Annotated in this window: 36 protein-coding genes, 1 pseudogene and 5 riboswitches; of the genes and pseudogenes, 17 read left to right on the top strand and 20 right to left on the bottom strand. The window is 67.3% G+C overall.

Features of this window, described 5'->3' with window-relative positions:
• Positions 1–16 precede the first annotated feature (16 nt).
• Positions 17–1153 carry a HoxN/HupN/NixA family nickel/cobalt transporter gene (locus tag TFC3_RS33095; RefSeq protein ID WP_067510055.1) on the bottom strand — a complete coding sequence of 379 codons (1137 nt, stop codon included), beginning with the start codon at positions 1151–1153 and terminating at the stop codon, positions 17–19.
• 118 nt (positions 1154–1271) lie between these two features.
• Here TFC3_RS33095 and TFC3_RS33090 point away from each other — a divergent pair, with 118 nt between their 5' ends.
• Entirely contained in the window at positions 1272–1703 is a 432-nt protein-coding gene (locus TFC3_RS33090) for a Fur family transcriptional regulator (protein WP_161952721.1), read from the top strand.
• Positions 1704–1750: 47 nt separating this feature from the next.
• Here TFC3_RS33090 and TFC3_RS33085 read toward each other — a convergent pair whose 3' ends face one another.
• Positions 1751–2371 carry a LysE family translocator gene (locus TFC3_RS33085; RefSeq protein WP_067510052.1) on the bottom strand — a complete coding sequence of 207 codons (621 nt, stop codon included), beginning with the start codon at positions 2369–2371 and terminating at the stop codon, positions 1751–1753.
• Complete coding sequence (locus TFC3_RS33080; RefSeq protein WP_082772719.1) at positions 2368–2817, bottom strand: acyl-CoA thioesterase; 450 nt, start codon at positions 2815–2817, stop codon at positions 2368–2370. The genes TFC3_RS33085 and TFC3_RS33080 overlap by 4 nt, the downstream gene beginning before the upstream one ends.
• Positions 2818–3005: 188 nt before the next feature.
• Positions 3006–3216: riboswitch (cobalamin riboswitch) on the bottom strand.
• A gap of 73 nt (positions 3217–3289) precedes the next feature.
• Here TFC3_RS33080 and TFC3_RS33075 point away from each other — a divergent pair.
• From TFC3_RS33075 to TFC3_RS33065, 3 genes are all read left to right on the top strand, one after another.
• Positions 3290–3640: a hypothetical protein gene (locus tag TFC3_RS33075; protein ID WP_067510066.1), complete on the top strand. Its 351-nt coding sequence runs from the start codon at positions 3290–3292 to the stop codon at positions 3638–3640.
• Positions 3639–3845, top strand: a riboswitch (cobalamin riboswitch). It overlaps the preceding gene by 2 nt.
• Positions 3846–3894: 49 nt before the next feature.
• Positions 3895–4767, top strand: a complete 873-nt coding sequence (locus TFC3_RS33070) for a MerR family transcriptional regulator (RefSeq protein WP_067510048.1) — start codon at positions 3895–3897, stop codon at positions 4765–4767.
• Positions 4764–5531 carry a (2Fe-2S)-binding protein gene (locus tag TFC3_RS33065; RefSeq protein ID WP_067510040.1) on the top strand — a complete coding sequence of 256 codons (768 nt, stop codon included), beginning with the start codon at positions 4764–4766 and terminating at the stop codon, positions 5529–5531. Before TFC3_RS33070 ends, TFC3_RS33065 begins: the two co-directional genes overlap by 4 nt.
• Here TFC3_RS33065 and TFC3_RS33060 read toward each other — a convergent pair.
• The 3 genes from TFC3_RS33060 to metE all read right to left on the bottom strand — a co-directional run bounded on the left by TFC3_RS33060 (position 5521) and on the right by metE (position 9062).
• Positions 5521–6378, bottom strand: coding sequence for a CbtA family protein (locus tag TFC3_RS33060; protein WP_067510038.1), 858 nt, complete (start codon positions 6376–6378; stop codon positions 5521–5523). The two genes, TFC3_RS33065 and TFC3_RS33060, sit on opposite strands and share 11 nt — an antisense overlap.
• A 1-nt stretch (position 6379) precedes the next feature.
• Positions 6380–6595: a CbtB-domain containing protein gene (locus TFC3_RS33055; RefSeq protein ID WP_067510064.1), complete on the bottom strand. Its 216-nt coding sequence runs from the start codon at positions 6593–6595 to the stop codon at positions 6380–6382.
• Between the two features lie 34 nt (positions 6596–6629).
• Positions 6630–6779, bottom strand: a riboswitch (cobalamin riboswitch).
• A gap of 33 nt (positions 6780–6812) precedes the next feature.
• The gene (metE, locus tag TFC3_RS33050; protein WP_067510036.1) at positions 6813–9062 is read right to left on the bottom strand and encodes a 5-methyltetrahydropteroyltriglutamate--homocysteine S-methyltransferase; all 2250 of its coding nucleotides are present in this window, start codon (positions 9060–9062) and stop codon (positions 6813–6815) included.
• Positions 9063–9184: 122 nt separating this feature from the next.
• Positions 9185–9398: riboswitch (cobalamin riboswitch) on the bottom strand.
• Positions 9399–9531: 133 nt separating this feature from the next.
• Here metE and TFC3_RS37610 point away from each other — a divergent pair.
• Positions 9532–9813 (top strand): hypothetical protein, encoded by a 282-nt coding sequence (locus TFC3_RS37610; protein ID WP_067510034.1) that lies wholly within the window; start codon positions 9532–9534, stop codon positions 9811–9813.
• Here the strand turns inward: TFC3_RS37610 and TFC3_RS40600 are convergent.
• From TFC3_RS40600 to TFC3_RS33035, 3 genes are read right to left on the bottom strand one after another with little or no spacing between them, the layout of a single operon-like run.
• On the bottom strand, positions 9761–10066 hold the full coding sequence (locus TFC3_RS40600; RefSeq protein WP_082772717.1) for a hypothetical protein: 306 nt from the start codon (positions 10064–10066) through the stop codon (positions 9761–9763). The two genes, TFC3_RS37610 and TFC3_RS40600, sit on opposite strands and share 53 nt — an antisense overlap.
• Before the next feature lie 46 nt (positions 10067–10112).
• Positions 10113–11159 carry a ribonucleotide-diphosphate reductase subunit beta gene (locus TFC3_RS33040; protein WP_173745432.1) on the bottom strand — a complete coding sequence of 349 codons (1047 nt, stop codon included), beginning with the start codon at positions 11157–11159 and terminating at the stop codon, positions 10113–10115.
• The gene (locus TFC3_RS33035; RefSeq protein ID WP_067510032.1) at positions 11156–13558 is read right to left on the bottom strand and encodes a ribonucleoside-diphosphate reductase subunit alpha; all 2403 of its coding nucleotides are present in this window, start codon (positions 13556–13558) and stop codon (positions 11156–11158) included. Before TFC3_RS33035 ends, TFC3_RS33040 begins: the two co-directional genes overlap by 4 nt.
• A gap of 112 nt (positions 13559–13670) precedes the next feature.
• A riboswitch (cobalamin riboswitch) is annotated at positions 13671–13885 on the bottom strand.
• 462 nt (positions 13886–14347) lie between these two features.
• Between TFC3_RS33035 and TFC3_RS33030 the strand changes: the two genes are divergently transcribed.
• On the top strand, positions 14348–15064 hold the full coding sequence (locus tag TFC3_RS33030; protein ID WP_236718621.1) for a TIGR02391 family protein: 717 nt from the start codon (positions 14348–14350) through the stop codon (positions 15062–15064).
• A 245-nt stretch (positions 15065–15309) separates the two neighbouring features.
• Here the strand turns inward: TFC3_RS33030 and TFC3_RS33025 are convergent, their stop codons facing one another.
• The gene (locus TFC3_RS33025) at positions 15310–16440 is read right to left on the bottom strand and encodes a tyrosine-type recombinase/integrase (RefSeq protein WP_161952719.1); all 1131 of its coding nucleotides are present in this window, start codon (positions 16438–16440) and stop codon (positions 15310–15312) included.
• Positions 16441–16947: 507 nt separating this feature from the next.
• Between TFC3_RS33025 and TFC3_RS33020 the strand changes: the two genes are divergently transcribed.
• Positions 16948–18069, top strand: a complete 1122-nt coding sequence (locus tag TFC3_RS33020; protein ID WP_067510026.1) for a hypothetical protein — start codon at positions 16948–16950, stop codon at positions 18067–18069.
• A 313-nt stretch (positions 18070–18382) separates the two neighbouring features.
• On the opposite strand, the gene TFC3_RS33015 is transcribed toward TFC3_RS33020, so the two are convergent.
• Genes TFC3_RS33015 through TFC3_RS33000 form a run of 4 tightly spaced genes read right to left on the bottom strand, consistent with a single transcriptional unit; the run spans position 18383 to position 25282 of the window.
• On the bottom strand, positions 18383–19573 hold the full coding sequence (locus tag TFC3_RS33015) for a Wadjet anti-phage system protein JetD domain-containing protein (RefSeq protein WP_067510024.1): 1191 nt from the start codon (positions 19571–19573) through the stop codon (positions 18383–18385).
• Positions 19560–22937: an ATP-binding protein gene (locus TFC3_RS33010; RefSeq protein WP_067510022.1), complete on the bottom strand. Its 3378-nt coding sequence runs from the start codon at positions 22935–22937 to the stop codon at positions 19560–19562. The genes TFC3_RS33015 and TFC3_RS33010 overlap by 14 nt, the downstream gene beginning before the upstream one ends.
• The gene (locus tag TFC3_RS33005) at positions 22930–23694 is read right to left on the bottom strand and encodes a DUF4194 domain-containing protein (protein ID WP_067510020.1); all 765 of its coding nucleotides are present in this window, start codon (positions 23692–23694) and stop codon (positions 22930–22932) included. The genes TFC3_RS33010 and TFC3_RS33005 overlap by 8 nt, the downstream gene beginning before the upstream one ends.
• Positions 23687–25282, bottom strand: coding sequence for a DUF3375 family protein (locus tag TFC3_RS33000; protein ID WP_067510017.1), 1596 nt, complete (start codon positions 25280–25282; stop codon positions 23687–23689). The genes TFC3_RS33005 and TFC3_RS33000 overlap by 8 nt, the downstream gene beginning before the upstream one ends.
• A gap of 390 nt (positions 25283–25672) precedes the next feature.
• Between TFC3_RS33000 and TFC3_RS32995 the strand changes: the two genes are divergently transcribed.
• Positions 25673–26635 (top strand): hypothetical protein, encoded by a 963-nt coding sequence (locus TFC3_RS32995; protein ID WP_153040614.1) that lies wholly within the window; start codon positions 25673–25675, stop codon positions 26633–26635.
• Positions 26636–26651: 16 nt separating this feature from the next.
• Here TFC3_RS32995 and TFC3_RS32990 read toward each other — a convergent pair whose 3' ends face one another.
• Positions 26652–27191: a response regulator transcription factor gene (locus tag TFC3_RS32990; RefSeq protein WP_201787303.1), complete on the bottom strand. Its 540-nt coding sequence runs from the start codon at positions 27189–27191 to the stop codon at positions 26652–26654.
• Positions 27192–27296: 105 nt separating this feature from the next.
• Here TFC3_RS32990 and TFC3_RS32985 point away from each other — a divergent pair, with 105 nt between their 5' ends.
• Both TFC3_RS32985 and TFC3_RS32980 read left to right on the top strand, forming a co-directional pair.
• Positions 27297–27593 (top strand): hypothetical protein, encoded by a 297-nt coding sequence (locus tag TFC3_RS32985; RefSeq protein WP_067510013.1) that lies wholly within the window; start codon positions 27297–27299, stop codon positions 27591–27593.
• A gap of 45 nt (positions 27594–27638) precedes the next feature.
• Positions 27639–30257, top strand: coding sequence for an AAA family ATPase (locus TFC3_RS32980; protein ID WP_082772711.1), 2619 nt, complete (start codon positions 27639–27641; stop codon positions 30255–30257).
• 1176 nt (positions 30258–31433) lie between these two features.
• On the opposite strand, the gene TFC3_RS32975 is transcribed toward TFC3_RS32980, so the two are convergent.
• The 3 genes from TFC3_RS32975 to TFC3_RS40120 all read right to left on the bottom strand — a co-directional run bounded on the left by TFC3_RS32975 (position 31434) and on the right by TFC3_RS40120 (position 33740).
• Positions 31434–32516: an IS110 family transposase gene (locus TFC3_RS32975; protein WP_067510009.1), complete on the bottom strand. Its 1083-nt coding sequence runs from the start codon at positions 32514–32516 to the stop codon at positions 31434–31436.
• Positions 32517–32779: 263 nt separating this feature from the next.
• Entirely contained in the window at positions 32780–33448 is a 669-nt protein-coding gene (locus TFC3_RS32970) for a DDE-type integrase/transposase/recombinase (RefSeq protein ID WP_067510007.1), read from the bottom strand.
• A 163-nt stretch (positions 33449–33611) separates the two neighbouring features.
• Positions 33612–33740 carry a hypothetical protein gene (locus TFC3_RS40120; protein WP_255363819.1) on the bottom strand — a complete coding sequence of 43 codons (129 nt, stop codon included), beginning with the start codon at positions 33738–33740 and terminating at the stop codon, positions 33612–33614.
• Positions 33741–34311: 571 nt separating this feature from the next.
• Between TFC3_RS40120 and TFC3_RS32965 the strand changes: the two genes are divergently transcribed.
• The 6 genes and pseudogenes from TFC3_RS32965 to TFC3_RS32945 all read left to right on the top strand — a co-directional run bounded on the left by TFC3_RS32965 (position 34312) and on the right by TFC3_RS32945 (position 38475).
• Positions 34312–34518 carry a YbaB/EbfC family nucleoid-associated protein gene (locus TFC3_RS32965; protein WP_067510005.1) on the top strand — a complete coding sequence of 69 codons (207 nt, stop codon included), beginning with the start codon at positions 34312–34314 and terminating at the stop codon, positions 34516–34518.
• 181 nt (positions 34519–34699) lie between these two features.
• A pseudogene (locus TFC3_RS36560) lies at positions 34700–34975 on the top strand (type VII secretion target); the annotation flags it as partial.
• Positions 34972–35961, top strand: coding sequence for a WXG100 family type VII secretion target (locus tag TFC3_RS32960; RefSeq protein WP_067510003.1), 990 nt, complete (start codon positions 34972–34974; stop codon positions 35959–35961). The pseudogene TFC3_RS36560 and the gene TFC3_RS32960, both read left to right, overlap by 4 nt.
• A gap of 2 nt (positions 35962–35963) precedes the next feature.
• Entirely contained in the window at positions 35964–36350 is a 387-nt protein-coding gene (locus tag TFC3_RS32955) for a hypothetical protein (protein WP_067510001.1), read from the top strand.
• A 162-nt stretch (positions 36351–36512) separates the two neighbouring features.
• Positions 36513–37247, top strand: coding sequence for a tyrosine-type recombinase/integrase (locus TFC3_RS32950; protein WP_201787302.1), 735 nt, complete (start codon positions 36513–36515; stop codon positions 37245–37247).
• Between the two features lie 355 nt (positions 37248–37602).
• Positions 37603–38475, top strand: coding sequence for a hypothetical protein (locus tag TFC3_RS32945; protein ID WP_067509999.1), 873 nt, complete (start codon positions 37603–37605; stop codon positions 38473–38475).
• Positions 38476–39193: 718 nt separating this feature from the next.
• On the opposite strand, the gene TFC3_RS32940 is transcribed toward TFC3_RS32945, so the two are convergent.
• The gene (locus TFC3_RS32940; protein ID WP_067509995.1) at positions 39194–40339 is read right to left on the bottom strand and encodes an NAD(P)/FAD-dependent oxidoreductase; all 1146 of its coding nucleotides are present in this window, start codon (positions 40337–40339) and stop codon (positions 39194–39196) included.
• Positions 40340–40367: 28 nt separating this feature from the next.
• Positions 40368–40556, bottom strand: coding sequence for a hypothetical protein (locus tag TFC3_RS32935; protein WP_067509994.1), 189 nt, complete (start codon positions 40554–40556; stop codon positions 40368–40370).
• A 175-nt stretch (positions 40557–40731) separates the two neighbouring features.
• On the opposite strand from TFC3_RS32935, the gene TFC3_RS32930 reads away from it, so the two are divergent.
• A complete protein-coding gene (locus tag TFC3_RS32930) occupies positions 40732–41328 on the top strand; it encodes a TetR/AcrR family transcriptional regulator (protein WP_067509992.1) in 597 nt (198 codons plus the stop codon).
• The last annotated feature ends 709 nt before the right edge of the window (positions 41329–42037 follow it).

Genomic DNA, 42037 nt, shown 5'->3' with positions numbered 1-42037 from the left:
CCCCGAACGACGCGAGTTAGTCGTTTGCGGCGGGGGCCGGGTTCGCCGACCAGCGCTGCTCGATGCGACCGAACCGCCACACCGCGAGCGCGACCACCCAGGCCAGCACGAACAAGGCCACAATCCCGTACCCGGCGTAGTCGAGCGGAATCTCACCGATCGCCGCCAGGGGGCCGGTGGTGATGTTGGCCTGGTCGTCGAGGACACCGATCAGCTCGATCGTGCCGATGATCAGGGCGACGGCGACCGAGATGGAGGTGATGGTGATGTTGTAGAAGACCTTGCGGACCGGCTTGGCGAACGCCCACCCGTAGGCGTAGTTCATGAACACCCCGTCGATGGTGTCCATCAGGCACATCCCGGCGGCGAACAGGATCGGCAGCACCAGGATCGAGTAGAACGGCAGCGCGAACGCGGCCGCGCCGCCGGCCAGCACCAGCAGCCCGACCTCGGTGGCGGTGTCGAACCCGAGCCCGAACAGCACCCCGATCGGGTAGATGTGCCAGGGCTTACGCACCGACTTGGTCAGGCCGCCGAGGAACCGGTTCATGAAGCCGCGCTTGTTGAGCTGGTCCTCGAGTTTCTGCTCGTCGTACTCACCGCGCCGCAGCGCCCGGAACACCTTGATCACGCCGATCAGCACGACCAGGTTGAGGATGCCGAGAATCCACAGGAACACCCCGGACACCGACGCGCCGATCACCCCGGTGACCGAGTGCAGGGCACTGCCGTCGTTCTCGACCTGCCCGGCCAGCGTTTTGACGCCGACCGAGAGCAGGAACGCCAGGCAGAACACGATCGTCGAGTGGCCCAGGGAGAACCAGAACCCGACCGACAACGGCTTCCGGTCAGACCCGGCCTCGGTGTTGTCCTGGATCAGTTTGCGGGTGGTGTTGTCGACCGCGGCGATGTGGTCGGCGTCGAACGCGTGCCGCAACCCGAACGTGTACGCCAGGATCCCCACGCCGACGGTGAAGACCGGGTGGTCCCCGCCGAGGTGGAAGTGCTGGGGGACGACGAAGGCGAACAACACCCCGAACCCGATCACGTGCAGCAGCAGGATGAACGCCGCCATGCCGGTCAGCGACCGCCAGTCACGCCGGGACAGGCTGCGCCGGAAGCCGGAAATGCGGGACAGGGCGGTATCGCTCATGGGCCGGTCTTCTTCCTCGCCGCGATGGTCCTTCTATGCGGAAGCTAAGCCTGGTGGTCGTCAATTGCAAGACTGTGGCGATAGCGTGAGATTGGCGACAAGGAAGGCGGTGCGGGTCGTGACGGAAGTAGATCAGCGACGACTGGACGCGATCCGTGACCAGCTGCGCTGCGACGGGCGTCGCTGGACGGTCGCCAAGAGCGAGCTCGTACAGGCCATGCTCGCCGCCGAGGCGCATCTATCAGCGCGTGGGCTGCACGAACAGCTCGTCAGCCGGTATCCGCAAATGGACCTGTCGACCGTCTATCGAACGTTACGTGCGTTGGCGGAGAGCGGCGTCGTGCACAGCCTCAACGACGGATCGCAGACCCGGTACGGTCTCGCCGACCGGGCCCACCACCACGTCCTCTGCGCTGACTGCGGCAGCCTGGCCGAGATCCCCGCCGCTGCACTCGACAGGCTGCTCGCCACCGCCGAATCACAGACCGGATACCGTTTCGCCGGGCAGAGCATGACCCTGGCCGGCTGCTGCGGCGCCTGCCGCAGCTGAACGTCGAGCTCGGCGAGCACCGTTACACCCACGTGGCCGCTGGCGGCTCAGCCGATGGCCAGACGCAGGCCCAACGCGATGAATACGCCCGCGCAGAGACGGTTGATCCACCGTGCGGTCCGGCCCCGCGACAGGCGCCGCCGGATCCGGCCGGCCGCCGCCGCGATGCTGATGTCCACGACAAGTTGCACCGCAACGAACAAGGCGCCCAAGACCAGCAGTTGCAGCGACACGTCGCCCGCAGCGGGACGCACAAATTGCGGCAGGAACGCGACGCTGAACAAAACCATCTTCGGGTTGAGCAGGTTCGTCAACAGGCCCCGCTGCAACGACGCCGGCCAGCCGGTGTCGGACACGCCCGGCTCGGTGCCGGCAATGGCGGAGCGTTGCCGCAGCGCCTGGACACCGAGCAGCACGAGGTAGGCGGCACCCGCATAGCGAACCAACGCGAATAAACCAGGCGACGCGGTGAGCGCCGCGGCGAGACCACCGATGACCGCAGCAACATGTACGGCCTCACCGATGGCCACGCCGAGCGCAGCGGCGATCCCGGCGCGGGCGCCGTAGCGGGTGGCGTTGGTGAGTACGAACATCATGTCCGGACCTGGTGTGATCATGAGCAGGGTGATCGCGGCGAGGTAGCCGGCCAGCACGGTCCACGAGATCATGCGGCGGCCTCGTCCGGGTCGGCCAGCGCGTTACGCAGGGCCAGACGGTGCTCGCGGCGGATCTGCGCACGGCGGAACGCTTTGTGGTCCTCGTCGGTCTCGGGTAGCAGCGCGGCGATGGGCCGAGGTTTGCCCTGTTCGTCGATGGCCACCATGACCAGGTGCGAGGTGGCGACCAGGGTGGGCGGGACGGCGCGGTCCCACCGGTCGGCGGTGACCCGGACGGCGACCTCCATCGAGCTGCGCCCGGCCCAGGTGATGCGGGCGTGCACGTGGACGACATCGCCGACGCGGACGGCCTGGAGAAACGCGGTCTCGTCCATGGCCGCGGTGACCGCCGGCCCGTCGGAGTGGCGGGCGGCGACGACCCCGGCGACGGAGTCGATGAGGTTGAGGATGCGGCCGCCGTGCACGGTGCCCATCAGGTTGGTGTGGTGCTGGTCCATGATCTGCGACAGGGTCAGCTCGGAGGCCGACGGCGGCCGCCCCGGGTCGTTGGATGTCAACGCGTTGGTATCCGTTCGAAGGTCGGACGGCACCACGGAGGGACGGCGAACAACACCACCCGCCGCCTCGGCGCGGTGGTGCGGCGCACGTCCGGCCCACCCGCGAGGCCGACGGCAGCGCACACGCCTGCCGTGTACGCGGCGCTGGCAGGTCTTCGGACTCGCGGGCAAGACCCTGAAGGTCGCCTACTGGCCGTCGCTTCCCAAACCTCGCGGTTCAGTGCGTGTGACGGCGGTTGTTCCCGCTCACCGCTGCGGGGCAGTCCCGGATTCCCACCGGGTTCCCTCTTACGACACCCCACCTGGTGAGCAGGATGAACCAGCGCTACCGGCCAGCATATGCTGCATCGGCGTCGCCTACGGTGGCTGGGTGCCGATCGATGAGCAGACCCGCGGTGATGCCGGGTGCATGGTGACGGTGTGCCGGGACTGCTGCTGCGGCAGCCCAGACAAGCACCCCGGCGTCGACCACGACGGGCAGCTGCAGCAGCTACGTGCGGCGTTGCCGGCGCCGCACCGGGTCCGTACCAGCCTGTGCCTGGACGTGTGTGAGCAGGCCAATGTCGTCGTCGTGCAACCAAGCCCGGTGGCCCGCCGGGCGGGTGCCCGGCCGGCGTGGTTCGGGCTGATCGGTGACCCGGCCGTCGTGGACAACATCACCGCCTGGGTCCGCGACGGCGGGCCGGGCGTGGCGGCGATGCCAGCCATCCTGCAGCTGTCACTGATCCCCGCACCCATTCACCCCGGTCGGCCCGCGGACTAGGATGACAGGCGCAGCTGGTTCGCCCGCCCCGCCAGGGCAGGCGTCGTAAGAGGGAACCCGGTGGGAATCCGGGACTGCCCCGCAGCGGTGAGCGGGAACAACCGCCGTCACACGCACTGAACCGCGAGGTTTGGGAAGCGACGGCCAGTAGGTACGAGTATCACGCCCGCAAGTCCGAAGACCTGCCACTGCCCACGCCTGTCCGGCGTGGTCCTTGCGGTGACCTCGAGGGCGGGTCGGCGGTGGACACATCCATGATCGAAGCGAGTGCGCGCGGGGATACGCTCAGCGCGGGCACTGTGGCGCGGCATCTCGGCATCGCGCCGACCACGCTGCGTACCTGGCATCAGCGTTACGGGCTCGGCCCGAGTAGTCATGAAGCCGGCCGGCACCGCCGCTACACGCCCCACGATGTGGCCGCTCTGACCGTCATGACCCGGCTGACCACTCACGGTGTGCCCGCCGCGGAAGCGGCCCGGATGGCCCGCCGTCAAACCACCCCGTGCGCGGCCGAACACCCGATCACCGACCAGGCAACCGCCTCGGCCGCACGGGGACTGGCCCGCGCCGCCCAGCGACTCGATGTGCTGGCCCTGCGCGACACCCTGACCGCCGCGGTTGCCGCCCACGGTGTCGTGCATACCTATCACACCCTCGCCGGGCCGGCATTCACCCTGATCAGCCAGTCCAGATCCCCGCTGGCACGCAAGGACGCCGCCCGGCGGGTGCTGGGCCGATGCCTGAACGAGGTCTTCGCGGCGGTGCCCCGCCCGCCCGCCGGCCAGCCGGTACGCACGCTGCTGGTGGCCGCCGACGCACGCCGTGACGTCGCCGCCCTCGACGCTCTCGCCGCGGCGCTCGCCGAAGCCGGCATCGGATCAGTGCATCTGGGCGCCGGACTGGACCGCGACACGCTCACCGACGTCGTGGACCGTGGGCATCCCGCCGCCGTCGTGCTGTGGAGTCACGCGCAGCACTCCGCGATGCCTGTCCTGCTGTCGGCGCTGACCGACGGCGCGCGATGGCGTCCCGCGATCGTCACCGGCGGGCACGGCTGGGGCGATCAGAGCACCGCGGCCACGCTGGCCGACGCCGTCGCCGCCGTGACTGGGCTGGTTGCCGCGTGAACGGCGCGGTGCGGTCGGCGCTCGAGGCCGCAGCCCGGCTCGGGCCCTACTTCACCTGGCAGCCACACGAGAACCGAACCGGCTGGCGACCGATGGCGGACCTGCTGGATCCGCAGGTCATGGCCGAACGTGTGACCGCCGGCCAGCAGGTCCTCATCCGCATGTCCGGGCTGAGCGGCGACGACATCAGTGACCGTGTCGTCGCCTCCACGATGTTCCTTGGGCTCGCCGCAAGGTTGGTGTCGCCGCTGCTGGCCGCGGCCGCCCTGACCGGTGTTGTCCCGGTGGCCGACCCGGCCCGGTTGTGGTGGCAGCCCGTCGACGGCGGTCCCATGCCTATCGCCTACGACCCGCTCGACGCCGCAGCGGGCGACGCGGCGCCGGAACTGACCCGCACGGCGATCAATGGGCTGGTCGCGCCGGTGCTGGAGGTTTTCCGCAGCCGGTTCGTCGTGTCACGGCAGGTGCTGTGGGGCAACGTGGCCTCGGCGTTGGGCGGCGCCGCCGGCATGATCGCCGACCACGCCGGTGACCCGGCCGCAGCCGGACGGGCCGCCACGATCGTCGACGGCATGCTCACCGCTGCGCCGTTGATGGGCACGGCCGCGTTGCACCGGCCCGATCCCGGGCGGGCCCGCTGGTTCCTGGTGCGCCGTAACTGCTGCCTGTACTACCGGATCCCCGGTGGCGGCACCTGTGGTGACTGCGTGCTGACGCCGGATCATGTCCGGCGTCAGCAGTGGCAAGCGGTGCTCAACCGATGACCGACGCCCGTGGAGTGCTGGTCGTGCGGCGTGCCGGTGCCCCGCCGAGCAGCCGTTCGGCCAGTGGGGCGAAGACCAGCCCGATCGTCGCCCACAGGATCAGCTGCGCCCCTACGGAGTAGAGGCGGAAGGTGAACAGCAGGTCGGCGGGAAAGTCCGGGAAGACGATCTTCCCGCTGGCGTCGGTGAGCGGTGCTGGTGTCTCCGTGGCCTGGTGGAGTTGCCTGTTGGTGGCCAGCTCGCCGAACTGCGGCAGGGCCAGCATGACGATCGCGGTTGCCACGATGAACACGCCACCGGCGATCAGGGTCGCGTTCCACGTGCCGAACCGCGGCTGCAGGCGTTTGCCGAGCCAAACCGCAAGGATCAGGAACAGCACCGACGCGGCGACCATCAGCAGGTAGAAACTGCTGCGCTGCTGGATGGTGTCCTCGTGGCCGATGGCGGGCGGGTTGGCCGGGTACTTGACGAACGGCACCAAATACATGCCCATGAAACCGCCGCCGGCCACCAGCAAGGCCAGGGTCCGCGGCCGGATCTGGCCGGCCCGGCCGAGGTAGAGGGCGTACGCGACGGCGAACAGCGCACCCATCGCGGCGCCGAAGAAGATGATGCCCGCACCGATGCCGATGTTGGCCTGCACCGCACGGGAGAACACTTCCATGCCTTCGGGTTCGACCGGCAGCCCGGCTGCTTTGTCGAGCGCCTGCTGGGCGGCGTCGCGGCCACTCTCGTAGTCGATGGCCTGCTGGATCTGCGGTTCCGCGAAGATCCGCGCGAATCCGAAAGCGAGCACACCGCCGAGGGCGCCGGCCAGGATGCCGCGCCCGATGATCTGCTTCTCCATGTCAGTGGCAGGGGAAGCCGAGGAAGTGACGGCCGTCGTGGACGAACTCGTGGATGTGGGTGTCGTTGCCGAACACCGAGACCGCGCCCTGGTCGACGCCGATGAAGTAGTAGACGGCCAGAGCCAGCAGCACGGTGCCGACCAGCCACAGCACGGCCCGGGAGCCGGGGATGACCAGCGGGGTCGCCGCGGTCGTGGGTTGCGACGCAGTACTCACGAAAGCCTCCTTGGGGATCGAGCGTCCCTCGTACGGGTGGGGCACGGGAGCGGGTGAGTATCTGACTTGCCGGCGGGTGCCGGGCTCACAGTGGCGCGACCGTGCTGGATCTTCCCCAGCTTCCTCACACCGTCCCAACCTTCGACCTTAGGTGGCCGGGCGCGCCCGCCAGCATGACATCTGTCATGGATGGACGCGCCCGGACCGGTGCGAAAGGTCAGCTGCCGCGGACGACGGAGGCCGCCGCGACCAGCCGCTTCAGGGAGGCCTCGACCTCGGGATAGCCGCGGGTCTTCAGACCGCAGTCGGGGTTGACCCACAGCCGCTGAGCCGGGACAGCGGCGACGGCCCGGCGCAACGCGCCGACGACCTCGTCGTGCGACGGCACCCGCGGCGAGTGGATATCCCACACCCCGGGCCCAACACCTCGGCTATAGCCGATCGCGGCCAGGTCGTCGAGAACCTCCATCTTGGAGCGCGACGCCTCGATGCTGGTGACGTCAGCATCGAGGGCGTCGATCGCGGTGATGACCTCACCGAACTCCGAGTAGCACAGGTGGGTGTGGATCTGAGTGTCGTCCGCGACGCCGCTGGTGGCCAGCCGGAACGCACCCACGGCCCAGTCCAGGTACGCCTTCTGGTCGGCCTTGCGCAGCGGCAGGGTCTCGCGTAGGGCGGGTTCGTCGACCTGGATCACCCTGATGCCGGCGGTCTCGAGGTCGACGGTCTCGTCGCGCAGGGCCAGGGCGACCTGGTCGGCGGTGTCGGCGCGGGGCTGGTCGTTGCGGACAAAGCTCCACGCCAGGATGGTGACCGGGCCAGTGAGCATGCCCTTAACCGGCCTCGGCGTCAGCGACTGGGCGTAGGCCGACCACTCGACGGTCATCGCCGCCTTGCGCGCGACGTCGCCGTAGATGATCGGCGGGCGTACACACCGGGAGCCGTACGACTGCACCCAGCCCAGCTCGGTGGTGGCGAACCCGTCGAACTGGTCGCCGAAGTACTGCACCATGTCGTTGCGCTCCGGCTCCCCGTGCACCAACACGTCAAGGCCGAGGGCCTCCTGCAGCCGGATCACGTGTTCGACCTCGGCGCGCATCCGAGCGGCGTAGCCGGCCTGGTCGAGCGTGCCGGCCCGCAGCTCGGCGCGGGCCTTACGCAGCTCGGCGGTCTGCGGGAACGACCCGATCGTGGTGGTCGGCAGGTCGGGCAGAGCGAGGCGAGCCTGCTGCGCGGCCGCCCGCTCGGCGTAGGCGCCCCGCTGCCGGTCGGCCGGGCTCAACGCGGCCAACCGGTCGCGGACCGACGCGTTGCGCCACGCCGCCGGTGCCGGCGGCAGCGGCTCCGGCAGATGCGCGGTGCCGTCGCGCAGCGCCTTACCGAGCAGCACTACCTCGTCGACCTTCTGCCGGGCGAACGCCAGCCGCGCGTACAGCTCGGGGTCGAGGCACTTTTCCACCGACAGGTCGACCGGTACGTGCAGCAGGGAGCACGACGTGGAGACGGCCACGTGGTCTGCCAGCCCGGTGACCGTCGCGCCGGTCGCGGCGGCGGCGCGCAGGTCGGTGCGCCAGATGTTGTGCCCGTCGACCAGCCCGGCCACGATCGTCTTGCCTCGCAGCGGCCCGGCCGCGGCCAGGCGGGCCAGGTTGCCCTCGCCGGCCACCAGGTCGACGCCGAGGGCTTCGATCGGGCTGTCGAGCAGGGCGGGCAGGGCGTCGCCGAGCTCACCGAAGTAGGTCGCGACGAAGATCTGCGGCCGGCGTTCCAGGCCGGCGAGGCGGTGGTAGACCGCCCGCAGCGCGTCGATCTCCTCGGCGCTGCGGTCGTTGACGTAGGCGGGCTCGTCCAGCTGCACCCACTCCACACCGGCGTCGGCGAGCCGGCCGAGGATGTCGGCGTAGATGTCGGTCAGATCGCCGAGCCGGTCGAACGGCCGGCCGCTCGACTCGGACGGCTTGGCCAGCAGCAGGAAGGTAGCCGGCCCGACCAACACCGGGCGAGTGGTGATGCCCAGAGCGGTGGCCTCGGCGAACTCGCGCAGGGCCTTGTCCGGCTGGGCGCGGAAGGTGAGGTCGTCGGCGATCTCGGGGACCAGGTAGTGGTAGTTGGTGTCGAACCACTTCGTCAGCTCGAGCGCGGGCTCGGCATCCACCCCGCGGGCCATCGCGAAGTAGGTGTCCAGCTCCGACAAGCCGTGCCGCTCGAACCGGTCCGGGATTGCGCCGACGGCGACGGCGGTATCCAGAACGTGGTCGTAGTAGGAGAACGTGTTGGACGGGATGGCGTCCAGGCGGGCGTTGCGCAGCGCCTGCCACACCTCGGCCCGCAGCCCGGCAGCAGTGGTCTCGAGCTCGGGGGTGTCGATGGTGCCGGCCCAGTAGGCCTCGACGGCCTTCTTCAGCTCACGGTTCGCGCCGATGCGCGGGTAGCCGAGCACGGTGCTCTGCCCGAAAGGCGTTGTCACGACAGGGATTCCTTCCCTCGAAGTGCCCGACGACAGCACACGAGAGGAAGGTGGAAGGCAGGGTACGGCGAGGTACCGGCTTCCGCCCTGACCCTCCCGAGGGGTCGCCGGCGGCGCACACCGGCGGTGTGCGCAGCGCTGGCAGGTCTTCGGACTCGTGGGCGTCCTGCTCGTTCCTACCGGCGGTCGCTTCCCAGACGCTTTAGTGGCGTCCAGTGCTTCGTTGACGGCGTTCGTTCCCACTCACCGCTGCGGGGCAGTCCCGGTCTCACACCGGGTTCCCTCTTACGACACCCCGCCTGGCGGACAGGGCGAACCAGCACCGCCCGCCATCGTACGGGCCGCACGGGGAATCGGGTGAGGGCGTCCGCCGTACGGGACAAGGGCTGGCCGGTCTGTGGTTCACTGGTCGTCCGATGTCCGTTACGCGGGAAGGTGCCGCATGGGCCGAAGGATCGACAGACACACCGTGGTGGTCGACGGCCGCGAGATGATCGCCGTGCGCCCTGCCGATTTCGATCGCCTGGACGCCTCCCGCCGCCAGGTAGGCGCACGATCGGCGCGGGCCACACGCATGCATCAGCAACTGCAGGACGCGCGGGCCCGGCTGGCCAGGGTGGAATCGATCCTGGCCGAGGCCGGGCCGGCGGAGTGCGTCTGCGAGCAGATCGCCGCGGTGGTGCAGCACTCCGAGCGGGTCACGCCTGCAGGTTCTCCCACCAAGACAGGCTTGCGGCGTCAACGACGGTGACCCCGGCCCGAGACGCCGCCTGCACCAGAGATGCAGGAGCGGCTCCTCCGACAACGATCATGGTGAGGTCACCGCGTCGCATCTCACGAACGCCGTCGGCGAACCGGTGGACGTCGAGCGCGGCGACGCTCGACGGGTCGGGATGGCAGCGCAACACCCAGCGTCGCCCGTCTGCGGCGACCCCCGTGACGTCGGTGCCGAGATGCCCCATCGAGGCGGTCACCGTCACCTGACGCCAGCCACCTTCCCGCATCAGCGACGCAACGCGGTCGGTGAGCAGGGAAGGCGGCCGGCGGCGATCAGAAATCGTCGTCGAACGAGACCGAGCCGGTCACGCCGACCTGGTAGGCCGAGACGCGGCGCTCGAAGAAGTTCGACAGTTCCTGGACGTCCTGCAGTTCCATGAACGCGAACGGGTTCTTGCTGCCGTAGACGGGCTCGATGCCGAGCACCTCGAGCCGCCGGTCGGCGACGTGCTGCAGGTACTCGCGCATGTCGGCCAGGGACATGCCGGAGACACCCTGCTCGAGAATGTCGGCGGCGAACTGGACCTCGCACTCGACGGCCTCGGCCAGCATGTCCTTGACCTGCTGCTCCATCTCGGTGTCAAACAGGTCCGGTTCCTCCTGGCGTACGGTGTCGACGACGTCGAACGCGAACGCCATGTGCATGCTCTCGTCGCGGAATACCCAGTTGGTGCCGGACGCGAGCCCGTTCAGCAGCCCTCGCGAGCGAAGGAAGTAGACGTAGGCGAAGGCGCCGTAGAAGAACAGGCCCTCGATGCACGCGGCGAAGCAGATAACGTTGAGCAGGAACGCCCGCCGGTCCTCGCGTGTCCTGAGTTCGCGGACCGAGTAGATCGAGTCGATCCACTTGAAGCAGAACTCAGCCTTGCGCGCGATCGACGGAATGTTTTCGACCGCAGCGAACGCCTCGAACCGCTCCTGCTCGTTCGGCACGTACGTGTCGAGCAGGTTCAAATAGAACTGGACGTGCACGGCCTCCTCGAACAGCTGCCGCGACAGATACAGCCGGCCCTCGGGCGAGTTGACGTGCTGATACAGGTTGAGCACCAAGTTGTTGGCCACGATCGTGTCACCGGTGGCGAAGAACGCCACCAGCCGCGACACCAGGTGCTGCTCAGCCGGCGACAACCGGGACAGGTCCGCCAGGTCGGAGTGCAGGTCGACCTCTTCGACGGTCCAGGTGTTCTTGATGGCGTCCTTGAACCGGTCGAAGAAGTGCGGGTAACGCATCGGCCGCAGCGTGAGATCCATGCCCGGGTCGAGCAGCATCTGGTGCCTGGTCTCGGCGGGCGCGGTGCGGGGTTCGGGAATGGTGGTCACTGGCAGGCCTCACAGCTTTCGGGGTTTTCCAAGGAGCAGGCGAGCGCCTCGTCGTCGGAGATGACGGCGATGGGCGAGGTGACGACGGGCGTCGTCACGGCCGCGGCCGGAGCCACGGACACGGTCGCCTGCTGAATGCGCGTCGCGGGCCGCGAGCGCAGGTAGTACGACGTCTTCAGGCCGGCCTTCCAGCCGTACAGGTACATCGAGGAGAGCTTGCCGATCGTTGGGGCACTCAGGAACAGGTTGAGCGACTGCGACTGGTCGATGTAGGGCGCGCGGGCGGCGGCCAGGTCGATCAGCGCCTTCTGCGGCAGTTCCCACGCTGTGCGGAACAGCTCCCGCACGTCCTCGGGCAGCTCAGCGATGCCCTGCACCGACCCCTCGGCCCGCTTGATCTGCTCCCGGATGGCAGCCGTCCACAGCCCGCGAGCCTTCAGTTCCCGGACAAGATAGGAGTTGATCTGCAAGAACTCGCCCGACATGGTCTCGCGCTTGAACAGGTTCGACACCTGCGGCTCGATGCACTCGTAGCAGCCCGCGATCGACGCGATGGTGGCCGTCGGCGCAATCGCGATCATGAGCGAGTTACGCAGGCCGTGCTCGGCGATCCGGCCCTTCAAAGAAGCCCAGCGGTCGGTCTGCTCAGGCGTCGCACCCCACAGCTCATGGTGAAGGTCACCCTTGGCCGCCCGGGTTTCCGCATACGCCGGGTGCGGGCCGAACTGCTCGGCCAGCGCCACGCTCGACTCCAGCGCAGTCAGGAAAATCTCCTCCTGCACGCGGGTCGACAGCTCCTTGGCCGCAGCCGAGTCGAACGGCAACCGTAGCTGGAAAAACGCGTCCTGTAGGCCCATCAGCCCCAGCCCGATCGGCCGCCACCGCGGGTTCGACTTCTCCGCCTGGGCCGACGGGTAGAAGTTGATGTCGATGACCCGGTCGAGGAAGACCACTGCCGTCCGGACGGTAGCGCGCAGCTTCTCCCAATCGACGCCGCCGTCGGTAATGTGCGCCCCGAGGTTGATCGAGCCGAGGTTGCACACCGCCGTCTCGTCGTCCGAGTTGACCTCGAGGATCTCGGTGCACAAGTTCGACAGGTGAATCGTGTTGCCGGGGACGCCGGTCTGGTTGGACAGCCGGTTGGACGGATCCTTGAACGTCATCCACCCGTTACCGGTCTGCGCCAGGGTGCGCATCATCCGCCCGTACAAATCGCGGGCCTTGACGGTCTTGACCGCCTTCTTCTCCGCGGCCCGGTAGGCCTCATCGAACTCGTCACCAAACAGGTCCGGCAGCTCAGGGGCATCGGACGGGTCGATCAGCGACCAGTCGCCGTCAGCCTCGACCCGGCGCATGAACTCATCCGGGATCCAGTTGGCCAGATTCAAATTATGCGTACGCCGGGACTCCTCGCCGGTGTTGTCGCGCAGCTCCAGGAACTCCTCGACGTCGGGGTGCCACGGCTCCAGATAGACGCAGGCGGCACCCTTGCGCCGGCCACCCTGGTTGACCGCGGCCACGCCCGCGTCGAGGGTCTTGAGGAACGGCACGATGCCGTTCGACTTGCCGTTGGTCCCGCGGATCAGCGCGCCCCGGCCGCGGACCCGGCTCCACGAGATGCCGATGCCGCCGGAGAACTTCGACAGCTTGGCGACCTGGTGGTAGCGCTCGTAGATCGAGTCGAGCTCGTCCTTGGGGGAATCGACGAGGAAGCAGGACGACATCTGCGTGTGCCGGGTGCCCGAGTTGAACAGCGTCGGCGAGCTCGGCAGATAAGCCAAGCTCGACATGAGCTTGTAGAAGCCGATCGCCTCGGCCGGCGTGGTGCTCAGCCCACAGGCGACGCGCAGCAGGAAGTACTGCGGGGTCTCGACCACCGTGCGCTCCTGTGGGTGGCGCAGCAGGTAGCGGTCGGCCACCGTCCGCAGCCCGAAGTACTCGAACCGCAGATTCTGGTTCTCGTCCACGGCGTCGTCGAGCTTGCGGGCGTTCTTGGCCACGAACGCGGCCGTCTCGTCGCCGATCAGGCCCTGCTGGTGCGCGTAGCGGATCGACTGGCTGAAAGTCGCGACGCCCTGATTGCGAACTTCCTTCTCCACGTACGCGGCGAGCAGGCGCGCGGCCAGCCGGGAGTACTGCGGCTCCTCGCCGATCAGTTCGGCCGACGTCTGAATGGACAGTTTGTCCAGCTCGGCGGTGGTCGCGCCGTCGTACAGGCCGCTGATCGTCTTGGTCGCGACGCGCAGCGGGTCGACCTCGTCGAGGTCGGTCACCCACCGCTCGACCGCCTTGACGATCTTGTTGACGTCGACCGTCTCGAGGTCGCCGTTGCGCTTGCGGACCTGCATCTGATGCCGGCGCTGCTCCGGCGCGGCCGTCTTCTCGTCTGTGACCGTCATCTCCGCGTCCCCCAAAGCCCTTGTGAAGGCACACGGGGACGCCGACGGCCCACGGTCCGGCCGTCATCTCGGCGTCGGCCGTCCCGCGCGGCCTTCGACCACCGCACGCCACGGCGGCGCACGGTGCGCTGGCAGGTCTTCGGACTCGCGGGCATGACCTCACGGTCGCCTACTGGCCATCGCTTCCCAGGCCCTGCGGAGCCCAGTGCTTGTGTGACGGCGTTCGTTCCCACTCACCGCTGCGGGGCAGTCCCGGACTCACACCGGGTTCCCTCTTGCCTCGATCACCGCCGAAGCGATGATCGAACCAGCTGCGAGCAACACCATATATGGGCGAGTGTCATCGAAGGCAACACCAGATGGTGTGTTCGGCGTGTCGCGCCCCACGGTCACTCAACCCTCGCCTTCCGTGACCTCATCGCGGAGGGCTCAAGCACTTGCTCACCCAAGTGGACGCATCCTGGTCCGGGAGGCGCCGATTGTCAGATGCACGCTGGTCCTGCGCCGCCACCGAGAACGAGATTCCGCGAGGGAACCGGAGCGACGAGGGCAAGCACGACAAGACGCACGAGGAATGCCACCGGCCGCTCGGGCCTCATCGAGGGGATCGTTGGCGGCGCGGGCACTCGATTGGCTGACCCGTGGCATTCTATTCAGCGAACCCCCGGACTCGATCCCATAGCGGAACCCCTGGTGACATGGCTGTTGGCCGGTCCCGCGTTGGCGGATCATGCTTCCGATCTGCGTTGCCGTCATGACCACCCCTCACCTAGCGTCGCCCCGGTGAAGATGACCTACACGCCGATCGTTGCGGCCGGCGACGCCATCGGCCTGCCCGTTGACCGCGTCGGCCTGCACCTGCTGCACGCTTTCGCCAACGGCAGCGGGCCGACCGCGCGCAGCAACGTCATCCAGGGACTCAAACAGACCTACTCGCAGAACGAGATCGATCGACAGACCTCGGCCGCCGCCGTCCGCGCTGTCGTCGAGGCGCTCGACTGGCTACGCCATGCCGGCCTGATCGCCCCGGATCCCGACCAGTCAGCCGAGTTCTTCATCATCAGCCGTCTCGGCCAGCAGGTCGTCGCCGCATCAGACGGACTGGCGCTGATCCAGGCGGCCCGGCGGATCGACGTCGACCTGCACCCGCGCATCGCCGACCGCGTCCGGTCGCAGTTCCTGCTGGGGGAGTACGAGTTCGCCGCCATGCGCGAGGTGGAGATCCGCGTGCGGGAACTCGCCGGGGCCAGCGATTCCGAGATCGGCGTGAAACTGATGCGCTCCGCGTTCGGCCCTACCGGGCCCTTGACCGACGCGAGCCTTGACGGCGGAGAGCGCGACGCGGTGAGCTCTCTGTTCGCCGGGGCCATCGGCGTGTTCAAGAACCCCAGCTCTCACCGGCAGGTCACCTACAGCGACCCCACCGTGGCCTCGGAAGTGATCCTGCTGGGCGACCTCCTGCTGCGCATGCTGGACACCACTGCGGCCCGCCTGAGCAAGAAGTAGCTCGGCCGGCGGCGCCCTCCAGCATGTGCTCATCTGGTGTGCCGCCGAGTGGGTAATGGATCGGCCAGTACGGCCTGCTTGGCTGACACGTCAGAGGACGCCCTCGATCGGTAGCGTGGAGGTCGGCCCGAACCCCACGGGCGGGGTGCCGAAGGGATGTGGCGGAAGCTGCATCGCGGCGCAGGTGCCGTTCTCTCGCGCGGCGAGGCCTGAAGCAGCTTGATCGGCACGGGCGATCGTGGCCGCTACTTTCTGGTGTGCCGGGTCTGCGCCGGACGACGACTCGTTCTGCGGACGACGGCTCCCGGACGCCCAGCCGGCCCACGCCGCCCGGCGAATGGGTTGCCCGAACGGCGTGCCGTAGCTGAGAGCACATAGGTGGTCTGCAGGAAGGGCATGCGGACATCGAGTACGGCGAGCCGCGACCGCTCGCCGTGGGGCAGGAGATGCCCGTACACGTCGAAGGTGGTCCTGATCGAGGCGTGGCCCAGACGCAGCTGGATCGCGAGGAAATCCCATCCGGCGGGGATCAGGTAGGCGACGTGGGTGTGCCGTAGATCCTGCAACCGTGGCCGCACCCGCAGCCGGCCCCGACAGTGACAGGCCGACACCGCTCGCGGGTTGACCCAGCCGGAAGCAGCGGCAGCCGGTGGGTGATGCGGGCAGCGTTGGGCGGCGATGACAGCGCGCTGCCAGTACCGCTGCCGGAGCGTGCCGGCTTTCCACGGTTCGCCGTCGGGCGCGGTGAACACCAGGTCGTCGGGTGACTTGCCGACGATCAGGCGGCTGAACAGGACGGTCGTGCCAGGCGTCAGCGTCACCGCCCGTCGCGATCGCGTCGTCTTCGGCTCGGCGTTGGTGCCGTCGCGGCGTAAGGTCCGCTCGACGCGCAGCATCGGTTCTCGACCGAGGCGGATGTCTTCGGCACGCAGGCCGAGCAGTTCCCCCAGCCGCAATCCGGTCGCCAGCAACGCGACCACGACGGCATGGATGGCGTCGGGGCAGTGCGTCAGCAGAATACTGGCCTGATCAGCGTCGAGCACGCACGCGTGGTGAGGGCTGATACTGGGCAGGCCGTTGCCGCGGCGTCCGGCCGGCCGGCGCATCGGATTGTCACAGCGCAGATGTGGCACCGCGTCTTGCATCACCTGGTTCAGCACGATCCAGTGCTTGCGCACCCCGGCCGGCATCAACTCCCGCGCCAGCGCCGCCTTCCACGGATCTAGATGCTCGTGCCGGGTGATCTCGGCGACCGGCAGGTGGCCGAGACTTGCGGCGACGCGGCCGCGCAGGGTCCGCGCGTACTCGGCGTGCGTGGTGACGGCGACATCGACCTTCAGGGCCAGCCACCGCTCGATCCACTCGCGCAGCAGCACTGTGGGCGGTCGTGCCAGCGCCCGGGAGGCCGTCGGGTCGATCGCCGCGTACACCTGAGCGCTGCTGACCTGGGCGCCCTGCGCCTCGACGTACTGCTTAGCGGCGACAGCCTTGACGTCGGATGGGCCGGCAAACGTGCAGCACTGCTGGCGTCCGGCCGCTGCCCGCCATCGGACACAGAACGAATTTCCTCGTGCATGAAGAGAAGCCATAAGTCGACCTTGACGCGCACCAGGGTGGGGCGGTGTAAACCGGACGGGGAGGGCTCCTCCGTCCGAGTGGTGTGACAACGACACCAAATGTCCTAGGACGCTCAAGGCGGTGTGCGCGCCTCGCCATACCGCTGCACTCGCCAACAACATGCCGGTCATCGAGCGATCGCCTCCCGCCGTACGCCTTGCCCCGAACTCCCGGCCCATGCAACAGTTCAATGCATTTCTATCGCTCGCCTCCAAAGGTCGACGGAAGCCTCCGCCACTGCCGGTGACGTTGACATCGTGAGCCTCATGAGCGCTGACTTCGACGTCCCCACAGATCGCGGATCAGGCCGGGCCTGGTCTCATGAGCCGGCCGAATACCTGGGCACGACGCGAGTCAACGGCCTGGCCGTGCAGCGCTGGGAAAACCGCGCCGGGATCATCGCGCTGGTGTGGAACACCTACGACGGCCCGCCGATCTCCGACATCGAGCTGGGGGAGGAGCTGCGTGCGTTCAAGGTCGGCGCTGCCCTGCGGGCCATGCCGCACTTCGGCGTCGGCGGGCCCGCCCTGCACCAGGTACCCATCCCCGGCGTCGCCGACGCGCCGGAGATCGCCTGGGACCAACTAGCCGACGCGTTGGGACAGCCATTGCCGTACTGGCCGATCCCGCTGCAGCAACGCCAGCTGATCGACGCATGGCAGCCCGGCCGGCCAGCCATGCGGGCGCTGGCCGTCGACCCCGGAATGGACCTCGACGTGCTGCTGCGCCTGGCCGCGCTCTATGACAGCGATCACCCGGCCGCGCAGGTGCTCTCCAGGCTGTTCCGTACGGTGACATGGCGCGAATCCCAGGCCGCCACCCAGATGATCGACATGGCCGAGAGCATGACTTTCGCCGACACGATAGTGATCGCAGCCCGCCCGATGCCAGTGCCCCGAGCCCACCCCGATGAGCTGCCAGAGACGGTAAGTCGAGCGGGCTGGCTGGAAATCCTCGGACGCGCCGACGTGCTCGCCGACGCCTGCGTGGAGCAGCTGGTCCGCTGGGACGGCGGCCGAGACTGCCCCTTCGGCGCCCCGGCCGACCTCGTACCCGGCGACCCGATCAGCGACGAAGTCATCGCCCGGCTCACCCCTGCACCCCGCACGGCCGCGTTCCGGTTCCTCGACGCACCACCGAACGCCGAAACCCTGGTAGACCCGGCCACCGACGCCCCGCCATCCGCATCACCACCAAGGACGGCATCCGCGTCCGGATCGCCGTCAGCCAGTGGCTCCCCACAACGTCGCCACTGGCCGACCTCGTGCTCGACGACCCGATCTGGATCCGGACCGCTGACGGCACCGTCTACCCGGCACCGCAGGACCCGAGATGGGGGCTCGGATGGGGGTACTCCGGCAACGGCCCCGGCGCACTCGCGCTTCTGATCCACCGGCTGCTGGACGACATCACGGCACGAGCCGCCGACGACACGCGCGGGGCGCCGGAAGGTCTCGAGCGGTTCCTGTCCACCGACCTGCCTCGGGGAACCCGCCTCGCTCGCGCTCAACTCGAAGCGGCCCGCGCCGACGGATGATTCCGAGCGGCAAACGGGTGCGAAGTCCGCGGCGCGACGGCGGCACGGGACCTTTGCACCACATACCCGGACGGACGCCTTCGGCTGGGGGTCCACGGGCCTGACGATTGGTGTGGCCTGGACATCTTCGGCATCGTCGCTGATCGCGTCAGCAACGACGGTGGTCAGCAGGCGAGCCGACCAATCTCGCCCAGCAGGAGTGGGTACGCGTGCGTCCACGGGATGCGCTCCTGTTCCAGCAGTATTCCGGAAGAATGTGTGTCCGCATACTCGACCAGCAGCGAGTACAGGTCCTGCTCCTCGTCCTCGAGATTCGGCAGAGTTCGGCGTTGCGGGCCGGCGCCGTCACCGCTGAGGTCGGCGAACATATCGAGGGTTTCGCGGTTCATCATGACCGTCCTAACGGAGATGCCGTAACCGCGGAGGTCGCTGACAAACTGCAGGCCGGCCGCATCGATGTCACCCCAGTACAGGACCCGGGTGGCTGCCCGTACCCAGTCGATACGGGCGTAATGCAGGACGCTGAAGCCCTCGCCGTGCAGTACCACGGTATCGGGCAGGTCGTCGATCAGTGCGTAGCCGGTCTCCTTGTTCTCGAGCAGAACGACGATGCGGGGCCGGTTCGGCCAGAGATTGAGGTCGTCGATGCCGGCGGCGAAGTGCCGCATGCCGGCGAACTGGGCACGCAGCTCCGGGTCGAGTACGGCCACCTGGACGAGGTCGGGCGGGATGCGTAAGCCGAGTCGGCGGTGCAGCCGCAGCCTGCGCTGACCGTCGCCGTCGTCCTGGACCGGCTCGGTGTCGTCGTCGCCGAGCATGGACAGGACGAGGTGGGCATGACGCATGAGCCACTTGGTGTTGATGCCCTTGATCGGTAATTGGCGTAGCAGTAGGCCGGAGGTCGGGTTGGCGCCCAGCCACGCAACGGCATCGACCAAACGGTCGAAGTCTTGCGGGTCGAGCTCGGTGATGCGCCGGATCAACCCGTCGAAACGCGCGGATGGAAACCGGCTCTGCAAGGTGATCAACCGCTGCCCGCAGCGGCGCCATGTGTCGGCTGACTCGGCGCAGGCCGCCGCAGCGTCGACCGGACCATCGAGGACCAGGGCATGCGGCATGGAATGCAGGCCGGTAGGAAACTTCATGTTCTGGTGGTGGATGGTGCCCGGCCCGCGGTACTGGTGCCACAACTGCGCCCACTCGTGGCAGGCGACCGGATCGTCGGATCGTTGCGTGATCGTGGGCGGCTGCAGTGACACGCGCATCGGCCAGGTGCCGTCGCCGCGGGCCCAGCGGGGATAGTCCTTGTCGAATCGGTGTCGCAGCAGGGCGATGATCTCGTCAGGCTGCCGCACGGACCGCCCCTTCGAGTTCGGTGTCGCGGCGGGCGGCGAGGTCACCGAAGGTGGCGTACGCGGCGTTGGAGTGGGCGCCGTCGGGCATGATGCGCTTTTCGACCAGGACGGCCTGGCCGATGAAGGGTTCGACGATGCCGGACATGCGGATCGGCGCCGCGATGATCATTTGGAAGCCGAACTCCTCGAACACGGCGAGGGCCTGCGCGGCGTAGGTTTCGTCGGATTTGCTGAACGCCTCGTCTAGCATGAGCGGCGCGAACCGTGGCCGGCCGTCGGAGTTGTCGTCGGCGAGGTTATAGCTCAGCCCGGCGGCGAGGCAGAACGCGACCAGTTTTTCCTGTTCACCGCCGGAGTTGGAGGCGGTGTTGTGGTAGGTGAAGATAGTGACGCCGTCGGTGTTCTCTTCGCGTCCGTAGAACGTGTAGCTGGTGCGTACGTCCAGGACGTTGGTGCGCCAGCGGCGTGCTTCGCTGCTGGTGGCGGTGAACCGGGTCATCAGCTCGCGCACGCGCCGGAACTGTGCGATTGAGGCAGCCGGGTCGCGGCGTGCGGCGGGGGCGTGACAGAGCAGGTCGTCGACGGCTTTGCGGAAGTCCTTGACCTCAGCCGGCGGGTTGGCTTTGTAGGCGATCTGCAGGTGGGTGCCGGGGTTAAACTCGGCGCGGCGCAGTCCGGCGTTGACCATGTCGATGCGGCGCCGGATTTCGTCGGTGGCTTTCTCGATAGCGCGTTGCAGCAGACCGATCGAGGGCACCATGTCCTCGCTGATCATCTGCTGGAACTTGGTCATGGCGTCCGGGAGGCGGCGTTCGGCGATCTCCTCGTAGAGGGCGGCGAATGATCCGCCGGACTGTTCGGCGTCGCCGCTGGTGTCCGGCGCGCTGTCCGACCATCGTTCAAGGAACCGGTCGATCGCGTTCTTAACCTTGGACAGGGCCAGCTTGCGCTCCTGGAGCGCGGTTTGTTGGCGGTGACTCAATTCCGAGCGCAGAGCGCTGCGCAGGTTGCTGATCGTGTCGACGGTTGCCGTGACGTCCAAGTTCGCTCTGACCTCGTCGAGGTAGGCCTGATCGTCGGGGTCGTCGATGAGGTGGGGTTTGCGGCCCTCGGCCTCGTAGATGTCGACCAGCTTGGTCTGGGTCTTGCCGTGATCTTCGATGGCAGTCCGGGTACGGGAGCAGATGTCGGTGGCGGCCTTGTATTCGCGTTCCGCGTCGTCACGCTGACGGTCGAGTCGTTGCAGGTCAACGTTGTCGGCTTTCAGCGTGGCGATGCGTTCCTCCAGCTCGCGGACTGTCCGCGCCGCTGAGGCGTGATCCACTTGGCTCCACATCGTGTAGGCGGCGAGCTGGGTCGCCGCCTCGATCATCGCGTCGAGTTGCCGGTACTGCTGCTCAAGCTGCCGCGCATGACTGTTGGCCTGCTTGGCGTCCTGCTGGAGCTGGCCGATCTCCACCTCAAGGGCGGCGCGTTTGGCGGCGGTGTTCGCCCCGAGGATGTACGCCGACGGGCTGGTGACCTCGAGACGATCGTCCTTGCGGTAGTGGTTGCCGGGCAGCTTGACCGTGCCGCGGACCGTCACGGCACGCCGGTGGGCTTCCAGGTCGCTCGCCGTCTCGACGCACACGTGATCGAACTGCCGCACGAGTTGCGCGGACAACCATGCGCTGCTGGGGTGTTCACGGTCGACGGTGAGCTTGCCGGCGAGGGTCTGGGGTCCTGGCGGTGGCTGGTGTGACGATACGGCGGTCACGGTGCTGTGTTCGACGATGGCGCGCATGTTGTGCTCGTCGATGTACCGGCCGACGATGTCCTTGTGGGCTTCCGGAATCAGTAGTCGCAGTCCGAAGTTGCGCAGCACCTTTTCGGCGGCGGGCCGCCACCGTTCCTGCCCGTCGGCGATGTCGATCAGCTCGGCTGCATAGGCCAGGTCCGCGACCGGTACGCCGGTGCCGGCGGCGGCCTCCTCCCGTACGCGAAGGGGGTTCGGAGGGATGAGGGTACGGGCCGACTGCAGGGCGAGCAGTTCTTTCTGTTTCGCCTCGAGCGACTCCGTGGTCTTCACCGCGAGACCGAGGGCACGCGTGCGGACAGGCTCGTCACGTTGCAACTCGTCGTCGGCGGCGTGCTTGATGCCGTCGAGCTGGCCGCGGAGCGTGGTGAACGAGTCGTCGTCGTGGGGGCAGGGGCGTTGCAGGCGGGTTACGTATTCGCTGTAGATGCGGTACGCGTCGCGCCGGTGTGCCGCTTTGACGCCGGCCAGCTGCAGCTGCGATTGCAAACTCTGCAAGGCGGTGCTGCTCTGCCGGTATTGATCATCAAGGGACCGAAACGCCTCGTACCTGCGGCCCTGTTCGCCTTCCTGCTCCGAGAGCTGCTGGTCGAGGCCAGCAATGACCTGGTCGAGACGCTCGAGCTCCGCGTCGAGCAAATGCAGATGCACGCCCCGCAGATAGTGATCGGCGGGGGTGCCCAGCAGGTGGCCGGCGCGTTCGCTGATGGTCCCGGACTCGTGAAACAGCGTCCAGTTCGCGGGTACCTCGCGCAGGATCTGCGCCTGCGCGTGAGCCCGGCTCGCGGTCTCGTATGCCTCGTTCAGCGGGGTGAAGGCGTCCACCACCCGTTGCGCGGCGGCGAACGTGTCCGGCTCATCCAGCATGTTCTCGCGGATGAACAGATTCAAATCGCCCACGTTCTTCATTGCTTTGGCCTTGCCGAGCAGGGCCAGACCGGTCTGCGACCCACCGAGGCCGACGCGCTGCGCCAGCGCGTTCATGTACGAGGTCTGGCTGGGCGGGTAATGCGCCGGGTATGCGTCCTTGAGCCACTTCGTGTTGAACTCCCGGTCCGCCCACTCGCATAGCACGCCGATGTCGAAGTGCCCGTCGTGCAGTTGGTACATCGGCTTGAGAGCGGAGCCGTCGTTCTCCACCCCTGAGAACCAGCGCACCACCACGGCGGTCGTCACGGCGCCGAGCCCGTTGTCATAGGTGGCGGCGACCGCCGACCAGGTCGGTTTCCCGCCGCGCAGGTACTGCACCTGCGACATGTCGTTCTCGTCGCTGGTCTGCGACCACGCGCCGCGAACGTAGTCGGCCACGCTGCGGGTGCTCTGCTTGGCGCCGCGGGCGGTCAGGTCGGCTGAGGCGTTGAACCGCTGATCGTGGGTCGGCAGCAGTGCGATCGAGTGGGCGTCCATCAGCGACGACTTGCCCGAGCCCGACGGACCGGTGAGCAGCACACCACGCTCGTCGATCGGTAGGTCCTTGTAGCCGCAGAACGTGCCCCAGTTGACGACTTGCAGCCGGATGAGCCGGAACTGCCCCAGGAACACCGTCCGGGAACTCGCGGTGTTACGCATCAGCGGCCTCGCTGTCCTCCGCACCGGCCGGCGCCTCCCCGCGGGCGATCGCGGTGTAGCGCTCATGCAGGGCATGCACCTGCTGCGCGTTAAGGATCGAGGTGATCACACCGTAGATGAGGTAGCGGCTGGTTCCCTTGATCGGTTTGATGATGGCCGCCTCGTCGAGAGCGTTGATCGCGGTCCGGACCTTCTTGACGAAGCCGGCCTCGTCGGTGTCGTCGGTGCGTTTGTAGGCCAGCATGTGATCGATCATGTCCGCGGTCTCAACCACAGGCTCATCCGGCGCGAGCACATACTGCTGATAGAGATAGAGGGCCAGCGCGCTCGCCGCGAGACTCAGCGTGCGCGAGCGCAAAATCGTCCGGCTTCGAGGGCTTGGATCCTCCGCCTGCCGGGTGAAGGCGTACCGGTATTCCCGGTTGACCTCCAAGATCAGGCCCAGCTCGGACAGCCTGCTGCGCAGTTGGCCTTCGTACTGCAGCACCACGGGCCAGTGGTGCTTGTTGCGGTCGCTCAGGTGCGGGGCGGCGACCAGTTCCTGCAGCGCCCAGCACGCCTCTGCAGGCAGCTCGCTGGTGTCGCCGTCGAATCGGGTCGGCCGTTCACCGCTGTCCACGTGCACGCCCACCGCCTCGCCAGGCGCGTCATCGAATACCGCTGCGGCGTCCAACGGAGGTGGACTGGCAGGTTCCGGTTCGGGGAACAGCCCGGCGCCGAAGACCTCGTCGAAGCGGGGCTGTGAACGATCAGGCATCGCCGATCCCTTCCCCCAGCGCTGGCTGGGCAGACAACACACGCCGGCGTGACAGGTGCGGCGACAGATCAGGAATCGGCTCGCCGAACACCAGGTACGGGACGTTGAGCTCGCGCAGACCGAGGCCGGTGTGCGCCAGCACCAACTCACGGGCGTCAGGGTCCACATCGCCGAACCGCGTGGCCAGCGACCACAGGCCGATGATGTCGCCGGTCCGCGGCTGAGGCAGGAATTGTAGAACCTCATGCAGGGTGGCGACCCCGCTGTGCGCGTCCATCGCCGCGTGCGCCGCCGCGCGTAACGCCGCCCAATCGATCGCCTCACGGCCGGCCAGCGCCGTGGGGTCGATGTCGAACTCGTCGCTGGAATCGACAACCGGGTCCGCCAGCAGCGGTGTACCAGGATGGAGCCGTAGCCGGCCCACCGACCGGGCGTTGACGCCACTCATCGGGACCACGAAGCCGATGTCACGGCCGCCATGGGTCCGCTGAAATGCCTCCGCCGCAGCGGCCTGGGCCTCGCTGACCTTGGTGCGCATGCTGCGGTAATGGGCGGCGTCTCCGCCTCGGACGAAGTTGCTGATCCGGCGAAACGCCACCGCCCGGACGCCTTCGACCTCCTGCACCCGCCGCCACATCGCCTCGATGAAACCGGTGAGCGCGTCGCGCAGATGAGCGGGCAGGCCCGTGACCCGTTCGGTGATCTCGGTGATGTCGGACTCGAGCTGCGAGCGTTGCGACGGTGTGGCGATGACGGTGGCGAAGGCCCGAAACGCCAGACCGTCCGGCGACTCGGCGATCACGTCATGGCCGTCGAACATCTGCTGCAACGTCCCGGCGAACTCGGCGGGATCATCGGTGAGACTCTGCCGCAACAGCGTCGCGGTGTTGGCGTGCATGCGCTCGCCGTACCGGCCGATGTCCGCCGGGATGCGGTCGATCAGCTGCGCGACCGCGGCGACCTTGTCCACCAGCTCGCGTTGATTGACCACCAGGACCTCGCCGCGGTCCAGCGCGTCGAGCTGCTCCCGCAGCGCCGCAATCTGCTCTTTCAACGCACGTCGGCGAACCACCGGATCCGGGTTGGCCTCGGTCGCGATCTGGCGTATGTCACCCATGACCATGGCCAGCGCGGACTCTGTGGCCACGGAGCTGTGCCGGTGAAGGGCCCGCATCTGCCGCACGGCCTGGCTGGCGCCCGACGTCAGCTGGTACCGCTCGATGCGGGAGGCCGGGTCGATGCTGCGATGCACCCAGCCACGCTTGGTCCACTTTGTCAGCAGGTATTCCGCTTCCAGGGTCGGTACCTCGGCGTCATCAGGGTCCCGAGAGGGTGTGACGCTGCGCAGCAGCGCCGGAAGATCCGCATTCATGTCCGCCGCGAGCGACTGCCCGTCGACGATCTGGCCCTCGCCGAGATGCGCAGCCATCAGCGCGAGATGAAGCAGCGCGTCCGATGACCGCAGCAACGACATGGTCACATCAGCGGTCGCGTTGCTGCGGAACTCATGAAGCAGCTGCTCGGCGCTCTGGCTCGCCAGTGCTTCCACCCCCTCGAACAGGCGCCGCGAGCAGGACACGACGGCCATCGACAGCTGTAGCGGTCACTTCACGCACTGTAGGGCAGGGGTACGACATTACGATGCCCACCGATAGGACGATCCGGTCCGGCGAATCCACGGTCGAGTCCCACGTGCGTGCACGCGCTGAACACGCGGGGCGACGGAACCGACGGCTCTTCCTTTCGCTCGGCGACTGCCCATCCGCTGTTCACCGCCAGGTGGCGCCCCGCCGGTGTGCGCCTCGACTGCTGCCTTATTTCGTGGACCGACCAGGCGCCTGACGGGCACCCTTGACCGAGGACTTCCGTCAACGACGACCAAGAACTGGAGCGTCTGGGTGCGCTCCACCTAGCGGCAGCGCATGCTTGCCTCAACCACTGGCGTACGGCACCCGCGTTCGTGGTCGACTCAGACTCCGTGAGGAAATTCAACGCCACCTATCCAGTTGTTGCGCATACGATGGCGCAGGTCGTGGCAGCCCTGAGCCTGTACGAGCAGAATCTGGCTTACGCCGCTCGCGCGAACATCCGTGTGGCGCTCGAGCACGCCCTGGCCGCCCAATGGGTGGTTCATACCTACGAGGGCGAAGATGCCCTGATCGGGTCAATGAGCCGGCTGCACCGCAACGTCGTCCGGAGCATGCGCGATGGCGGCGTCGTCATTCCGCAGAAGCTGCAGGCGGATCTCAATCATCCCGTCGGTGAGCCGCAACTCAAGATAGAAGCGGTCGCCGACCGGTTCGACGGCGGAACCAAGAGCATTTACGGCTTGTACCGCCAGCTCACCGGAGCGGTGCACGTGAGTCTGGCGACGCTGGCAACATACATCGAGTGGCGGGGCGAAGATCAACCACCGGCCCTACGGCTTGCCCCGGAGCTCGACCCTGACCCCGACCAGCTACTCGCGCTGGGGTGGAGTTCAATGCTGGCGCTGAATGCCATCGAAGGGCTCCGAAGCGGACAGCCGTACGTGGCAAAATCCGCGATCTCGCGTCCGCTCACGAGCTGGTGCCCGACCTGGGACCGTTCGACGCTCAGCCGGATCTGCAACACCCGCCGTCGTCACCGGTCAGCGGTTCGTAATCCAAGCCGGCGACACGCCTCCGATGTCGCGTCACCATGGGCTGCCGAAGTCCGCAATCGTTTTGCGCTTCGGCGTAACGCAGTCATCAGCTCGCTGAAGTGCTGGAAATCCGTGCTGATCGACCACCTGCGCAGTGGAAGTTTCGACGCTGGCATAGTGACTGAACTCCGCCTCGCTCTCGTCATTCAGGTGACGTTCTCGCCGCAGCGCGTGGGCAGCAGCATGCCGGCGTTTGCTGGCATGCGGCTGCCCACGCTCACGCGGGATGCAACCAGCCTTGTTCTTGGGCGCGGATGATCGCCTCTATTCGGCTTCAGGCACCAAGCTGTCGATACAGGCTCTGCAAGAGGCGGAACATTGCCCGCTCGGAGTAGCCGGCCCGCCGGGCCAGTTCGGCGACCGTCATGCCGGCGGCGAGGTGGTGCAGCCACGCCATCTGGTCGGTCGTGATCACGGGATCGGCGTCCCGTCCCGCGAGAACGAGCGCCACTGCGGTGGGTAGGACTGACTGCCCGTCGATCGTCGCCTCAACGGTTCGCAGGAGGGCTTTTGCCGTTACCTGCCGCGGCAGTACCGACTGTGCCCCTGCCCGCACTGCGCGTGCACCAGGTCCGGCCGACTCATCGCCGCTAAGCACTACGATGACGCGCCGCCTCGGTGCGTCCTCCCGTAGTTGGTTGAGCAAGTCCCAGTCCGCCGCTGTCGCCAGCGTAAGCAGCACCAAGCCTGGCCGTCCCTGCCGCGCCCAGCCGAGCGGATCCGCGGGCGTCTCCACCTGGTATCCGGCCGTAGACAGCACGGCGACGACACCATGCCGATACATCGGCAGGGGATCGATCACCGCGAGATCCATGGCGACGAGAGTAGGGAGCATGGCGCGGTACTGGCGGAGGCGCGGCATGATGTCGCCGGATTCATGTCGTGGTCCTGCTCGGCTCTGCAGCTCTAGCGTCGGAGCATGGTCCTCGACAATGACCTCGGACTCGGTTCGTTCGTCCCGATCACCGAAGAAGACCGCGAGGTAGTCCGGCAGGCATTAATGCTCCGCATTCGGGTAGCGCCAGCGGAGCGAGACGCCATCGTGGCCGTCGCTCGGCGCCGTACGGAGTGGGACCGTCTAGTCGCCGAGGAACGCGATCGGCGGGTTTTCGACGAGGTCGCGATCCTGCGGTATCCCTTGTCTGCGCCCTCGTTGCTGGACGTCCGCGTGGTCATGGCCGCGCTTAGGGCCGGTGCACTGGGAAACTCTGCTTGAAGTAGAGGCGTTCCGCTCCACAGCCCGGGCCCGCATGATGAGACCATGGCACGGCAGGTTAGATCTCGATCACTTTGGGTGGCCATCGGCTCGCTCGCCTTCGGCGCGGTCCTGCTATTCGGTGACGTGCCGCGGTTGTGGGTCCTGCTCAGCGACGATCAAGACAACTGGCTGCTGCGAACAATCGACCGCAGTGACAAGTTCGCCAGCGTCTTTTCTTTGCTGGTCGGAATCGCCGCCCTGCGGGTGGCACTGGCCCAGCTCCACCAAGACGGCCGGATGACCGGCACCTCCTCCAGGGTCGCAGAGCAGACCCGGCAGGTCATCGGGCATTTCGTGGACCGTCGACGCCACCGCCTTCGCCTCCGCTGGGCGCTGGCCAACCCGCGGTCGCGCCTGATTGTGGTGCACGGTCCCGCCGGCGTCGGCAAGACCGAACTTGTCCAACGGGTGCTGGCCGACACGAAAATCGACCGTCGGTGGTATCTCGCAACCCCTGCCTTCTCTCCAACCGTGGATACCTTGGTACACGCCCTGAGCGGGGACGGGGCGGCCGATGTCCTGGACCCACCGCTGGACAACTCGCCGCTCGGGCAACTGGAGGCCGCTCTGCGAGGCAGGCCGAAGAAGCGGCTGGTCATCGTGTTGGACTCGGCCGAGCACCTGCTCGATGACGAGCATACTGTGATCGACCTTGCCCTCGACGAGGCCCTGAATTTAATCGCCACCGGCCCCCGGCATGGCGTCAAGATCCTGCTGATCTCCGAGGTAGAACTGAAGGAGGCGTACGGCCGGACGTGGTCCGGCTCAGTTTGCCGGATCGCGGTAGATGGCCTCCCGCTCGACTATTTCCGAAAGGTCGTAGAACGGAGCGCGGGCGGCAGCGAAAAACTGCTGTCCTCACTCGACGACAGCAGGCTCGACGAGGTTCGCAACGATCTCGGCGGCCGACCACGGCTCGCCCAGCTATTCGATGCGGTCCTCGAGTCAGATAAAAACACCACACCGCACGCCCTGGCTGGCGAGGTACATAGCTGGGCGGCCCGGACTGGTGTGGATGGAGTCGGCGACCGCTTGCGGGATCGGATGACCGCAGCGTTTCGATCAGACCGGCGGCAGGTGTTCCGGGCCGTCGCCGCGTTCGCCACCCCGGTCGATGCAATGGCGGTCGCAGCCCTAGTCAATGAACTCCGCCCGCAGGACGACCACCTGGATTCGGAGACAGTCCGCGACATGCTGATCGATCTGAGCCGCCACGCGATCCACACCGATCGCGAGCAGCGGCTCTTCTTCCTGGCACCAGCTGAGGCGCACCGGATGCTGCGCTGGCAAAAGAAGACCGACAAACAGAGCATCGAGGCCGACCGGCGGCTGCTGATCAGCGCCGGCTGGCTTCTTCGGACACGACGACAGTCCGACCGCCACGGAGACTGGGCCGACCCGCAGTCGTACCTAGCAGAGGTCGATACGTGGCTGCGCGCAGAACGCGCGGACTCCGCCCTTCGTTCGATCGAGGAGATAGACGCCGAAGTCGCACAAAGCGGTCCCAGCATGCTGTTCCGACAACAACGGCGGCTGATCGCGGAGCGGATTGAGGCAACCGACCGGCCAGCCAACTACAATGCGCTCGGGTACTTACACCACGCCAGCGGTCACTTCGAGCCGGCTGCGGACTTCTACCGCAAGGCGCTCGAATTGACCGGCAACGACAAACCAGCCTGGCGAGCCAAAATTCTCGTCAATCTCGCTGGTCTAGAGTGGGCCCAAGGGTACGTGGAGCACGCGTCCACTGACTTCAAGAAGGCCAGCAAGCTGGCACCGGACGACCCAACAGTATCCGCCGGAACCCTCGCCGGAATGGCCCGGTGCCGACGACGCGACGGCCAATTTACACTCGCGCGGGAATACCTGACCCAGGCGTTAGACGCAGCCGGGCCGCATCCTGACCGCCGGGTGCCGATCGAGCTCCGCCTGACGCGGCTGCACGTCGAGACCGAGCGTTTCCGGGAGGCTGAAACGCTACTCGAAGGCGTCCGCGACCAGATCGATCAAGCTGGACCGCTCGCGGCGGCCTACCTGGACGTGCAGGCGGACCTGTCGCTAGCTCGCGGCGACCACGGCGAGGCGATGCGGCACGCACGCAATGCGGTGGCGCTGGCCCTTCCCGTGCACGACCCCGTGACGGCCCTCCAGGCCCGCTCGACGCTCAGTGTTATCTGGATGCACGAAGGCCGCTTCGACCGCGCCGCTCGAGAGGCCACTATGGCGCGGCGGTACAGCGGCACGGACGCACTGATCGTCCTGGCCCTCCAAGGTGTCGCCCTCCGTCGTGGTCAAGGGCCGGCTGCGGCCCGGAAGGTGTTCGGCGAACTCGTCGACCAGGCGAGCCTCCGCACCATACTCAACGACCGGGACTTCGCTGCTTGGACCCTGGCAGGAATCGCACGATGCGCCCAGGCGCTGGACACACCAAACAGATCGCTAAAGCCAGCGCTAGACGACTTCGACCGCGCCCGCCATCGGCACGCCGAACCGGCGCCAACCCTTACCCGGCTGATGATCTTTTTGCTCAACACAATGGCTGAAGACCTGGAACGCGCGCACCTGATGCCAGCGATTGCCGACCTTCAGGAATCGCTTGCCGGCCAGCCGTCCGCCGGGTGACCAGGAACTCACGAACCCGGCCGGTGGTTGTAACGCCCAGTGATATGGCCGCCTCCGACCTCAGCGCCGCGGCTCCCGCGAATCAGCGGGAGTTCAAGGCGCTGGCGGCGGCGAGCGCGGCGGCCTCGTGGGCGACGTGCTCACTGCCCGGAGTCCCGCCCACACCCTTACGGCAGGCACGACGCCACCGATTTGCGGCGGCATCTTCACCACACTCAGTCAGACGCGACCAAAGTCGGATGAAATTCGACGCCATTACGCCATTACGCCATTACGCCATGCGACAGCACGCCCGAGCAGTAATCCCGTCTTCTCCCGATAGCTATCCTGAAGACTTCGTCGTAGCGGCAAAGCCGGATGGCAGCCGTTGGTGACGCAATTCAAAACGGCGGTGAAGTGAAATTGTTCGAGCTTACCTGCTCGACTCGGCCTGTCGGCTAACGAAATGTCGCCTGCCTGCCTCCGAGAAGCGCCCGCCCCTTCGAACGTGTCGCATCATGTGCGTGGCTTGTCCGCGGTCCGACCGTGCGAGTGAAGAGAATGGTTGAGGATTGCTAACAGGAGGCTGCTGGTGGCACGATGACGGCAAAGCTGCAGTTCAGGAGCTTGCGTGTGGTGAGTGGAAGGCTGTCGCGCTAGACACCTTTACTCGGCCGAGTATACCTTCCGGTGACCTGGTAAAACGTTCGTTAGCACGTCGCTGGGCCCTCTGAATGCTGGGGGTCAAGGGGTCGCAGGTTCAAATCTTGTCAGCCCGACAGTGTGATGTCTCAAGACATCGGAAACGCCCGGACCTACGAAGTTGTAGGTCTGGGCGTTTTGTTTGTGCGGGTGGGGCCGGGTGGCCGGCCGGTGGGCTGGTAGTCGCGGTCGGGGTCGATGGTGAGCTCGCGCAGGAATTCGCCGGTGGCGGCGTCGAGGACGCGGACGTCGAGGTCCTGGACGAGTAGCAGGACGTAGGTTCCGGCGTAGGTTTTACCGATGCCGATGTGGCGCAGCCGGCCGGCGACGCGCAGCGTGACGGTGCCGGCTTTGCTGATCTTGTCTTTGCGGACCCGGTCGTGGCTGGTGCTGGTGTGGGGGCCGGGGGTGGCTTTCGGTCGGGCGTGATAGGCGGCGGCCGGGGTGGCGCGGTGCGTGAGAGATCGGTGCGGTCGGTGGACTCTTCTATGTCTGTCAAGTGGCTTGTGGGGAAGTGTCGGGCTCGGTGTGGAGTCTTTCGAGGGTTCGATAGAGCTGGCGGGCGAGGTAGCGCTTGAGGCAGCGTCGGATTTCTTTGGTGGTTCGTCCTTGCGCTTGGCGTCGTTCGACGTAGGCCCGGGTGTCGGGGTCATGAGTCATGCGGGTGATGACGGCCATGTGCAGGGCCCGGTTGAGTCGTCGATCGCCGCCGCGGTTGAGCCGGTGGCGGGTGGTGTTTCCTGACGAGGCGGGGATGGGATTGACTCCGGCCAGGGCGGCGAATGCGGCCTCGGAACGCAGGCGACCGGCATGTGACCAAGCGGCGTAGACAACCGCAACGGTGATCGGGCCGATGCCGGTCTTGTCGAGCAGTTCAGCGGCCTTGCTGTCGCGAACGAGTGTGAGCATCTGCGTCTGGTTGGCCGAGAGTTCCTCGTTGAGGTCGACCACCCGTTTGGCCAGCCGGACCGCTTCGGCGCGAGCCGTGTGCGTGGCAAGGTCCTTGGCCCTTGCGCGCCACTGGGCGGCCTCGCTGATGTGTTTGGCGGTTAGCGGCTTGCGGGCGTCGATGCCCAGGGCGGCTGCGCGCAGCAGTGCGGTGAGCGCGTTGACGGTGGCGGTGCGTTCGCTTGTCATGTGCTCGCGGGCGGTGACGAGGGTCCGCAGCGCTGCGCGGGTGCCGTCGTCGCGTCGGGGACGGCGCAGCTGTTCGAGTTGCAGGGGCAGCACGGCGGTGGCGATCCTGCGGGCGTCCAGCGGATCTGACTTGCCGGTGCCGCGGTGGGCTCGGGCGTCCATCCGGGCTGCCTCGACGACTTCGTAGCCTGCGCGTTTCGCCGCTGCGGCCAGGTGAGCGCCGTAGGTGCCGATGCCTTCGATCACCCATAAGGTGTCGGGGTCTCCGCCGGTGCGGCGCGCTGCGCAGGTGACGGCCCGTTTCATGCCGGCCTGCGTGGCAGGGAACTGCTCGGTGGCGATCAGTTCGCCGGTGGCCGCGACCACAACGGCGAGGGTGTGAGAACGGGCGTGAGTGTCCACACCGATGACGAACGGGTAGGCATGCGCGACGATAGTCATGGTGGGGTGCTTCCTTCCAGAGGCGGGGGAAGATCTGGCCGCCGATGCGGCCGGCGCCGGCCTGGATGGAAGTCACTTCGGGACAGCACTGTGACGAGCCACGATCCGCTGTGCGGCGGGGACGGGCAGTCTTCTGATCAAGTCACCGAGGTGGAGCCGGGTCAGCGTCGGCCGCCCGCTCCGAAGTTGGACAAGACCACCGGAACGCACCCGTTAGGGGCGAATGATTGTAAGAGTCACAACCCGAAGCGACGCGGCCGACATCAACCCTGCCAGCCAGTCCCAGACCGGCCACCCCAAGACTCACAATGGTTGTACTCGTCGGTGAACGTGTCGATCAGGGCTTGCCGTTGGCTGATCGTGGCCGGCTGGTGGGGTTGGGCGCGCAGCCATTTTGTCATCGTTTGCTGGATGCGTTCGACTTTGCCGTAGGTGGTCGGGTGATTCGGGCGGGAGTTCTTCTGTTTGATGCCCTGTTGGCGTAGTTCGGCTTCCCGTGCTGTTCTGCCGCCGGGGCCGCCGGAGAACCGCACGGTGTAGACCATGCCGTTGTCCGTCAGGGTTGAGGCGGGATATCCGTGCAGGTGGGCGGCATGTTGGAAGGTGGCGTGCACGATGGCTGCGGTGATCCGGGCGTGGGCGCTGAGGTGCAGGGCGTAGCGGGAGTGGTCGTCGAGCCAGGTGATGATGTCGGTGTCGGGGCCGGGGCGGCCGTCGGGGCGGGGGAGCCGGTGGTGGGTGACGTCGTCGGTGTCGGGGCCGGGGCGGCCGTCGGGGCGGGGGAGCCGGTGGTGGGTGACGTCGGACTGCCAGGTCTCGTTGGGCTGTTCGGCTTGGAAGCGGATGTAGGAGCTTTTCGGCCGCTTCGATGGCTCGGGGGTGACCTGCCCGGCGCGGACGAGGATCCGGTTGATGGTGGCCCGTGACAGCACGGTGTCGTGGTGGTGCTGCAGGTGCCAGCCGATGGTGTCCGCGCCGGTGTTCAGGCCCGCCTCGCTGAGCTGTTTACGCAGGGCGAGGACCCGTTCGACCGTGGCGGCTGCGGTGGCGCCGGGCCGGGTGTTCGGGGCGCGGGAGCGAGGCTCGAACGCGGCCTCACCCTCGGCGGCGTAGCGAGACTATGAGCCGGCTGATCCAGCCCTGGGAGACGCCGTAGGTGCGGGCGGTTTCGGCCTGCGATGCGCCGGCCAGGACAGCGGTGATGACGAGTCGACGGGTGGACACGCCGCCCTCTGCAACCAGCCGGCCGGGCAGCTACGGCGCCATGCCGATGACCCGAGACATACCCATTCCGATGACGCGACACCCTATTCCGATGTGCTGAGCCAGGACACAGTCAGCCCGATAAAATGTGGTCGGTGACCTGCAGAAATACGGGTTACCGCGTGGTTGGGTAGGCGACTACCTCTCGAAAACCCCACGACGAGGAGACCGACGACAGGTTCGTCGAGCGGTGCGAGCACATCATCTGCATCCAGCATGAGGGATGGATGGCCAAGCTGGTCAGCGACGACAAGCCCGGTTGGCGGACCAGCCCGCCCGGAGGCCGTCTGCCCGCGGCGCGTCCGGTGCTCGCGCCAGTCCTTCCCGGACGGGATGATGCTCTGTTGAAGGCTTGAAGCCGGTCGAGCGACCTGGCGAGCCGCGCCTCCGCCGTCACCGCCCGGCGGGCGAAAAGGTTCCCCTCGCGGGCTTGCATCGATGGTCTGGAGTTGCCAGGTCCACCGGTCTTCCGGGATGGAGCGGGCTCACTATGCTCGGTCATCGACTTCGATGGGCGATGACGGGAGGCCGCATGTTCGACCGGATCAGCTGGGACGACGCTGATCAGACCATCGACGATTGGCAAGCGGGCTTCGAACGTCGTGCGGCGCAGGCCCGGGAGCTTGCCACCCGGATGGAAGGCATGACTGCCTCGGCGCGCAGCCGGGACGGACTCGTCGAGGTGACGGTCGGCCAGTCGGGCGAGGTTACCGGTCTATGGCTTGACGATGGCATTTGACAGCAGTCGGCGGCGCGGACGGCGCGGGAGATTCTTGCCACCGTTGCGGCGGCCAGGGCGGCGCTGGGTGGGAAGGTGCAGGAGGCCGTCGCCGGCACGATCGGGGCGGAGTCGGAGGCGGGCAAGGCCGTCCTGAAGGGCTACGAGGCGGACGGCCCAGCATGAACGATCAGTTCTCCGTGTTCACGCAGGACCTGACCGCGCAATCGCGGACGGCGTCAAAGAGGCCGGCGACGCTGGTCATTCCGTACGGGCCGGTGCTGATGCGTACGGCAAGATCTGCAGCTTCCTTTCGCCCTTGCTGGGTGTTTTGCAGGACACGCTCATTCAGGGGATCGCGGACAGCGCTGACGACTTGCGTGACACCGCGCAGAAGCTGCGCACGACTGCCGAGCAATACGATTCCCTCGACCTGAACGCGGCCGATGCCGTCGCCCGCGGTGGGCGGTTGCGATGACCAACCCGCTGGTGGCGGCTCCGTCCAGCGCGGGACCCGGAGCAGCTGCCGGTATCGCTCCGGTAGAGGACATTCAGCAGATCTACCAGGCCGTGCAGAGCGGGTCGTGGGTCGATGGCGCGCTCGGCGTCGCCGGTGGTGCGTTGGACGCGCTGGCGTTCGTCTCCGACCCGGTCGGCGCGCTGCTGCAGTATGGCGTCGCGTGGATCATCGAGCACGTCAAACCACTCTCCGAGGCGCTGGACTGGCTGGCCGGCGATCCGAGCCAGATCACGGCTCAGGCGCAGACCTGGCGGAACATCGCTAACCGCCTGGCCGGTGAGGCCGACACGTTGTCGCAGTCGGCCCGCTGGGACACGGCCGGATGGGAGGGCGTTGCCGGCGAGGCGTACCGGGCGCACGCCACGCGACGGGCCACGGATCTCCAAGCGCTCAGCCAGGCGTCCGAGACGATGGCGCTGATCACCGAAGGCGCCGGCATGCTCGTCGGCACGGTACGAATCATGGTGCGCGACGCGATCACCACGGTGGTGTCGCGACTGATTTCGTACGCCATCGAGGAACTCGCCACCCTCGGCCACGTCCAGCCGGAGCCGGGTGTCCACGACGTAGTAGTGCATGGCGAGCCTAACGGCACCTTCCGGCCCGGTGTGGTTGGCGAGGACGGCGGCAAGTACCCGCACAACTACACGAACCCGGAGCAGATCACGCAGGCCGTACGTGACAACCCCACCTACGTTCCTGGGCAGCCGGTGCGCCTCATCTCCTGCCACACCGGCCGGGTCGATGCCGATCCGGACGTCCCGGGCCTGGTACCGGCCGGCCAGCAGGTAGCCGACTCTCTTGGCGCACCTGAAGTAGCCCCGACGCAGGCGGTTGGGGTACCCACACGCGGTGATGGTAAGTACGTTCCAAGAATCGCTAACCGACCCGATCTCCCCGAAGGTAAATGGGTTACCTTCTGGCCCCGGAATACAGGGAGCTGACCGTGCGCACCGCTGGAATGTTCGTCGAACTCGGCCAGACCCGTCACCCGGAACCGCCGCAGAGCATCGCCGACCACATCGGGCCGGAGCCGCTCGAGGATGCCGACCTGGTGACGCAGTACCTCGACAACGGCTACGTGCTCATCGACATGATGGATATCCAGCGTGACGTGCTCGATCCCGAGCAGGAGATCCTCAGCGGATCGTCGATCCTGACGGACGGCGGTTGGCTCTGGCGTCAAGATTTGTCGTATTACGTACGTCGGCACCACGTCGCTCTGCCGCCGGATCTCCTTGCCACTATCAGAAGGCGGCACTACGCGATGCCGTCCGTCGAGGAGGACCGGCTGATCGCCCTTACCGACTACGCCGAGGATCTGGCGTTCTGATGTCGCCCGTTCGAACGGAGTGACGATATGACATGTGACGTACTTGATCAGCCGTTCGGTACAACTATGTGCTCGCTGCTTCGCGGTTGGCCGAGTATCTGGGCGAGCGGATGCCGGAGGTAGGCGGCGCTTGCGATCCGAGCCTGGTGGGACAGCAGGCAGGTGACGGCGTTTCAAGCGGCGGTGATCGAGGAGTGCTCGGCGGGGGGCCGGGTTGAACAAGTACGAGGCGTTGCAGCAGGTTTTCGCTGGCTTGTCATCGAGGGTGAAGTTGAGCGGTCGCCGATGGATCAGGTGCCCCGGCCGGCAGCGGTGCACAAGCTTGTTGAGGTCCTCAGCGATGAGGAGACGCGACGCATTCTCGAGGTCTGTGAGGGGCGCGGCTTCGTGCGGCTGCGCGATCAGGCGCTGGTCCGGATGTTCTATAACACCGGGGGTCGTCTGGCTGAGATCGGCGATCTCCTGGTGCCTGACGTCGATCTGGATACCGACTCGGTCGTCCTGACGGGTAAGGGCGGCAAACAACGCCAGGTGCGGTTCGGGGCCAAGACTGCAGGTGCTCTGCGCCGGTATGTGCGTGCCCGCGGCCGACGCCCGGGCTTGATTGGCATCGACCAGTTGTGGATCGCCGTGGAGGGCGCCCGGCCGCTGAGGCCGAACGGCATCAAGATCTGGCTCCGGGAACTGGGGGACAGAGCGGGGGTCGAGCATGTCCACGCACAGCGCTGGCGGCACAGCTTCGCCCATGACTGGAAGCTGGCCGGCGGTGACACTGGCGACCCGATGCTGCTGATGGGGTGGTCCTCGGAAGAGATGCCGCGCCGTTATGGTGCAAGCGCGGCCGCGGAACGAGCCCAGCAAGTCCACGCGCGACTCGGCATCGGGGAACGCGTCTAACAGGTCCGGCCGCCGGCTGGGGGTCTACGCGTCCAGCGCTGAACGTTTCGTACTGCCTCTCGATGCTGGGCGTCCTGGCGGGTCTGCATGCCCATCCGCGCCAGCAGCGCGTTCAGGAAGCCCCGGGACGGGCACACGTTCACGCTCGACCTCGAACCGAGTGACAAGCGCACCGATCTGTCCGTACGGGCGGCCGGCAAGCGCCCCCACCTCCTCTTAGAGTGTTCCGCCAAGCCGGCGCTGGGCGCACACGGCCGATGAGCCTGGCCAGGATGGGCTGGCTCCGGCCGGCGCCCCGGCCGCGACGATAACCATTACAGTCGCATTCGTGAGCGCAGATCAGGGTCTTGTCCGCATGTCCGATTCATTCGGCGTACGCCGTACCCGAGCCGGTTCGATCCTCGCGGATGATGGGACAAACTATCAGGTCAAGTGGGATGACACCGGTGAGGAAGAGCTTGTTCCACGGGGCGCCGGCGTTCACGTCGCGACGAGGGGTTCGCTGCGTTTCCTGGCTCTGTCCGACTCCCGGCTGTTCCACGCCGTCTTCGCCCAAGAGCCCCTCGCAGTGGTTCTCCACCTGTTGGCCGAGTCGTCGGTTCCGCTGAAGGTGCGAGAGATCCGGGAGCGTCTGGTCGAGCTCGGCCTCCGGAACGAGACCTGGGCCCGGCACGGGCCCCGCGCGCTGGCGGTTCTGCCCAAGTGGCCAAATGTCGTCCGACGGCAGAAGGGCGACACTCTGGCCTACGCCTGGGTGGGGGACGACCTTCCCGAACTCCCGTCAGAGGCCGAGCCTGACCCGGAGCCGGCACCTACGCCCGCGCCTGTGTCGAAGCCCGCTTCTTCTCCCGGCAAGCCGATCGCGGCTGCGACAACGACCGAACCGGCGGTGCCGTCCGCCGAGCGCCTTCGGCGCCAGATGAGCGCCGCGCGGAGCCTCGGCGAGGTCGCTCGCCTGCTCACGCTCCCGAGAGAGTTCGTGGCTGAGTTGTCACCGGAGGTGGTCGCCTCCGCGCTCCGCCGGGTCGCCGCTGAGGATCGGCTGGTTGCGGGCTGGCTCGACGCCCTGACCGCCTCCGGGCCGATCGGTGCGCTGACCGAGGAACTGGCGACGGCCCGGGCGGCGAACGCCGCACTCCAAAGCCGGGTCGATGAGCTGGAGGAGTGGTGGACAGCCCTTGAGCAGAGCACCGATCCGGGCGCCGCAGCCCGTCAGCCGGGTAGCTGAGGAGCTTCTGATGCGCCGGCTCGGAAGCGCGCAGGTAGGGCGATCCGCACAGCCTTGTATCTTCCCTCGTTAGAACACACCGATTTCTGTGCCCCCGCTGGCGCGATACGGAAGTTGCCGGAGACCTGTGCGATGCCAGCGCCGCTAGGGCGCCCATGGCGCTGGCTGCCAGAAGGATGCCGTACCACGCCGGTCCAGCATGCCGGCACTGTGTGTTGGCCTGGTTCCGCTTACCGCGCCAGGGCCGCGAAAGTGTCGGCCACCCAGCCGGCCTGGTCGCTCGCCTCAGCCACCTCCTGGTCGTCGGCGATGCGCCGGCTGGCCCCGAGCCCGGCCGCTTTTGCGCCCCGGCTGCCGTTCCGGAAGGTGATCGAACCGCGTTCCGGAACGGCCTGGCTCTTCTCGTGGCCAAGTGCTCGGCTATTTCTTCCTTCAGCGCGGTCTCGAGGACATGCTTGTTGAAGAAGTTCAACAGCCCGTTCGGGCCGGTCAGCTTCAGCCCGCGGGTCTTGGTCTGGCCGGCCATCGCCGCGGCGGCCTGCCCAGGCGACCGCCGCGGCCGTCACCCTCGATCTTCTTCCGTGGACTCGCAGCGTTCGATGTTCTTACTCACGGTGCCCGTCCCGCCGGATCTCAGCCCGGTGTGCCGGGACGAGAACAGCGTTCGTGCGCAGACCCTGGCGTTGCGGGTGCGTTGCCTGACGCCGTTGTTGAAGGGTTACGGCTGGGTGTCGTCGCCGCCGAAGTCGGGCGGCAATTCGTCGGAGAGCAGGTCTTCTGCGCGACCTTCGAGCATTTTCGCTGTTTCGGTGGAACGAGGCAGCATGGTGGCTTCGTAGGCGTGCACGGCCTCTTCGACGGTGGCGCAGCCAGCGAGGGCAAGGGCGAGCTCACTGGCATCGAGTATCGCGAGGTTGACGCCGACGCCAAGCGGCGGCATCAGGTGGGCTGCGTCGCCGAGCAGCGTCACGGTGGGATCATGGTCCCAGGTGTGCGGGACGGGCAGCGCGAAGATCGGGCGGTCGACGTAAAGGCCGTCGTTGTCGGCAATCATTTGTCGCATGCCAGGTGACCAGGCTCCGTACTCCCTGAGCAGGTGTTCCCGGATGCCTGCCGTGTCGTCCGGACGCAGTCCCGCAGCGGTGATCCAGTCGACGGGGACCTTGCGGATGATGTAGACGCGGATGTGGCCGCCGCTGTTGCGCTGAGCCCAAAGTCCGCGCTGGCCGTCGGCGCTGGCGGCGCTACCCTGCCCTACCAGAGCGGACAGGTCGGTGTGCTGGTTTTCCACGTCGTGGAACCAGGCCTCGGTAAAACTGACGCCGGTGTATTGCGGAACGGCCGGTGAGATTGTCTGGCGCACGCGGGAGAACGCGCCGTCGGCGCCGACGACCAGATCGGTTTCAGTGGTGGTGCCATCCGCGAAGTGCAAGGTGCGCGGCCCGTCTGCGGGTCCGCTGACGGTCGTCAAGGCGCGGCCCCACTGGACGGTGCCCGGAAGCAGGGAGTCGAGCAGGAGGTCGCGTAGCTGGCCGCGGTCGATCTCCGGTTTGAACAAGTCGCCCTCGTCCGGAATCAGGTGTGCGCGCATCTCGCCAGCGGTGTCCAGGAAGCGTGTTTCTTGGCCCTCTGGGCGTGACAGCCGGAAGAAGTCTTCGAGCAGGCCGGCCTCGCGCAGCGCGATCTGCCCGTTGTCGGCGTGCAGGTCGAGGGCGCCGCCCTGATCGCGGGCGGCGCGGTCGGGATCGCGGTCGAAAACTGTGACGGCGATGCCGTGCCGCTGCAAGATCCGCGCGCAGGTGAGCCCGCCGGGCCCGGCGCCAATGATGCTGATTCTGGCTGCGGTGGGTGCGGGTGAGGTCATGGTCGTGTCCTTCGTGTCGTTGCGATGGTCATGTGGAGAGCGCAGCAAACAGTTCGACGATGGTCGAATTGCTCTGGACCGCGCCGCGCAGCGGGACTTCCTTGATGAACAAGGCGGCTATCGGAGCGGCCACGCAGGCAGCGAGGGCGGCGAGGAACATGAGCCTGAGCCCGGTCGCGACGCCATCAAGATAGGTGGCAGTGCGGGTCGCGAGCACGATCCCGGCAACACCCAGCCACGTCCACCGGAGCGTATCCGCTGCTCAAGGCGCACCTCCTCAACATAGCGAGGAACGGCTTCCCGTCCTGCCCCCTCAGCAAAGCAGAACCCTTAAAAAAGTGCAATCGTTCAACTTAGTGTTCGATGACACCGCTGCTCGCTATAGTCAAGTCATGACACAGGCACCCGTGGGCCGCCGGGAGCGCAAGAAGGCCGCGACCCGGCAGGCCATCGCGGACGCGGCGCTGCGCCTCTTTCTGGAGCACGGCTACGACCAGGTGAGCCTCCGTGACATCGCCGATGCAGCCGACGTATCCATCACAACCCTGTTCAAGCACTTCACCGGCAAGGAAGCGCTCGTCTTCGATCAGGACCAGGCCAACGAGGCGCACCTGATCACCGCGGTGCGGCAACGTAACGAGGGCGAGGGCATCGTCGAGGCGCTGCGCCGCCATGTCCTTGAGTCCTACGGAACCGTGGTAGCACATCCTCAAGTCGCAGAATTCAACGAGTTGGTCAAGTCAACGCCGGTGCTACGCGCCTACGCCGAGCGTATGTGGACCCGGCACACCGACACCCTGAGCGCGGTCATCGCCGACGAGATCGGCGCCGACCGCAACGACCTGGCCTGCCGGGCGCTGGCCCGATTCGTTCTCGAGATCCCTGCCCTCATCCAGGACACGGCAGACCACCCGGCCGCGATCGAAACAATCTTCAACATCCTCAAGTACGGTTGGACACCACCCAACGCGCCGCAGTCCGAGCGCTGAGGCTTACTGTCGGGTGAGCGCCAGCCTCCGCCGCCATGCTGGTCTGCTGCCCGCAGGTCGAAGCCGGGGGTCGCAGCATTGGCGCTGTAACTAAGATCCACATCTGCGACCGGGCAGTCTTCCGGGGGCTGGTCTTTGGTCTGCCGCCCTTCTCCACGCTCGCGCACCAGGCGGCCCTTGCGACTATGTCGAGCTTGGCTTGTGGTCTTGATCCCGGCGGCTGGTGTTGCCGGCCGCGATCCACTCACTCCACCGACGGTGGCTACACGCCGCGGCGCAGATCAGGCCCTGGTGTGGGGTGCCGCCTGTTGATACGCCGACATGAGTCGTACATCCGTCGATTGTGGAGCCCGTTCTCGATATTTCGGACGGCGTGCTCGACCATCGGGGCGCAGCAGCGGGTTCGCGTCGGTGGATAGGGAGGTGATGTCCAGAACCCCTTCCGGGCGCCCGGTAAGCGGGTTACGGATCGGATGACCCGGAGCAACTGAACTCCTGCATTTCGTCGACGGAGGGTTCGACCGGGCCGGCGTGCGCGGCGCGGTAGGCCTGCAGACCCGCTTCCACCCGGCGATCCGGCACGTCGCCGGCCTGCCCGCCGATGGCTTCATCGGCGGGGCCCGACGGGGGGGACGGTCCATGGACACGGGCCGCACGCGGTGAGAACCGACCGTCCTCACCCCCCCGGGGGGGGAGGCGGCCGAGGACA

Source organism: Actinoplanes sp. TFC3 (assembly GCF_001553785.1).
GTDB lineage: Bacteria > Actinomycetota > Actinomycetes > Mycobacteriales > Micromonosporaceae > Actinoplanes.
Note: the sequence above shows the minus strand (reverse complement) of the source record. Positions and strands in the feature narration are given on the sequence as shown.

What these genes read in the sequence shown, in the direction of transcription:
- TFC3_RS33095 (WP_067510055.1), bottom strand. Translation starts at nt 1,153, where the DNA reads ATGAGCGATACCGCCCTGTCCCGCATTTCCGGCTTCCGGCGCAGCCTG.
- TFC3_RS33085 (WP_067510052.1), bottom strand. Translation starts at nt 2,371, where the DNA reads ATGATCTCGTGGACCGTGCTGGCCGGCTACCTCGCCGCGATCACCCTG.
- TFC3_RS33080 (WP_082772719.1), bottom strand. Translation starts at nt 2,817, where the DNA reads ATGGACCAGCACCACACCAACCTGATGGGCACCGTGCACGGCGGCCGC.
- TFC3_RS33070 (WP_067510048.1), top strand. Translation starts at nt 3,895, where the DNA reads ATGATCGAAGCGAGTGCGCGCGGGGATACGCTCAGCGCGGGCACTGTG.
- TFC3_RS33060 (WP_067510038.1), bottom strand. Translation starts at nt 6,378, where the DNA reads ATGGAGAAGCAGATCATCGGGCGCGGCATCCTGGCCGGCGCCCTCGGC.
- TFC3_RS40600 (WP_082772717.1), bottom strand. Translation starts at nt 10,066, where the DNA reads ATGCGGGAAGGTGGCTGGCGTCAGGTGACGGTGACCGCCTCGATGGGG.
- TFC3_RS33035 (WP_067510032.1), bottom strand. Translation starts at nt 13,558, where the DNA reads ATGACGGTCACAGACGAGAAGACGGCCGCGCCGGAGCAGCGCCGGCAT.
- TFC3_RS33030 (WP_236718621.1), top strand. Translation starts at nt 14,348, where the DNA reads ATGACCTACACGCCGATCGTTGCGGCCGGCGACGCCATCGGCCTGCCC.
- TFC3_RS33020 (WP_067510026.1), top strand. Translation starts at nt 16,948, where the DNA reads ATGAGCGCTGACTTCGACGTCCCCACAGATCGCGGATCAGGCCGGGCC.
- TFC3_RS33010 (WP_067510022.1), bottom strand. Translation starts at nt 22,937, where the DNA reads ATGCGTAACACCGCGAGTTCCCGGACGGTGTTCCTGGGGCAGTTCCGG.
- TFC3_RS33005 (WP_067510020.1), bottom strand. Translation starts at nt 23,694, where the DNA reads ATGCCTGATCGTTCACAGCCCCGCTTCGACGAGGTCTTCGGCGCCGGG.
- TFC3_RS33000 (WP_067510017.1), bottom strand. Translation starts at nt 25,282, where the DNA reads ATGGCCGTCGTGTCCTGCTCGCGGCGCCTGTTCGAGGGGGTGGAAGCA.
- TFC3_RS32990 (WP_201787303.1), bottom strand. Translation starts at nt 27,191, where the DNA reads ATGGATCTCGCGGTGATCGATCCCCTGCCGATGTATCGGCATGGTGTC.
- TFC3_RS32985 (WP_067510013.1), top strand. Translation starts at nt 27,297, where the DNA reads ATGGTCCTCGACAATGACCTCGGACTCGGTTCGTTCGTCCCGATCACC.
- TFC3_RS32980 (WP_082772711.1), top strand. Translation starts at nt 27,639, where the DNA reads ATGGCACGGCAGGTTAGATCTCGATCACTTTGGGTGGCCATCGGCTCG.
- TFC3_RS32975 (WP_067510009.1), bottom strand. Translation starts at nt 32,516, where the DNA reads ATGACTATCGTCGCGCATGCCTACCCGTTCGTCATCGGTGTGGACACT.
- TFC3_RS32965 (WP_067510005.1), top strand. Translation starts at nt 34,312, where the DNA reads ATGTTCGACCGGATCAGCTGGGACGACGCTGATCAGACCATCGACGAT.
- TFC3_RS32960 (WP_067510003.1), top strand. Translation starts at nt 34,972, where the DNA reads ATGACCAACCCGCTGGTGGCGGCTCCGTCCAGCGCGGGACCCGGAGCA.
- TFC3_RS32945 (WP_067509999.1), top strand. Translation starts at nt 37,603, where the DNA reads ATGTCCGATTCATTCGGCGTACGCCGTACCCGAGCCGGTTCGATCCTC.
- TFC3_RS32940 (WP_067509995.1), bottom strand. Translation starts at nt 40,339, where the DNA reads ATGACCTCACCCGCACCCACCGCAGCCAGAATCAGCATCATTGGCGCC.
- TFC3_RS32930 (WP_067509992.1), top strand. Translation starts at nt 40,732, where the DNA reads ATGACACAGGCACCCGTGGGCCGCCGGGAGCGCAAGAAGGCCGCGACC.